This is a genomic window from Proteus penneri (assembly GCF_022369495.1).
In the GTDB taxonomy this organism is placed as follows: domain Bacteria; phylum Pseudomonadota; class Gammaproteobacteria; order Enterobacterales; family Enterobacteriaceae; genus Proteus; species Proteus penneri.
The window spans coordinates 1,095,758-1,153,114 of sequence record NZ_CP059690.1 but is presented as its reverse complement, the minus strand read 5'-3'; the positions used below and the strand labels follow the sequence as shown (position 1 = coordinate 1,153,114).

The 57,357-nt window shown below is 39.9% G+C and carries 65 protein-coding genes (2 of these 65 only partly in view); 17 read left to right on the top strand and 48 right to left on the bottom strand.

What is annotated here, in order from left to right:
• The 11 genes from H1225_RS05215 to H1225_RS05160 form a co-directional block, all read right to left on the bottom strand.
• Positions 1-82, bottom strand: the start of a protein-coding gene (locus H1225_RS05215) for a phosphoribosyltransferase-like protein (protein WP_161748461.1). 1,148 nt of this gene lie to the left of the window's left edge; 82 of the gene's 1,230 nt are visible here — the first part of the coding sequence; it begins with the start codon at positions 80-82; the stop codon falls past the left edge of the window.
• 122 nt (positions 83-204) lie between these two features.
• Positions 205-846, bottom strand: a complete 642-nt coding sequence (locus H1225_RS05210) for a hypothetical protein (protein ID WP_239739541.1) — start codon at positions 844-846, stop codon at positions 205-207.
• Positions 843-1,106, bottom strand: coding sequence for a hypothetical protein (locus H1225_RS05205; protein WP_004242500.1), 264 nt, complete (start codon positions 1,104-1,106; stop codon positions 843-845). The genes H1225_RS05210 and H1225_RS05205 overlap by 4 nt, the downstream gene beginning before the upstream one ends.
• Complete coding sequence (locus tag H1225_RS05200) at positions 1,091-1,342, bottom strand: hypothetical protein (RefSeq protein WP_004242498.1); 252 nt, start codon at positions 1,340-1,342, stop codon at positions 1,091-1,093. Before H1225_RS05200 ends, H1225_RS05205 begins: the two co-directional genes overlap by 16 nt.
• A gap of 3 nt (positions 1,343-1,345) precedes the next feature.
• Positions 1,346-5,008 carry a phage tail protein gene (locus H1225_RS05195; RefSeq protein ID WP_239739540.1) on the bottom strand — a complete coding sequence of 1,221 codons (3,663 nt, stop codon included), beginning with the start codon at positions 5,006-5,008 and terminating at the stop codon, positions 1,346-1,348.
• Complete coding sequence (locus H1225_RS05190) at positions 5,008-5,406, bottom strand: DUF6950 family protein (protein ID WP_115065296.1); 399 nt, start codon at positions 5,404-5,406, stop codon at positions 5,008-5,010. The genes H1225_RS05195 and H1225_RS05190 overlap by 1 nt, the downstream gene beginning before the upstream one ends.
• A 98-nt stretch (positions 5,407-5,504) precedes the next feature.
• Positions 5,505-5,993, bottom strand: coding sequence for a type II toxin-antitoxin system death-on-curing family toxin (locus H1225_RS05185; RefSeq protein WP_072062630.1), 489 nt, complete (start codon positions 5,991-5,993; stop codon positions 5,505-5,507).
• Between the two features lie 566 nt (positions 5,994-6,559).
• Positions 6,560-7,141, bottom strand: coding sequence for a hypothetical protein (locus H1225_RS05175; RefSeq protein ID WP_012367795.1), 582 nt, complete (start codon positions 7,139-7,141; stop codon positions 6,560-6,562).
• Positions 7,141-7,737, bottom strand: a complete 597-nt coding sequence (locus tag H1225_RS05170; protein ID WP_006537804.1) for a hypothetical protein — start codon at positions 7,735-7,737, stop codon at positions 7,141-7,143. The genes H1225_RS05175 and H1225_RS05170 overlap by 1 nt, the downstream gene beginning before the upstream one ends.
• On the bottom strand, positions 7,738-9,078 hold the full coding sequence (locus H1225_RS05165) for a phage tail tape measure protein (protein ID WP_239739539.1): 1,341 nt from the start codon (positions 9,076-9,078) through the stop codon (positions 7,738-7,740).
• 9 nt (positions 9,079-9,087) lie between these two features.
• On the bottom strand, positions 9,088-11,013 hold the full coding sequence (locus H1225_RS05160; protein WP_239739538.1) for a tape measure protein: 1,926 nt from the start codon (positions 11,011-11,013) through the stop codon (positions 9,088-9,090).
• A gap of 126 nt (positions 11,014-11,139) precedes the next feature.
• Here H1225_RS05160 and H1225_RS05155 point away from each other — a divergent pair, with 126 nt between their 5' ends.
• Positions 11,140-11,331: a YqaE/Pmp3 family membrane protein gene (locus tag H1225_RS05155; protein ID WP_004242485.1), complete on the top strand. Its 192-nt coding sequence runs from the start codon at positions 11,140-11,142 to the stop codon at positions 11,329-11,331.
• Positions 11,332-11,355: 24 nt separating this feature from the next.
• Here the strand turns inward: H1225_RS05155 and H1225_RS05150 are convergent, their stop codons facing one another.
• The 14 genes from H1225_RS05150 to H1225_RS05085 all read right to left on the bottom strand — a co-directional run bounded on the left by H1225_RS05150 (position 11,356) and on the right by H1225_RS05085 (position 20,608).
• Positions 11,356-11,586: a phage tail assembly protein T gene (locus tag H1225_RS05150; protein ID WP_239739537.1), complete on the bottom strand. Its 231-nt coding sequence runs from the start codon at positions 11,584-11,586 to the stop codon at positions 11,356-11,358.
• Between the two features lie 44 nt (positions 11,587-11,630).
• Complete coding sequence (locus H1225_RS05145; RefSeq protein ID WP_100159820.1) at positions 11,631-12,047, bottom strand: hypothetical protein; 417 nt, start codon at positions 12,045-12,047, stop codon at positions 11,631-11,633.
• 63 nt (positions 12,048-12,110) lie between these two features.
• A complete protein-coding gene (locus H1225_RS05140) occupies positions 12,111-12,776 on the bottom strand; it encodes a hypothetical protein (RefSeq protein ID WP_166477289.1) in 666 nt (221 codons plus the stop codon).
• 9 nt (positions 12,777-12,785) lie between these two features.
• Entirely contained in the window at positions 12,786-13,127 is a 342-nt protein-coding gene (gene gp17 / locus H1225_RS05135; RefSeq protein WP_109372567.1) for a tail completion protein gp17, read from the bottom strand.
• A gap of 5 nt (positions 13,128-13,132) precedes the next feature.
• Positions 13,133-13,606 (bottom strand): HK97-gp10 family putative phage morphogenesis protein, encoded by a 474-nt coding sequence (locus tag H1225_RS05130; protein WP_166477288.1) that lies wholly within the window; start codon positions 13,604-13,606, stop codon positions 13,133-13,135.
• Positions 13,596-13,925, bottom strand: coding sequence for a phage head closure protein (locus H1225_RS05125; protein ID WP_036935207.1), 330 nt, complete (start codon positions 13,923-13,925; stop codon positions 13,596-13,598). Before H1225_RS05125 ends, H1225_RS05130 begins: the two co-directional genes overlap by 11 nt.
• Positions 13,925-14,224 carry a head-tail connector protein gene (locus tag H1225_RS05120; protein WP_166477287.1) on the bottom strand — a complete coding sequence of 100 codons (300 nt, stop codon included), beginning with the start codon at positions 14,222-14,224 and terminating at the stop codon, positions 13,925-13,927. The genes H1225_RS05125 and H1225_RS05120 overlap by 1 nt, the downstream gene beginning before the upstream one ends.
• A 38-nt stretch (positions 14,225-14,262) precedes the next feature.
• Positions 14,263-15,429 (bottom strand): phage major capsid protein, encoded by a 1,167-nt coding sequence (locus tag H1225_RS05115; protein WP_109847654.1) that lies wholly within the window; start codon positions 15,427-15,429, stop codon positions 14,263-14,265.
• A gap of 3 nt (positions 15,430-15,432) precedes the next feature.
• Positions 15,433-16,101 carry an HK97 family phage prohead protease gene (locus tag H1225_RS05110; RefSeq protein WP_020946083.1) on the bottom strand — a complete coding sequence of 223 codons (669 nt, stop codon included), beginning with the start codon at positions 16,099-16,101 and terminating at the stop codon, positions 15,433-15,435.
• A gap of 17 nt (positions 16,102-16,118) precedes the next feature.
• Positions 16,119-17,387, bottom strand: coding sequence for a phage portal protein (locus H1225_RS05105; RefSeq protein ID WP_166477286.1), 1,269 nt, complete (start codon positions 17,385-17,387; stop codon positions 16,119-16,121).
• Positions 17,387-19,120, bottom strand: a complete 1,734-nt coding sequence (locus H1225_RS05100; protein WP_239739536.1) for a terminase large subunit — start codon at positions 19,118-19,120, stop codon at positions 17,387-17,389. Before H1225_RS05100 ends, H1225_RS05105 begins: the two co-directional genes overlap by 1 nt.
• Positions 19,074-19,541: a phage terminase small subunit P27 family gene (locus tag H1225_RS05095; protein ID WP_006537822.1), complete on the bottom strand. Its 468-nt coding sequence runs from the start codon at positions 19,539-19,541 to the stop codon at positions 19,074-19,076. Before H1225_RS05095 ends, H1225_RS05100 begins: the two co-directional genes overlap by 47 nt.
• A gap of 118 nt (positions 19,542-19,659) precedes the next feature.
• A complete protein-coding gene (locus H1225_RS05090) occupies positions 19,660-19,998 on the bottom strand; it encodes an HNH endonuclease (RefSeq protein ID WP_196533162.1) in 339 nt (112 codons plus the stop codon).
• A 97-nt stretch (positions 19,999-20,095) separates the two neighbouring features.
• Positions 20,096-20,608, bottom strand: a complete 513-nt coding sequence (locus tag H1225_RS05085; RefSeq protein WP_115065289.1) for a KilA-N domain-containing protein — start codon at positions 20,606-20,608, stop codon at positions 20,096-20,098.
• A 433-nt stretch (positions 20,609-21,041) separates the two neighbouring features.
• On the opposite strand from H1225_RS05085, the gene hchA reads away from it, so the two are divergent.
• Positions 21,042-21,893, top strand: coding sequence for a glyoxalase III HchA (hchA, locus tag H1225_RS05080; RefSeq protein ID WP_115065288.1), 852 nt, complete (start codon positions 21,042-21,044; stop codon positions 21,891-21,893).
• A 63-nt stretch (positions 21,894-21,956) separates the two neighbouring features.
• Here hchA and H1225_RS05075 read toward each other — a convergent pair whose 3' ends face one another.
• From H1225_RS05075 to H1225_RS05060, 4 genes are all read right to left on the bottom strand, one after another.
• Positions 21,957-22,409 (bottom strand): lysis system i-spanin subunit Rz, encoded by a 453-nt coding sequence (locus H1225_RS05075; protein WP_161729873.1) that lies wholly within the window; start codon positions 22,407-22,409, stop codon positions 21,957-21,959.
• A complete protein-coding gene (locus H1225_RS05070; protein ID WP_161729874.1) occupies positions 22,406-22,810 on the bottom strand; it encodes a structural protein in 405 nt (134 codons plus the stop codon). Before H1225_RS05070 ends, H1225_RS05075 begins: the two co-directional genes overlap by 4 nt.
• Positions 22,803-23,120 carry a phage holin, lambda family gene (locus H1225_RS05065; RefSeq protein ID WP_161729875.1) on the bottom strand — a complete coding sequence of 106 codons (318 nt, stop codon included), beginning with the start codon at positions 23,118-23,120 and terminating at the stop codon, positions 22,803-22,805. Before H1225_RS05065 ends, H1225_RS05070 begins: the two co-directional genes overlap by 8 nt.
• Positions 23,121-23,223: 103 nt before the next feature.
• A complete protein-coding gene (locus H1225_RS05060) occupies positions 23,224-23,646 on the bottom strand; it encodes a hypothetical protein (protein ID WP_161729876.1) in 423 nt (140 codons plus the stop codon).
• 802 nt (positions 23,647-24,448) lie between these two features.
• On the opposite strand from H1225_RS05060, the gene H1225_RS05055 reads away from it, so the two are divergent.
• On the top strand, positions 24,449-25,486 hold the full coding sequence (locus tag H1225_RS05055) for an SIR2 family protein (RefSeq protein WP_072062651.1): 1,038 nt from the start codon (positions 24,449-24,451) through the stop codon (positions 25,484-25,486).
• Entirely contained in the window at positions 25,483-27,231 is a 1,749-nt protein-coding gene (locus H1225_RS05050) for an ATP-binding protein (protein WP_072062652.1), read from the top strand. Before H1225_RS05055 ends, H1225_RS05050 begins: the two co-directional genes overlap by 4 nt.
• Before the next feature lie 304 nt (positions 27,232-27,535).
• Here the strand turns inward: H1225_RS05050 and H1225_RS05045 are convergent, their stop codons facing one another.
• The 10 genes from H1225_RS05045 to H1225_RS05000 form a co-directional block, all read right to left on the bottom strand.
• Positions 27,536-27,994, bottom strand: a complete 459-nt coding sequence (locus H1225_RS05045; protein ID WP_161671589.1) for an Hsp20 family protein — start codon at positions 27,992-27,994, stop codon at positions 27,536-27,538.
• A 183-nt stretch (positions 27,995-28,177) separates the two neighbouring features.
• A complete protein-coding gene (gene ymcF, locus H1225_RS05040; RefSeq protein ID WP_088495869.1) occupies positions 28,178-28,342 on the bottom strand; it encodes a cold shock small protein YmcF in 165 nt (54 codons plus the stop codon).
• On the bottom strand, positions 28,326-28,538 hold the full coding sequence (gene cspE / locus H1225_RS05035; RefSeq protein WP_004244726.1) for a transcription antiterminator/RNA stability regulator CspE: 213 nt from the start codon (positions 28,536-28,538) through the stop codon (positions 28,326-28,328). The genes ymcF and cspE overlap by 17 nt, the downstream gene beginning before the upstream one ends.
• Positions 28,539-28,878: 340 nt before the next feature.
• Positions 28,879-29,277 carry an antiterminator Q family protein gene (locus H1225_RS05030; protein ID WP_049219743.1) on the bottom strand — a complete coding sequence of 133 codons (399 nt, stop codon included), beginning with the start codon at positions 29,275-29,277 and terminating at the stop codon, positions 28,879-28,881.
• 27 nt (positions 29,278-29,304) lie between these two features.
• Positions 29,305-30,330: a DUF968 domain-containing protein gene (locus H1225_RS05025; protein WP_239739534.1), complete on the bottom strand. Its 1,026-nt coding sequence runs from the start codon at positions 30,328-30,330 to the stop codon at positions 29,305-29,307.
• Positions 30,327-31,133, bottom strand: a complete 807-nt coding sequence (locus H1225_RS05020; protein WP_109847669.1) for a KilA-N domain-containing protein — start codon at positions 31,131-31,133, stop codon at positions 30,327-30,329. Before H1225_RS05020 ends, H1225_RS05025 begins: the two co-directional genes overlap by 4 nt.
• Positions 31,134-31,154: 21 nt before the next feature.
• Positions 31,155-32,219, bottom strand: a complete 1,065-nt coding sequence (locus H1225_RS05015) for a helix-turn-helix domain-containing protein (RefSeq protein ID WP_239739532.1) — start codon at positions 32,217-32,219, stop codon at positions 31,155-31,157.
• 8 nt (positions 32,220-32,227) lie between these two features.
• Positions 32,228-32,407 carry a DUF4222 domain-containing protein gene (locus tag H1225_RS05010; RefSeq protein ID WP_017628377.1) on the bottom strand — a complete coding sequence of 60 codons (180 nt, stop codon included), beginning with the start codon at positions 32,405-32,407 and terminating at the stop codon, positions 32,228-32,230.
• Positions 32,408-32,668: 261 nt separating this feature from the next.
• Positions 32,669-33,145 carry a YmfL family putative regulatory protein gene (locus H1225_RS05005; protein ID WP_161730034.1) on the bottom strand — a complete coding sequence of 159 codons (477 nt, stop codon included), beginning with the start codon at positions 33,143-33,145 and terminating at the stop codon, positions 32,669-32,671.
• A 37-nt stretch (positions 33,146-33,182) separates the two neighbouring features.
• Positions 33,183-33,389 carry a Cro/CI family transcriptional regulator gene (locus tag H1225_RS05000; protein ID WP_219515172.1) on the bottom strand — a complete coding sequence of 69 codons (207 nt, stop codon included), beginning with the start codon at positions 33,387-33,389 and terminating at the stop codon, positions 33,183-33,185.
• 100 nt (positions 33,390-33,489) lie between these two features.
• Between H1225_RS05000 and H1225_RS04995 the strand changes: the two genes are divergently transcribed.
• From H1225_RS04995 to H1225_RS04980, 4 genes are all read left to right on the top strand, one after another.
• Positions 33,490-34,122 (top strand): LexA family protein, encoded by a 633-nt coding sequence (locus H1225_RS04995; protein ID WP_017628378.1) that lies wholly within the window; start codon positions 33,490-33,492, stop codon positions 34,120-34,122.
• Between the two features lie 279 nt (positions 34,123-34,401).
• The gene (locus tag H1225_RS04990; protein WP_115065277.1) at positions 34,402-34,926 is read left to right on the top strand and encodes an HD family hydrolase; all 525 of its coding nucleotides are present in this window, start codon (positions 34,402-34,404) and stop codon (positions 34,924-34,926) included.
• An 85-nt stretch (positions 34,927-35,011) separates the two neighbouring features.
• Positions 35,012-35,263, top strand: coding sequence for an excisionase (locus H1225_RS04985; protein WP_017628380.1), 252 nt, complete (start codon positions 35,012-35,014; stop codon positions 35,261-35,263).
• On the top strand, positions 35,238-36,371 hold the full coding sequence (locus tag H1225_RS04980; protein WP_239739530.1) for a site-specific integrase: 1,134 nt from the start codon (positions 35,238-35,240) through the stop codon (positions 36,369-36,371). Before H1225_RS04985 ends, H1225_RS04980 begins: the two co-directional genes overlap by 26 nt.
• A 109-nt stretch (positions 36,372-36,480) precedes the next feature.
• On the opposite strand, the gene icd is transcribed toward H1225_RS04980, so the two are convergent.
• A complete protein-coding gene (gene icd, locus H1225_RS04975) occupies positions 36,481-37,734 on the bottom strand; it encodes an NADP-dependent isocitrate dehydrogenase (protein WP_006537208.1) in 1,254 nt (417 codons plus the stop codon).
• 138 nt (positions 37,735-37,872) lie between these two features.
• On the opposite strand from icd, the gene rluE reads away from it, so the two are divergent.
• The 8 genes from rluE (at position 37,873) to H1225_RS04935 (ending at position 45,830) form a co-directional block, all read left to right on the top strand.
• Complete coding sequence (gene rluE / locus H1225_RS04970) at positions 37,873-38,502, top strand: 23S rRNA pseudouridine(2457) synthase RluE (RefSeq protein ID WP_006537209.1); 630 nt, start codon at positions 37,873-37,875, stop codon at positions 38,500-38,502.
• Positions 38,495-38,944, top strand: coding sequence for an NUDIX hydrolase (locus H1225_RS04965; RefSeq protein WP_006537210.1), 450 nt, complete (start codon positions 38,495-38,497; stop codon positions 38,942-38,944). The genes rluE and H1225_RS04965 overlap by 8 nt, the downstream gene beginning before the upstream one ends.
• A 109-nt stretch (positions 38,945-39,053) precedes the next feature.
• Positions 39,054-40,157: a tRNA 2-thiouridine(34) synthase MnmA gene (mnmA, locus tag H1225_RS04960; protein ID WP_109847697.1), complete on the top strand. Its 1,104-nt coding sequence runs from the start codon at positions 39,054-39,056 to the stop codon at positions 40,155-40,157.
• A 2-nt stretch (positions 40,158-40,159) separates the two neighbouring features.
• Positions 40,160-40,789, top strand: coding sequence for a high frequency lysogenization protein HflD (gene hflD, locus H1225_RS04955; protein ID WP_072062697.1), 630 nt, complete (start codon positions 40,160-40,162; stop codon positions 40,787-40,789).
• A 32-nt stretch (positions 40,790-40,821) separates the two neighbouring features.
• Complete coding sequence (gene purB / locus H1225_RS04950; RefSeq protein ID WP_109847698.1) at positions 40,822-42,192, top strand: adenylosuccinate lyase; 1,371 nt, start codon at positions 40,822-40,824, stop codon at positions 42,190-42,192.
• Between the two features lie 213 nt (positions 42,193-42,405).
• A complete protein-coding gene (gene phoP / locus H1225_RS04945; RefSeq protein ID WP_006537215.1) occupies positions 42,406-43,080 on the top strand; it encodes a two-component system response regulator PhoP in 675 nt (224 codons plus the stop codon).
• A 1-nt stretch (position 43,081) separates the two neighbouring features.
• On the top strand, positions 43,082-44,542 hold the full coding sequence (gene phoQ / locus H1225_RS04940) for a two-component system sensor histidine kinase PhoQ (RefSeq protein ID WP_006537216.1): 1,461 nt from the start codon (positions 43,082-43,084) through the stop codon (positions 44,540-44,542).
• Positions 44,543-44,708: 166 nt separating this feature from the next.
• The gene (locus H1225_RS04935) at positions 44,709-45,830 is read left to right on the top strand and encodes a ribosomal protein uL16 3-hydroxylase (protein WP_006537217.1); all 1,122 of its coding nucleotides are present in this window, start codon (positions 44,709-44,711) and stop codon (positions 45,828-45,830) included.
• 97 nt (positions 45,831-45,927) lie between these two features.
• Here the strand turns inward: H1225_RS04935 and H1225_RS04930 are convergent, their stop codons facing one another.
• The 6 genes from H1225_RS04930 to lolC all read right to left on the bottom strand — a co-directional run bounded on the left by H1225_RS04930 (position 45,928) and on the right by lolC (position 52,135).
• Positions 45,928-46,206, bottom strand: coding sequence for a hypothetical protein (locus H1225_RS04930; RefSeq protein WP_109400926.1), 279 nt, complete (start codon positions 46,204-46,206; stop codon positions 45,928-45,930).
• A gap of 485 nt (positions 46,207-46,691) precedes the next feature.
• Positions 46,692-47,936, bottom strand: coding sequence for a peptidase T (gene pepT / locus H1225_RS04925; protein WP_072062702.1), 1,245 nt, complete (start codon positions 47,934-47,936; stop codon positions 46,692-46,694).
• Positions 47,937-47,988: 52 nt separating this feature from the next.
• Positions 47,989-48,846, bottom strand: a complete 858-nt coding sequence (gene cobB, locus H1225_RS04920) for a Sir2 family NAD+-dependent deacetylase (protein ID WP_239739528.1) — start codon at positions 48,844-48,846, stop codon at positions 47,989-47,991.
• Between the two features lie 88 nt (positions 48,847-48,934).
• Entirely contained in the window at positions 48,935-50,182 is a 1,248-nt protein-coding gene (gene lolE, locus H1225_RS04915; RefSeq protein WP_072062704.1) for a lipoprotein-releasing ABC transporter permease subunit LolE, read from the bottom strand.
• Positions 50,182-50,892, bottom strand: coding sequence for a lipoprotein-releasing ABC transporter ATP-binding protein LolD (lolD, locus tag H1225_RS04910; RefSeq protein WP_202608118.1), 711 nt, complete (start codon positions 50,890-50,892; stop codon positions 50,182-50,184). The genes lolE and lolD overlap by 1 nt, the downstream gene beginning before the upstream one ends.
• 40 nt (positions 50,893-50,932) lie before the next feature.
• Entirely contained in the window at positions 50,933-52,135 is a 1,203-nt protein-coding gene (lolC, locus tag H1225_RS04905; protein WP_161671335.1) for a lipoprotein-releasing ABC transporter permease subunit LolC, read from the bottom strand.
• A 193-nt stretch (positions 52,136-52,328) separates the two neighbouring features.
• Between lolC and mfd the strand changes: the two genes are divergently transcribed.
• On the top strand, positions 52,329-55,778 hold the full coding sequence (gene mfd / locus H1225_RS04900) for a transcription-repair coupling factor (RefSeq protein ID WP_239739526.1): 3,450 nt from the start codon (positions 52,329-52,331) through the stop codon (positions 55,776-55,778).
• Positions 55,779-55,847: 69 nt separating this feature from the next.
• On the opposite strand, the gene umoD is transcribed toward mfd, so the two are convergent.
• Positions 55,848-56,348, bottom strand: a complete 501-nt coding sequence (gene umoD / locus H1225_RS04895; protein ID WP_006537231.1) for a flagellar biogenesis regulator UmoD — start codon at positions 56,346-56,348, stop codon at positions 55,848-55,850.
• Between the two features lie 848 nt (positions 56,349-57,196).
• A protein-coding gene (locus H1225_RS04890; protein WP_239739524.1) for an NAD(P)/FAD-dependent oxidoreductase crosses the window boundary here: on the bottom strand, positions 57,197-57,357 show its final stretch. The gene runs 1,147 nt beyond the window's last position; 161 of the gene's 1,308 nt are visible here — the last part of the coding sequence; its start codon lies beyond the right edge, outside the window; its stop codon occupies positions 57,197-57,199.

The window sequence follows — 57,357 nt, the reverse complement described above, 5'->3', positions numbered from 1 at the left end:
CCGACTGCATATTTGAAATCATAGTATCTTCATATTTTATATAATAATTATCATATTTTAAATGTTTGCCGGAAATTAACAAGTACAAAACTCCTAGTATTAGATGCTTCTATTGATTAAAATTTTAATTAATGCCTAAGTAGCCATATCGAATACTTCTGCATCAAAAGACACTCATAATTGTAAGTTGTTTAGACTCTTCTATCACCCACCATACTCCCTCACATCAATATAAAAATACTGCTTTCCTAGTGAGGTTGTTGACATCTGTCCGGCCACTATCATGGAATGTGGGATAATACGGTTACCTCGTCCACAAAGAGTTACTCTAATCATTTTTCCTCCCATCGAATCCATCATACCAATATGCCCAATTGTTGTGATTAATACTGCACAGGGAAAACCGACATTCACGCCATTCCAATTATTTCCTGTGAGTACAAAGTTATTTCCTTCTAATAAATTAAGCGGTCTTTGGCTTGAAGCGTGTGTAATAACACCTTTATGATAAATTTGAATTCCCCATTTTTGAGGATGAAGTGAAATATGATAAGAAGACTTCACAAATACATAGAGCTCATATTCTGCTGAATTACCTTGAATTGTATCGATTAAATTCACACACCACGCATTGTTCTCATAAATCACTTCAGATAATCCACCTAATGATGGATTCGAGGAATTAAGAACTCGAATAAAAATAAGTGGTACTGCGTTATTATTACCTTCGATGACTTTAATTAGTCCTGGCTTAGTTTTTATCTTTTTTAAAAATACGGCTGATTCATAAGGTGTTAATTCTTCGGTAATGCCCTGATTAAAAAATAATGCACCATATTTACTCATTTAATTAGTACCATAATAATTCCATTAATCGATTGACTACCACGTAGAGAATTCCACGAAATTTTATTATTCTCGACTCTAACAGTGAAATAAGATCCTCGATTTCTCGCTACAATATAGGCGGCCAATGACCGCCCTTTAGGAATATTATTATAAGTTTTACTGCCATTTTGAGTGACCGCTATTTGGTCAAAAATAAACGAACGCCCTGTGATTTTTATTGGCTTTCCTTTTTCATATATCTCTATTCCCCACGACATGAGAAATCCTCTACGGCATCAGGAGATACCCATCCTCCCAAGAATTTAAATCCTAATTGAGGTACAGCATGATAAAGAGGCCCTTTAATGGTTTCTCGTTTTTTATCAAACTTCACCAATACAGGTTGTTGATAGTGAAAAGTTTTTATTTGGTAAACACCTTGGCAATCGACTTTTTTATATCCAGAGGTACACCCTGACAATAATAATGCTGTAATTAAAACAATAAACTTCATACGCTACCCTAAATAACCTATTTTTGCCGCTAACTGATTGTTTTCATCGTAAACATAAATAGTATTATTCGTGATCACTAACCGCCCTTTTGTTCCTCCTGAGTTTATATCTAACCGTCCACGAAATACCGCATCATTTAATTCCACATTCCCTGTTGTGGCATCAATATTAAATCCTTTCTTGCCAGCTAAATAATTAGTGGATGTTATCTTTTTACCTACCGATAATTTATCAATGGTTGCCTTACTAAATAACGCATCATTGAAAAAAGCTTGTCCATTTTGGATCACAAAAGGCGTCACCACTTTGCCATTTAATGAAGATATCACCGCAAAGTTTTGGGCATTGACCAGAAATTGACTATTTCCTTGTGCATTAAAGCCTAAGCCAATGCCAGTAATGACTTTATTCCCTTTGCTATCCTGCTGGACTTTCATTGCCCATGATGCCGAAATTTTGCCATTTATGTCTGTGACCACTTTCGAAGTTTGTTCGATTTTGGCTGAACTTGTACCCACTTGGCTTTCTAAGCGAGTGACCTGCTGGGCGGTCGAGGTCACTTTACCTGAAACCTCGGTCACTTTAGTTTCAAGTTGGCTTACCGCATTCGCCGTTGCGTTGGCTTTCTGTTCACTCGATTTAGGCACATCATTCGCCACAAACCCTTTCGGCGCTACCGATTGTTTGTTATTGGTGTAAGTGCTGGTGATAATTTGATGGTTAACACTTTTGTGTTTAGTTAACTGATATTTTGCCCCTCCCCGCAAATAAATATATTCCACAGAACCATTTATTAATTGAGCTGGCCCCATCACCGGAGATTGATTTGTCCATCGCCAATCAAAATTATCAATGATACGGTTTTCAGACTGAGTTCCCCATCCAGAACCACTCACTTGCCACTCCACAATCATGGCAAAGCCTTTGGTGCTGTGAGTGGCATAGCTAGGTTTATTATCTGAATATTGCCCTAAGGTTCTAAAAACCTTAAAGGCATAACGTCGAGAGGTCACTAAAGGCAAAATCACCGGATAATAGGTGTTTTCATTGAGTTTTGATAAATCTAAATCCACCACCACAGACTCCGTTAAATCGGCTTTCACTTTCTCTAATTTGCTGGATAACGTTTGCACCTGAGAGGTTGCGGATGTCACTTTGCCATCAATATTAGATACTCGCGTATTTAACGCATTTACCGCACTACTATCAGCTTTCCCCTTAAGATTTGAATTGAGCGTTGAAATCTCTTGCGTTTGTGCTTGCTGTTTCGAGGTGAGGGTTTCTAGTGATTTATTAATCGCGGAAACATTCCCATTCATCCGTGTTTCCAATGACTGTCTGGCTTTGGCTTCCGCTTGGTCGCCGGTAACACGCGCTTGCTTCTCGGCGGAGATAAGTCCTGCGGTGACTTTCGATAAATCATTGCCGGTATAATCACCACGAAGTTGTGTCGCTAAAGATTGGCGTTGTTGTGCCTCCGCTTTATCAGCTTCAGCGCGAGCTTGTTGCTCTTGGTTAATTACCGCTCCTCGTGCAACTTGCTCCGCTAAAATCGCATCATGGTTTGCTTTCACTTGCGTGTTTAACTCAACAATAGCTGATTGGTCAGCTTTGCTGTTAATTTCACCCAATAGGTCTTGTGTGAGTTGATCTCGACTAATTTGCCCCGCTAATTCTTCAAGAATTAAATCGGTTTGAGAAGAGCAAACACCAGAAGCTTCCACAAAAGGTGATTTACCATAGCTGTTGATTGTTCGAACATAAAAATAATACGTATGCCCTGCTTGTAAATTCTCTTGCGTCCAGAAATTCCCTTGGCCAACTTTGTTTGTTTTGGTGATCACTTCATTTTCAGAAAGATTAGCGAGTTTTTCCTCACTCAACCAAAACTCAAAGGTATAACAAAAGACAGCACTATCACCTTGTTTCGGTGCAACGGTCAGATTAAATAAGCCAGAAGTAACATCAATGTGCTCAGGAGGCGGTGGGGCTTGAATGGCAAAATCACTGATAGCGGGTGCCGACATTGCCCCCGCCATATTCGTCGCTCTAACTTCAACACGATAAGTCCCTCGTGCTAATCCGTTAATATCAACACGCTCAGCCGGCACCTGAATAGATTGAATAACATTGCCTTCTTGGAGAATAGTAACGGTGTTATAGCGCACATCAGACGCCACATTCTGCCAAGAAAGTGTACCTTGTACGATGTCACTGACTGCAAGTGGAACAAAGGTAAGATTAATAGGTGAAGCAACGCCACCAGCGGGTAAACTCACAAATGGCGGACGCTCAAACGGTTTACCAATCACATCTTCATATAAATAGGCACCATCCTCTTCCAACGTTAAAGCCACACCCTCTAAAGCATGAAAAGACCATTCGGCAATACGAAATTCCAGCCCACTAATCCCCAAAGCCGGTAATTCTAAAAGCACAACTTCACCAGGACGATAAGCATAGCCGTCTAAGTTCATGGTCAATTGAACTCGTCTTCCTGCTTTCTTTTTACGAAGATATTGACGAGCTAATCGTTGGGCTTGATAAGGGCTGGTGACAAAACGATAGTCAATATTCTCTCGAATTTCTAAACCATCGTCTTTCACCCATTCGTCCACAATCACAGGCGTGAAGTCGGTTTTTGTGTACAACTGTTCGGCATCAATAAACGTGCCATACACCGCATTCGTGGCGTCTTTTAAACCTGTTTCAGGGGTACAAGTGACGGTGCCAATCAATTGTGATTCAGAGATGGTTTTTATTGCAGGCCCATAATAAGCGCCGATTTGAATACCGTGTTTTCCTGCGGTAAATGTCGGTTCCGCGTTAATACATTTGTGCATTGCTTCCAAGACACTGGATGGACTCTCATTTAAGTCATAGGCACCATTAAGGGTATATCGCGACTCAAATCCGCCTTCTGGCAGACTCACTTTTTCATCACATAAATCGGCTGCCTGTTTAAAGCTGTCAAAATCAATATCTGTATCAGGTACTTTTAAATAATGGCGGTAATAATCTAAAACCACTAAGGCCCCATTATTACTCCATGCAGTTTGCCCAGAGCGAGGATCAAACAGATGTTTTCCCCAAACTTCACATTTCACATTGGGTAATCCATAAGGGAATTTTTCTTGGTCAAACGTGAGTGTCACACGTAACCACGCCAGACCTCGACCAATCATATCCTCTTTCCATGACGGGCAATTTTTAAGCATAAAGGGATCGACATTTTTCCTATCGTTATGTAATTCCCATGACGCTTTATCACCAAACGTCTCAATGAGATCATCACCCAACCAAATCTTCCCGATTTTCTCTATGGGGTGCCCTGCCAGCGCCAATGCCAGTGTGGTTTTTTCATTTTCATCTTGTTCGCCAGTTTCTTCCTCTGCAAAGAAAAGCAAACCCGATATCACTGTTTTTCCGACTATCACGGTTTCAGGGGCAGACGATGAACGTAACATCTGTTTGCGTTCACCGGTATCTCGATAATTCATGGAAGGCAGTTTAGGCTTAAAGATAAGCGAACCCGCGACTTGAACCGCAACGCCTGCTGCCATCAGCGCCATCCCCATCGCCGAGGTAACACCTCCGGTAAATAGCCCCGCAATCATTAAGCCTGCGCCCACGACTTTTGAAATTAATCCACCACTCCCACCCATTATTCCACTCTCCACGCTTTGATTGGCTTAATCTGCACTGGCTTCACACCTTGTGGGGTTACTCCCCAATAATGCCCCGCCCAAACCACGGCTAAACTGTCACCGTCCTCACCTTTAAACAATACGAGGTCGCCACGCTGAACGCGCTCAATCTCAATGGATTTGAAATAGCGTGATACGGCTTTCTCTAATGTGCCAAATTTAGATTTGATCAGGTTGAAGGCTTCGGCTTTGGTTTTATAGTGATTGAGATAAGGCTTTATTGGCGAGAAACCGCATTGTGCGTAAATACATTCTGAGGCAAAAATACAACAATCAAATTCACCCCATGAAAAAGGGCGACTCATCGCCGCCCTTATGGTTTCAGGTAATTTAAGTGTCCAGTTGGGTTGTTTCATGTACTGACCTTAAATAGCAAAAAACCTCAATTAAGAGGCATGGTGAAATTCAGGCAATAAAAAACCCACCGAAGTGGGTTAGTTTCAATTGCGTAATATCAGATATTTTTTAATTTGATTACACCACAACATAGTTTACCGAAATCAGGATTACATAATTCTACTGTGTCATAAGTCCTAGACCAATGACACAGCCAATTCTCAAGATCCTCACAACTATAATCTTTAGTGGCTAAACCAGATGCAATATCAACCATATCATCACTTGGTGCAGTAAGCTCATAACCATTTATCAATAAAAAAACATAACCACACATCATGGCTGTTCTTTTATTAGCATTCGCGAATGGATGGTTTTGGATAAGGCTTTCAATAAGAACAGAGGATAGTCTAAACATATCCTCTGTTTGTTCGTAATATCTTATTACGCTAGGTCTGGCTTGTGACGATTCTAGATTGCTTTGATTTAAAACTTGGATTGGCTCATCTGGCGTTTGTGCTTTAATAAGAACTTCATTGATATAAATTATGTCATCAACAGATAAGTAATTCACGCCGTCAAGATGATAACCAAACTCCCTAGACATCTATCACACCTTAGATAATTTATCCATAGCAGTCTCATAACGCTCAAAGCCAAGACTGAAAGCATTTTTCACTTGATCTTTGTGTGAGCAATTATATCCAACTACTGCTCTAGGAGACGCAACTTTACTTTTGTCACGAGGCGGTATATCTAAACGACTAGCCTTTCTCAGTGCGTGACTCATATAAATACCCTCTTACCAGGATCTCTGGCATATATACAAAATAGACGATTTTGAGGTTATTGCAATTACTCTGCATGTAAAAAATCACCCACACTGTTAGTGGGTACTGGATTATTTTTTGTGAACCTTTTCGACCAGTGACCTATTCATAATAGAGTCATCTTGTCGCCATTACAACCCAGATTTATCAACTAAAGCTTGTTTTTTTGCGGTTATAAAGGTATATGAATGTAGTTTTTGGCATCAATTACCTATCTATACTCCCAACGCTGATATCTTCTAATAAGGATAAATTTAGCTCTTTCATGAAACAACAAAGGACACAGTTCCTCTTGTTTATGCAATAAAAACCCACAAAAGTGGGTTTAACAAGAAAAATAAGATTATTTATAAATAAATGCAGGTGCATCTTTCTTACTGCCCCAATAAATAGCCCTTTCAGCCATTTGAGCAACATAACGAAAGATACGATCACCTTGCCTTCTAGATGACCATGATTCATCAGTGAACCTATCAGGTAAACCGATTGACCATCGTTCGAATCGATTAGAAACATTAACACATACGGCATTTTCTTCGCCAGACACCACATTGATCGATGTGATTTGTCCGACAAATAAGACTTCAGCAAGAAGCGGTTTTCCCTCTTCACCGATGGCGACCATCATCAACCGCACTTCTCGCCCTCGGCTTTGCTCATTCATCACCATTCCCACCAGCGATTTATCAAAACCCGCTAATTTAAGCTGTAATTGTGGGGGACTGGTTGTCTTATTTTCTTTCAGCTGACTGATTTCGCCTAAACTGCCCACGCCCAAATAAGTTTCCCCCGCAATAATCAGTTGCCCAACGCCGGTATGCGCACAGGTCACGCCTGATTTCAAATCGAGTCTGGCGGCTAAGACAATATAAGCCCCCTCATTAATCGCGTTGACCATGGCATCAGAAAATGGATGATATTGCATTAGTACAACACCTCCTCAAAAGATAACGTGATATGGGTATACCCCAAGCGACGATGCTGAAATTTACCCTGTTCATTATCAACGAGCCGAAAAACTCCAAAAGGACGTTCAACCTCGAGCATTTCATTGACGGTAGGTGACGTTCTTAACATCGGCGAAATAAGAATAATGGCACGTCCTTGATTATCACTGACCACATCCGCCACCACCATTTTGAGTTCATTACCCACAGTTAAACGATCCCCTTGCTGTAACACGCGCATATTGCGCTTCCAGTCCTTTGTTTCTAGCCGATGACCTAATTGGCTCGGTATTGCAATACGAGGCGAACCATACCCATAACGTCCTTTTCTTATCCAACTGGCTATTTTGACCCGTCCCGACATGCCATCCAATGAAGCCACCAGCGCTTCTAACTGACGCGATTTCTCTTCATTTAAATTATTGAATGTCAGCTCACAACGCCAACGACTTCCCGGAAAGCGCACCGTTTGACTACTTCCATTAAACGGCGAGGTAAAGGTTTTGCTGTTACTCAATAATTGCCAGTTTTCCTGTGTGGGGATCACCTCTTTTGGCCATTCAAGAATAGACATTTAAACTCCTAATGTTCTACGTGCTGCGCCATTACTTTGAAAGTCTTGTAACATCATCGCGTGAGCTTTCTGTGCACCAGCTTCTGTACCTTGTTGTGTGGCTTCTTTCATTGCCTGCGCAAGTACAGCGTCACCATTTCCTGTCACCGTAATATGATTAACGACTGTCATTTGCACCCCACCTGCACGGGCTAACGTCGGTTGTGGTGTAACCGGTATTCGCCCTGCGATCGCCCCCACAAAGCCACCTGAAGCATAACCTTGCGCCGCATGCATTAAGCGATAGAGATTGCCGACACCCAATTTAGCCGTCGCTTCTTTGGTAAAAACAAACTCACCCCCATGCACAATCCCTTTAGGTTCGAATTTCCCGCCATGCCCCGTATAACCACCGTAAGCATGCCCTTTGCTCATCCATCCCATATCAAAACCCATTGCCTGCCCGCCTGCTTCAATGGCTTTGAAAACCAGCATTTTCATCACCATTCGAGTGATATCGGAGATCACCGCATTGGCAAAATCTTTAAAGCTTCCTTTGCCCGTTAAAGCAAAATCGGCTAATGCATCAGACATATTATTAAGGGCATTGGTAGTGACGTTTCTGACGTTCTCCATCACATTCATGGCCGACTCACTGAAATCCGATAAGCCTTGTTTTAATCCCGCCATCGGATCGCCTTTCATGGCCTCTCGCTTCCTCAGCTCTTCCTCAATCTTCTGTTTAGTGAGTTCAACATTGCGTTGTAAGTTCATCAGCTCTTTTTCGCCTAAATCCACACTGGCTTGCTGATACAGCACATCAATCTGACGAAGGGCATTGAGCTTTTCTTGCTCTGCGCGCGATTTTCCTATCAAGGTAGTTTCAAATTGCATCTGCTCAATTTCTTTACTGCGATCATAAGCAAATTGCGCAACCGAGTTGGCACGCGCCAGATCATCAATGGCTTTCGCTTTTTCTTTTATCGTCTCAATCGCTTTGGGATCGATTTTTAAGATGGCATCAAACTTATCTTTATTTTGTTTGATATCAGCTAATGCGGATGTGTATTCATTAAAGGAAGAGGTAGTGCCATACAGCTGAATGCTTTGCCCATCCGCAATCAATGAGGCTTGTTTTTCCTCTAATTCCGTCAAGATTTTGGTGTATTGCTTGGCATAATCAATGGTTGATTTGTGGCTGGGCTTATACGTCCGTTTGGCTTGCAGTGCCAGTTGTGCCTCAATTTCCGCTTGTAAGGCTTTATCGTAGCCTTGCATATCTGGCGTAATTTTGCGTGAGGCCAATACATCTTCTGCATTTAATTTCGCTAATGCCTTCCCTGTGGCTTGCGCTTTTGCCACTGAACGTTGCTATTTTTCAATCGATTCATCAATCTGTTTAGCAATCGCCGTGGCGACATTCACTTGGCTATTTGTCGCCTGAAGCGTGATATCAATGAGTGATTCATATTCAATGCCTAAACTCTTTAAACTCGCCTTAAGTGAATTGATAACGGCATCAACATTTTGTAACTCAGTGGCATAGCGTTTATATTCCGGAGCTTGATCGCCCACTTTTTCTTTGAGTGTCGCCAACATATTTTGCATATTGGCTCGCTGACGCTCTAAGTTATTAACTTGCTCTGCATATATCCCCATCGCAGCATCAAGCTCTTTTTGCTTTTCAGCCACTCGTTTAAGGTATAAATCCCCCACACCTTGTTCAGTAAACGCCTTTTCACTCTCAACGCTGTATTTTGATAGACCTTGTAAGGAAATAACCTGTTGTTTAAGTTCCTCGACTTTCTCCAATTGCGCGTTAATGCCCGATGAAACTTTACTTAAATTCGCCACTAATGTGGCATTGCTCATTTTGTTTAACGCTTCTGTTGATGTATCAAGGGAATGAGCAAATTCAATCGATTCGAGTTTGGCTTGTTTGACATTTTCGCTGTATTCATACAATCCCATGCCCAATGCTGCAACACCCGTCAACACTAATCCAATAGGGCCACCCGCTAATCCCATAACACTGTTGAGTGCTCGCCCCACCACCGTTGATTGACGCCGAGCGGTCGTTAATGCACGTTGAGCAACGTTTTCGGCGGTTAATGCCTGTGTATAATTTAGCGAGGCTGTTCTTGCGAGTGACTTTGTGGCGATAAGGTTATAGAGTGCGATTTTTTCCGCGTTAGTGCCTCTAGCAACTTGATATTCCATTTTGGCTCTATTGAGCGCCGATGTGGCAGTTTCTTTATCCGCCCATGCCTTCCTCACGGCACTGGTTGCTGCCACACTGTTTGCCTGCGCACTCTGTAATGTGGCTTTGGCCTCATTCAATGTTGCCTGATTTTTCAGATAAGTGGCTTTCGTCCATTGAGAGAGCTTTGCTACCAATGCCGTGACAGCGATCCCTTCAACTACTTTAGCGACTAACGATAGATTATCGGCAAGAGTGGTCATCCCTGTGGTTAAAAGCTGAGTCGCACCTGTACCTTGATTCGCTTCGCCGATAAATTTTGTCATCGCCGATTGAAGATTAGTGAAACCTTGGCTAACCGTCGTCACGCTGGTAGCAAATTTTTTATCCACACTGTCGGCTGCACGCTCTAAGGCTTGAATAACTTTCTCAATCGTCATTTCACCGTCTTGGGCTTTCTTCCTTAGTTCGCCCACACTGACACCCATTCCGTCAGCGATGGCTTTCGCTAACGCAGGGGTTTGCTCCATCACTGAATTTAGCTCTTCGCCACGTAACTGCCCCGCGGCTAATGCTTGACCAAATTGAGTTAATGCCGCTTGGGCTGCGGTTGCACTCGCTCCTGAAATCGCCACGGCTTTTGAGACAGTTTCCGTGAGTTCAGCGACTTTTTGCTGACTTAATCCTAAGCGATCGGCATTATCCGCAAAACGTTGATAAACTTGTGCTGTGGCATCCAATGATTGATAGGTTTTTTGGGCAATGCCATAGACTGCTTGTGTGGCTTTATTTAACTCGACAGAACTTTCTGTCACCAGTTTTAAACGGTTCTGTAATTCCGTCCAACTATCAGCATAATTAATGACTTGATGAATGGATAATGCACTTGCGGTGACACTCGCAAAACGGGCAAAAAGCGCCGAGGATTTTGCGGTTTGTGATACCATTCGCTCTTGTTGTACGGTGATAGCTTGAAGACTGACGCGAATACTTTGCCCAAATTGTTCTGTTTGGCGCTGGCTACGGTTGATCGCATTTGTGAAATTTGCCATATTCAGCGTCAAATCAATATTTAATCTACCTAATGCTCCCGCCATAAATTCAATCCTTGGTATGAACACTACAAAAGCAAACTTTCACCCTGAATAAATGCAATATTCCTTGTTATTTGCTATTGATTTAATTATTGATAAACTGAAATTTCGAATAATAGAGGGGGTTTTATGAGACTTATTCTGGCGTTATTACTACCTTGGTTACAATTTTTCACGATTGGTCGCCCATTTGCTGGCATCTTCTGCCTTATCCTACAAATCACATTAATTGGCTGGATCCCTGCGGCTATCTGGTCGGTTTATGCGCTTTCTCAATACAATACGGATAAAAAAATTGAGAAAATGTCTCGCGGTGGTTAACGATTAAGCCCCACTGATGTGGGGCTATCGATTAGCTAATACACTCTCAGTAACGTTATCCCACAGCTCTTCTTCCGTGATTTTCTTCTTCCACATCGGCATAAAATCCATCAATTCAGGCGGAGACGTTTTCGGATCACGATTTATCATCGCAAAAAGATGCGCCACTTGTGCCATCCGATAATCCTCTCGCCATAAACCAAAGGGTTGTTTGCGATAAAAAGCTTCATATTCACACAAGTGGCTTTCGGGCATTTGCTCGATTTCCGCGAGGGTTTTTCCCAATGCCAGCGACAATATCAATTGAAATTGTCGCCGTTCTCCGAGTTTTTTTCGCTGTTCCCCGCTTCGGCTGTAAACACTGCATTAGAGAACCCTTGCCCTAGACGATTAAGACCTTTTAAATCTTCTTCATTTTCAGCATCAAAAAGTAGTTCTCCTTTTTCATCACACAACTTAAAGGCCAACATTCTGGCGACATCATATTCATCGTAGACACGATTTATCGCCTCATTAAATTGTTCAGGATCGTCTTCATCTAAGTAAATGTCCTGCGCTTCGGCGAGCTTAATTTTAATTTGGCGAAGTTTGCGCTGAATGTAATTCATGGTGCCAACATCCAGCTCTTTGACATAAAAGGTGTTGTCTAAATAGGTAAAAGGCGTCACTTTCAGTGCTTGGTTTAACACTAATTCACGCAATAAAGCGTTAGACATAATCACTCCTAAAATTTTTATCGAGAAGGGAGAAGAGAAATAATAAGAGAGGTGAATTAAGAGTTATTTCTTCACATTCAAATAATCACGGCCAGACAATTTAATAGAGATCCCAGAATCCATCATTTGCCCCACACTGCCATCAATGTTCATGCCTGTTTCAACGGAGCCGTAATAAAACATGGAACCCTCATCTCGTGTTAAGACCATTTTCACTGCGAATTTTTCTTTGCTGTTTTCATATTTACGCAAGAGTCGCTGCACCTCACTGGAGCTATACCGTAAGAAAAAGGTCAATTTAATTGAGCCGTATTCCGTATCGCCGGATTCATATTCCTTGCCATCACTGCAAATGGTAGTGACATCAATTTGTTCGGTTGTCGAACCGTCTTTGCTAAAGCTTTTCACTGCACAAAAGTTATTAGACCACTGAATACGTTGCGCCTTAGCCTCTGCAAAATCCGTGGGTAGTGTTTTATCGCTCCAATCCACTTCGTCACACAGGGTCACTTTGTCGCCATCAACTTGTGCAACAGGAAAACGCCCATCTAACTCCCCGAGTCCCGATAACATAATCATGTCATCCGCTTTCAGCTTATTATTGGCGATGGTAATAGTTGCGGGTGATAACGTCGCTTCTGTCACCGTCATAGCCTCCCCTAAGCCTGTTTGCACAAAGATCTTCGTGCCGAGGAAAGGCGTCGCTTTATGGTTTTTTGACTTTGCCATATCCATTCCTTATTTATCTGATGAAATCATTAATTCAAGAACAAGCCGATGCAATTTGACATCCGCTTCATACCCAAAGACCGCATTCACCCGTTGTGCAAATGGGATTGTCGCAACAATCTGAGCCTCGATTTTTTTACGCAATACCATCAGGGGTTGTGGCTGGGGCGCATACACATCGAGTTGCACGCGATAGTTATCTAAATCCGCATCCTCCAGCGCACTGTTAGGCGTGATGCTGGCGAACTGGATCACAATGGCGGGATAATGCCCTTTGCCTTCGGGTAATACCTGAAAAAAAACCCTTCCATCGACAAGCGGTGAAAGGGTCTCTTTTAATTGCTGTATCATGATCTCTACCTTGTTTTTTCAATATCCTCTTTGAGTGTTTGAACTATCACTTTAGCCGTCGCTTCCTTTTTTGCTTCAAAGCTGGGGCGCATAAACGGTTGTGCGGGCATCTTGGCCGTACCAAACTCGACAAACCACCAATAAAACGGATCATTCGGGCTCAATGCCGCACTTTTTCCCGTTACCTGTTTAAAGGCAGACACCTTTTTACCCGATAATGATTTCACCCAAATACGCGTTTTAACTTGTCCATTGCGCTGCACTTTCGTTTTAGAACGAATATTGCGCTTGATGGTGCCCTTGCGTCGATGCGATACCGTTTCCTTAAGGATAGGTACTCGATGTTTGATTTCTTCTTTTAACGCCGAAGCCCCTGCATTCATCGCCTTACGCGCGCTTTGATTTCTGGTTTTACGGGCAATGTCTTGCATTCGTTGAGCGAGTTCAGACAATCCACTGATTTTAATTTCACCCATCATTCACGCCCTCTTTGCACATTAATTGAAGCTCACGATGACGCTCATCAGGGTCAATAATCGAAATAATATTAAATATTCGCTTACCCCATACAATACGCATCGAAGTATCAATATCAGCGATATAGCGAATAAGAATTCGCGTTGTGGCCTCGCTTTGTACTTGTTGGGCTTGAAAATATTCCCGCCCTTGATAAGGCATGATCGCTGCACGTACTTTTGTCGCATGATCCGTCCAAATCACATCACTGCCACTGATGGCATCAGGTGCTAATACTGATTTTTGAATATTAATGGTGTGGCGTAATCGTCCCGGATCCATTAACTACCTCGCCAATTTCGACAAAGCAGTAACAATCGTTCTACTGCTTTATTTTCATATAACGGAATTTCACTTTGACTAGTTCGATGTTCAAAAATATCCCCCAACACTAAGAGCATTGCCGATTTCACTTCATAAGGGATATCATCAGGTGATTTCCATGCCGGTTCATCACACCATCTCAAACAATAATTTAATGCGCTTTGAGCATAAAATAGAATCTGCTCATCACGATCATCACCGCTGTATTCGAGATGCTGTTTTAATAAAGAAAGAGGAATGACATCTAAGATATTCATGATGTAATACGGGATAGTTACCTACCCCGACCTATTACTTAAGCACTTCTTCCAGACGTTGGGAAAGTTCCTTTAATTAAGGCTTGAGGGCGATAATGGGCTAATGCTAAACGCTCTTCACACAAAATGGTCAGCATATTCTTCACGAAATTATCACGATCTTCTCGACTCACTTCGATAACTGCATTCATTCGATCCCATACTTGAGACGCCAAATCAAATGCACCAACAGTAAACTCACCTTGTTTTTGTGCTTTTGTTGGAACAACAGGTAATCCCCACATTACATTTGAAGTAAACGCTTGTGGGCCCCCGAAAATATAACGCCCTTCTTTATCTTTCATTAACGCAATTGCATGCCAATCACGAGGATTTAAAATAATACCAGAGGCGCTAAATTCAGATTCTGTTACCTGATAAATAGCATGAGCAATCAGGTCAGCATGTGTGTCGCCCGTAGCACTCAACGTGGTATCATAAGCAGTGGCAACATGGTTAATCCCCGTCAAATTATCCGCAGTACCGTCACCATTGAGTAATTGCTCCTCTTCCACTAATGCTAAGCCATACAATAAGCGATTATTAACGTAAGACTGTAACTGCACAGCATCATCCATCACTTGGCGAGACGCTTGGATCCAATGAGCAATAGTGATCACATTTGCCGTTTGTTTTTCAAACGTCAGATTAGATTCTGGTTTTTGTGCCTTTTCTTTCACAGGTGCCGCGCTATTGGTAAACAATTTTTCGCGTACATATTCCAGTGAGTTACTGGAAATACGACCTTGTGCTAATAAATCGCGGATAACTAAACGACGCATACCCGGCATAATAATACCCGGTACTTGCATCGGCTGAATGAGAACTCCGGCTGAACTCACATCACTGCCTAATGATTTATTAAACGTTTTCACTTCATAAGAAGCCTGACTCCCATTCCATGATTTTGTCAGCGCTTCTGCTGCTCGCTCAGAAAAATCTTTTTTCACATTAGGATCATCAGCACTCGTTGCCCCTTTCTGCTCTAAATCAAACAGACGCTCACCGGCTTTTTTTAATTCCTCTTGAACTAAGGCTAAATCTGTTTGTAATTGCTTTGAAACTACGCCAGTAGCTTCAATTTCTTTCTTCTGTGCATCGAAAAGCTCTTGCACCTTTTTTTGTGATCCTTCGATGGCTTCTTGGATAATAGCTAAGTCAGACATATTCTATCCTTTCAGATTAAATGCATTAATTTGGTTAACAATGGATGCGACTAGGGATTGTTGAGTGTCATCGGACTCACTCCGAATAGCGGATTTAAAGCGGGAAATAAAACCGACTGCTTCTGATTTTGATAAACCGGCTGACTCTCTCAGCCAATCCTCAATATCTCGGATCGTTAATAACCCATCGATGCTCTTGAGTGATGAAACCTGTGCTTGGTCATTAGCGGGAAATGTACAAATACTAATTTCACGTAACAGAGAGATATTTTTAAAAATACGGCCTGAAGGTGTCCTCTCAAAATCATTACGCAGACAACCGAATCCGATAGAAAGCCCGTCAACCGTGCCATGCTTCATTGCCGCTTTTAGATCTTGAGCCGCACTATGACCGGGCGTCAGTTGTCCTCTTACACGTAATCCTTTTTGATCTTCCTCCATGTACTCCCATTTCCCCACAGGAAGCTCCCAGACTCGATGGTTATAAAACATAGCGACTTTTTGTTTTTGCTTATCTAAAACATGCTTAAACGCACCGGGTAAAATAATGTCACCATCGAGATCTTGATGACTAAATACGGAGGCATAACCTTCGAAAACGCCTTGTGTGCCATCTCCCGTAAATTTGATTTCCGCTTCATCAAAATTCAGTGTTTTTCTAATATCAGGCATTGAACCCCCATAAATAATTAAGCCCCACTTTCGTGAGGCTCTTTATTGAGTTGGTTAATCGGTAAATATTGTGCTTGCCGGTAAGCGACATCCCCACCTTCAAGAGGAGGATAATTATCGAGTCGTCGCATTTCATTAATGGTTCTTAGCCCCGATTCTCCCATCGCTTTCATAAACGCGGCGCGTGAAGTGGAATCGCCACGCAATAATCCATCAAGATTATGTTCAGCATGATATTTCCCCACTTCGGATGGTTTTAGAAGCCAACGCACAATGCAGTTTTCCCATCGGGAGATATAGGGTTGTAAGGTATATTGAAGAAAACCTAAGTTTTGTTGCTCAATGCCTGTTCCCCAACTTGTTGATTTTTCAACATCACCGACTAAATGCGGTGGAACACCAAAGAAACGCGCTAATTCACTGACTTGAAATTTGCGGGAAGACATTGTTTCTGCATCTTGAGGACTAACACCAATATCTTGTGCTTGAAATCCCCCTTCTAAGATCCACAATCGCTTTTTAACGGGGCCACCCGCAATTTCTTTGAAATTCTCTTCAAGTTGGCTACGTTGCTCTTTATTTAATACCTTATCGCCCGTTGTCAGAATTTTAGGAGACTTAGCCCCATTAGCGTAAAACTCACGTTGTTGATCTTCCATCGCAACGGCCGTGCTTGCTGTCTTACACGCATAAGCAATCGGCGACAATCCGACTAATCCATTAAAACCAAACCCTTTTAAATGAAAAATTTCATGTTGTTTAAATTTCACAAACTCATGATCACGCTGATATTTATAGATAATATTCTTCCCCTCCATGCGTACATCCATATTGGCAGACAACAGAGGAAGCAAGCTAATCACATCACCCACTTTATTTCGCTCAATCAACGCGAAAGCATTACCATAAAAGCAAAGCTGCATAGTCATTGCCTCTCGGAATTCTTGAGCCGTCATATATTGATTGGGCGAATATCGCAGTAATCGAGCCAATGGGTGACTTAAATCGACTTTGGTTCTATTTCCCTGTTTATCCGTTTCGAACACATCCAGTGGCAAACAAGCCGTTAACGTCGAAATTAAGCTAACACAACGCCAAACCGTGGATATTTGGAGTATTCGCTCATCATTTACAGAAGAATCACCAAGCGAGCCTTGCGCTGAGATAGCACCTGATTGTGAACCTTGTTCAGGTGTCACGAGTCTTCCCCCAACAAAGAAGGAAGCCAGACGCGCAAACCAACCATGATTAGTGCGCAAATCGATTGAATATTGTTTATCTGTCATCACATACTCAATGGGTTAGAGAAAAAATCTTCAAGGTTGCCATCATCAACCTCACCTTCCGCAGCACCAATCGCCATTGCAGAGGCCACCACTCCATCAATTCGACCCGTGCTTTTTTTCTTGGCAAAGACGCGGTTATCTTTTTGGTCAGCCTCAAGCACAGCGGATGCGGCATTCCATCTCAAACAAGGATTGGCGTGGATCTCAATCTTCTTGTCATCAATGAGCTGTTCAAATAGTTCGATAGAGTGTGGCATCCATAGCCCTGAATCTTTGGCTTTGTAAAATCCTTGTCCATGTTGGATTAAGGGAACCGTCACCCCCACTTCATCGAGTTTGGGTACAAGGTATTTAATGCGATAAGGGTCAAAGGCAATGGCTCTTATGTTGACGTGCATCGCCATCTCAGCAATGCGTTCTGCCACAAATTCATACCTCACCGCATTCCCTGGAGTGGTATGCATAAAACCTTGCCTTACCCATAAGTCGTAAGGCACTCGGTCGGTTTTCGCTCTATCCAATAAGGTGTCTTTGGGTGTCCAAAATTCGACATAAAGACGTTTGAGACGAGGAAAATACAAGGCTAATGCGGTTAAATCTTTGGTTCCTGATAAATCCAATCCGCCATAACACTCTTCACCTTGAAGATCATCAAATGTGAACGTGTTTTCACACTGCATCCATGTTTCACTGTTAATCCACGGATTATCGGCATCCACCCACTGGCAAAAATTAAGCCGACGCACAATGCTTTCTTTCGCGGGCATACCTCGAGCTTGTGTCACTTGCTCGCGCAAATAGCGATCAGAAAAGGTGTAGCCCAGTGATGGATTGGCTTTCCCCCAGCAAGACTCATCCTTAAAGGGATCATCGCCTTCATCCAGTGAGCAAATATAGGAAAAGAAACTGTCGTCTTCGATAGTGCCTTCGGCGACTTTTCGACCGTATTCATGGTAGTCATAACACACACTAGTTTTATCATGGCCACTATTGGTGATCATAAATATCAAGGCTTGTCGCCGACCTTTTGTGCCCGCTCGCATCATCTCGACGGCGGTATTATTTTTATGCTCATGAATTTCATCAATCAGCGCACAATGGGGACGAGGTCCTGATTGCCCATCATCTGAGCTAATCGGGCGAAAGAATGAACTCGTTTTCAAATAAGCCAAGTTCCACTCTTTGCCTGTTCCGCCTGATTTGGTGATCCGCTGACTTAATGCAGGAGATTGATCAACCATCGCCACCGCATCACGAAACAAAATCATGGCTTGGTCTTTTTTCGTGGCTGCCGCATACACTTCAGCACGCGGTTCACTGTCGGCGACTAAACAATACAACCCAACGCCACCTGCCATCGGGGATTTTCCTGAACCTTTGCCTGATTCAACGTACACCATGCGAAACCGGCGTGTACCATCAGTCATTTTCCAGCCAAAAATGGAGCCAATCACAAAGCATTGCCAAGGCAATAAAATAAACGGTTTGCCTTCATGCTCCCCACCATTAAGTTTTAAGACTTTCGCGAAAAAATCGATCACTCTTTTGACGGCCTCGACATCCCAGACTAATCCTCGTTGCTCTGCTTCGTTTAAGTCTTTGAGATGACGTGCACATGCATGACGAATATCAGGCCCCGCTAAGATTTTGCCTTGATGCACGTCTTGCGCGTATTGTGTTGCAGGATCAACCGAAATATTGGTTGAGCGGATCTTCCTCTTCTTCTCCACCATCCATCTTCACCTTCGAACGAGCGGCGGGGGTTAAACCAAACTCGACTAAATAACTTTTAAAACGGCGATCTGCATCAGCCAACATGGCTACGGCAGGATTCGCTTTAATTAAAAAATCCCCTAATTGCGTTTTTGTGGTGTATGTCCGACCTTCAATGGCAATGGTGTCTCGCAATTGAAGAATATCGGCGTAGATATCACACAGCCGTTCTAATGCCAGCGTGTCAGCCACAGTTAAAACGCCCATCCCATCAAGTAATAAGGTTAATTTTGCCCACGCCATTTTCCCCCAATCCGTTAAATGTTCGGGTGGGCTTGGAATTTCACGTTTAGGTTGGGGTTCTTTATCGTTGAGTTTTCGTTTTCCCGGATTACCGGTGACCACCTTCAAGTGGGTCGGTTTCGGGCGTCTTCCTGCCATCGGAACCTCCCAGAAAAAAACTTTTCATTTCGCGGTTGTGCACATAAATGAGGGCGCTAGGTAATCAGGGCGAAAGTGTTTGAACTTTTACCCCGCCCCCACCCTGTATTTCATGGTGTTATTGATGCCAATGAGAATTGGGATCGAGTGGAATGCCATCCGCATTACAGCCAATGACTTTGCCACTCTTTTCGATACGTTGTTTGGTTGAGTTATGATGCAATTCGCACAAGCTTTGGAAGTTCTTTGTGTCCCAGAATAAGGTTTGAGCTTTTGCAATACGTTCTTTATTGCCTGATTCAAGTGCTTCTTTAAGACGATGCGGAGTAATGTGGTCAACCACTGTGGCAGCAGTAATCCGTCCTTGCTCTTGGCACATGACGCAAAGTGGATGTTCATTGAGAAACGCTAATCGCACTTTAGCCCAGCGACCACCATAGACATTGCGTTTTTTCATGGTTTATCCCATTACAAATTTTCCCCAATAAAAAAGCCATTAGGGCCTATTCATCGTTAGATATTAATTAAATCAATATCCTCAATTTTAAGGAACGCTATTCAATACCAGGAATATAGATTTGAGCTTCTTTAAGAATTCGTTCCCTCGCTGTTAGTAGTAACTGCTTTCTACCACCAACTCCCCAATTAGCCATCGTTCTAGCACAGCTACTAACATTTTTGGTTTCGGTATTGATTACATGATCTAACTTGTTCAACTTAGCCATGATATCTAAACCTTTTCTCGTAGCATCCTTAAAGGTGTTGTAGACGAGAATTTCAAACTCAGGCTTTAGCCACGCTGCGTATCTAATAACAACTAGCTCTAATGCCCACACACCATGATTAAGCCCACCGTTAATGACTTTGACCGCAGTGCATTTTTGCATTGCGCTTAATTTTTCTACAAATGCCTTAACCTGCTTGCTTCTCAAAAATTGGCTGGGCTTTTGATTTTCTCTGGCTTCGCCGTTTGCCACGGCTGAGGCATGTAAATCATTTAGGTTATATCTTCCTTTGTCATCAACGCGAACAGATACACCATTAATACTTACTCTTGGATATTGCATAACGTATTACCTTCATTTGAAATGAACCCTCGTTCACATAGAAAATCAGCCCGTCGAAGCTCGCCAGCTATAACTGACTTCCTCGAAGGCTCATATCAAAGTGATTGGATTCGACGTTTGTGAATTGCTCTGTGAATGAGCGATGAAATGTGTATAAAAAAAGCCACCAGCGGTTAACTGATGGCTATCTATACGCCACTAAATAAATGACATTTGTAGAATTAAATATATTGATGTCTTTCCATCGTCACGCCTTTTCTTCTACCTAACGTTGGCATTGCTAGTAATATCAAACATCACAATAAAAATGGGAGTAATCAACGACTCTTACTTGTCCTTTCAGGATATTGACACCCATTATTGCCTTGATTAAAAATAGTTAATAGTTGCAAACATAGTAACCACAGACCCGAGTAACAATAAGGAATAGACTATGACCGTTCAATCAAATAAGAACCCACAGATTGATATGGCTGAAGATAATGCATTTTTCCCTTCAGAATATTCACTAAGTCAATATACCAATCCCGTTTCTGATCTTGATGGAGTGGACTATCCAAAACCGTATACTGGCAAGCAAAAAATTCTAGTGATTGCTGCTGACGAACGTTATTTACCAACAGACAATGGTAAATTATTTTCAACGGGTAACCATCCGATTGAAACCTTATTACCTTTGTACCATCTGCATGCTGCTGGTTTCGAATTCGAAGTCGCGACTATTTCGGGTTTGATGACAAAGTTTGAATACTGGGCTATGCCACGAAAAGATGAAAAAGTGATCTCATTTTTTGAACAACATAAATCTCAATTCCATAATCCCAAAAAATTGGCAGATATTGTCCAAAACCTAAATGCAAATAGTGAATATGCAGCAATATTTGTTCCCGGTGGTCATGGCGCTCTTATTGGCTTACCTGAAAGTAAAGATGTTGCTATCGCACTACAATGGGCAATCGAAAATGATCGCTTCGTTATCTCTCTTTGCCATGGTCCAGCTGCTTTTCTTGCGCTTCGCCATGGTAATAATCCGCTAAATGGATATTCGATTTGTGCATTCCCAGATTCAGCGGACAAACAAACACCAGATATAGGCTATATGCCAGGTCATCTAACTTGGTACTTCGGTGAAGAACTGAAAAAAATGGGAATGAATATCGTCAATGATGATATTACTGGCCGAGTACATAAAGATCGTAAGCTTTTAACCGGCGACAGCCCTTTTGCAGCTAATGCACTAGGTAAGCTTGCTGCACAAGAAATGCTAACAGCTTATGCAAATTAATGCCTAATACTTGACTTTACATATTAATTTAATTAGCCCTAGCACTCGCTATGCAGGGCTTTTTTATTTCGCACACTCTTGTCTTACATAATCCTGCAATCCTCTAATTATTTTTTCTGATTCTGCAATTCGCTCTCTGAGTAACCAATAATTTCGGATAGTGGTGTCAGTAGGTCTGGCGGTGGTTGCATAAGCCAAGCTGGTGGAGGGAGTGGTTGTGACTTTGGGACACTCGGCTTTGATGTACACCCGCTCAGGATGATGCTCACTAATATCACGCAAGCGACTAATTTCATTCTTTGCATTAACAAGCTCCTGTGTGTGTCTTGTATCAAGTTGATTTAGTCGCTCTATGCGCTCTTTATAATCGCCATTAATATTAATTTGCTCTGATAAATTCTTGCTGAGTAATTCATTTTCATTACTCAGCTTTTTTATTTTTGCATTTGATAAACTTAATGCCATTAATAGAGCACTTAAAAGTAGGAGAAAAAACCATGGGATATATTTACTCATAACAACAACCATGCATCTTCAAAGACTTTCTGACTGTATGGTTGATACCCAAGCTCAACACCTACAATCGCCGTAGCTAATGCAATAGCAACCGGTTTAGATGAAACGTTAATAGGTTCATTTACGCTAACACCAATATCTTTAGCTGCTCGATTAATGTAGCTAACTGTGTTGTTTTCATTCGGTGGCGCATACCGGTCGATAATCGACTCGACGGTGTTGAGTTCGTATTTCTTCTGATATGTCTCAAGTAATTTATAGATTGCCCGAATACCATATTCAGGTGATACAAATTGACAAAAATCTTTGTCTGTTTGCTGTGCGGATAGCCCTTGCCATTTTGAACCATGTCGAATATTGCCGGGATTATTATTACGCTCACCGCGTGCGGGTCTAGTCATTATTCAATCCTGCCTTACCTTTAATGAGCTTACTCAACCCATCAACGCCCACATACCCAATGAATACACTCGCCAGATACGCAAAATCTTGATTGAGACCCAGTAGTGTTAATAGGTCTTTTACAAACCATGCAAACAATGCACACATAGCACCATCGAATAATGTTTTCGTCCAACCACCGCCATTATACTTTCCACGAAGGATCGCCATGCCGGTCGCAAGTGATGCGCTGATTCCTTGCTCCTTATGAGCAACAATAACTTGGAATACCTGATCCCAAAATTCAGGGCTTTCTTTCATATGATTCATACTCACCCCCTTTTATTGGAGGAATTAGTTAATAGATAGAATGATGATACGGAGTGCCCGTTGATAATTAGAGTGAGAATATTAAAAATGAAACGATAAAAAATTAGGTGGGTATTGATACCTTAAGTGCTTTTAATAAGCCTTCAGGCAACTGCTCTTCAAGTGACGCATTAGAAACAATCACGAGGCCATGCATAGATATCCATGTATTCGTTTGTTGTAAGTGTCCTTGAATAAATTGCTTCGCTTTCTCTAACAAATAAATACAGCTCTCTTGTGTGTTTTTACGCCAATAGGATTCAATCGCCACCAGCAATGGATCACCTGCATCATTAATCTTTTGTGTGCCGATTCGATATTGTTTTTTACCTGCGGGAGATGTTGTACAAATTAATTGTGTCAGTTGTTGAGTTTCACCATCAGCCGTATGGATATTCGCCGTTAAAATGACGGAGGTATTCTTTTCACTGTCTGTTTCTGATGCATAGTGAAGACTAAACTGTAATTCGCTTATCTCTTTTGACATAACATTTACCGATTTATTTTAGTTAATAAGGTGCCGACTCACAGCTCTTGTGTGAACGGTATAAGTGGGTGTTGATTCTGTGGTCGGAGTAGACGGAAAGGCTACAAAGTAACCTTATTTAATTTAGGGTTGAATATATTAATGAGAATAATTATCATTACATATGTATCAAATTGACAGGTCTGATACGAATTAGTACGACATGACTTACATTGCTTCTTGCGTTTATTTTATATGCCGATATGACTCCTAGCGTATCGGCATTTTTTTATTGTGTGTTGGGTTATCTTTTCATACTGGTAATTTAGATCCATCTGTTTAGATTCGGTCTAACACAACAATGATTCAAGTCTATAACTCATTACTTCTCATGACTGTATCTGTTGATATTGATGGTAGCGATACTCTGAATAAAGCTCTGGAAAAGAAGTTCGGAAAGAATGCAAAGATCGTGGCTAACCTGTTCACCGATTCTGAAAAGACAAAGCATACCTTCACCTTCCATCTGGGGAAAGGGACCGATTTATTTTCGACGGATGGTAGTCTCCAGCACGATTGACTCTTGGCGAAATAAATAAAACCAGACTACAAAACAGATCCTAAATTGAGCAAGGACTATAAATCAACGTTGTGATAGGGATATAAGAACTTTCTTTTTCAAAAGGTTAAAATATTCCTACATCTTGTTATTGATTCTTTGTTAATAGAATTTTGTATTTTCGCAGGCTAACGCTTCTAAGGTTTATTTATGCTTGTGAACTGCTTCCCCACGAATTAAGTTCTGTATCTACGGAGAAAGCAAGTGGAACTAAATGATTTAAAAAAACGACTTCAACAACATCTGGCTGATGGCCTAGTTCTAATTATTGGTTCAGGGTTATCTTGTGCAGAAGGGATCCCTGGGATGGGAAAACTCGGGGAGCATCTGCTCTCTCATGTCCCTGATAATCTTTCTCCTGATGACCTAAAACTATGGAATGAGATCAACCCCTCAATCGGAACTGATGGTTTAGAAGCAGCCTTACTTAAACGAGCCCCGACACCATCCCTCGAAGCGATCATTGTCAAATCTACTGGGAAATACATTTCAGCAGCCGAAGCCATTATTATCTCGGAAGTGTTTAAAAATGAGAGAACTCTTCGACTTACAACGTTACTTCCTCATTTATTAAAACCAGATAAAGGCATACCTATTGTAACAACTAACTATGACCGCTTAGTTGAGCTTGCCTGTGAAGAAGCTGGCTTAGGAGTTGATACTATGTTCAACGGGCATTTTGCTGCTCGGCTAGAACCTCTTAATAGCCATTGGCTTTTTTGCCGTGGGGCAAAACTTGTTGGTAAGCATGTGCGATATAAATTCACACCAAAAGTGAACGTTTTCAAACCGCATGGCAGCTTAGACTGGTATCACCGTAAAGGTAACCCTGTGCGATATACCGGAGATCTCCCTCTTCCTCGTCTAATCATTACACCTGGCTTGAATAAGTTCAGGAGCGGCTACGATAGTCCCTTTGACAAACACAGGGAAAAAGCTAATGATGCAATCGATAAAGCCAGCCGGTTCTTGATCATAGGCTATGGATTCAATGATGATCATTTGGAAACACACCTAACCCCTCGTATTCGGTCAGGAGTAAGAACTGTAATTTTGACCCGTACACTTTCCGAAAAAGCTAAAGAAATAGCTAAGTTAAACAAGAATGTAATTGCAGCAGAGTTCCATAACGACGCAGGAACTGATGGTACGCACTTCATCATCGATGGAAATGAAATATTTTACCCTGATATTGATTACTGGGATCTTAAAGGATTCGTAGAAGGAGTTTTATCCGTATGACTAGTCCTGTTCTTATATTTACAGAAAATGAACAAATAGGCCGTGTAGCTGGGGTAGATACCAGCCGTGTGGCTATTGATGTCACCAACTCCGAAATGCTGACACGTGTTGGAATTGGGCAGTTAATAGCAATCAAGGGGGCTACACAGGCCGAATTCCTGATTGGAATGACAGATCGAGTAACTCGGTCATTACGAGAAGAATTACCTGATCCAGAAGAGGATGAGTCTGGAATGCTAACCATATCACCGTCTGACTATATGCAGGCCTTTGTCATCGGTACTTATAGGACTGTTGATGGAGATAAAACTGATATATTCAAACGAGGAGCCGATAGTTTTCCACAGATCGATCGTGAATGCTTTGTGATAGAAGGAGTTAATCTTCAGCGTTTTATGGGCATACTTGGTGCTGGTTTACCCGACGAAGAACGCCTTAAACTTGGTACTTTCGTGGCAGATCGAAGTGCTGAGGCGATTGCTAGTGGGGATAGATTTTTCCAGAGGCATGCGGCCATCCTAGGAAGTACTGGTTCCGGTAAGAGTTGGGCTGTTGCTCTAATATTAGAGCGGGCTGCTAAGCTTAAATATCCTAATATTGTCGTCTTCGATATGCATGGTGAGTACGCCACACTGGCTGATAAAGCCAAAGGAGGCTATGCACAACGATTCCGCATCGCGGGACCAGGAGACCTTACTGCACCTCAAGATGATGCACTATTTCTGCCATATTGGTTACTAAATCGAGATGAAATGTTGTCGATGATTCTTGACCGTAGCGATCAAAATGCACCAAACCAAGCCTCTCGCTTCACTCTTCATGTTCGGGATCTCAAAGGCAAAACTCTGGATTCATCTGGTAAGCTAAAAGTCAAAGAGACATTTACTGTAGACTCACCAATACCTTACGCTATTTCTGATTTAGTTGATCGTTTAACTAAGGATAATATAACGAAAGGTATCGGTAAAACTGGACAGCCTGTAAAAGGGGATTGGGAAGACAAACTGACACGTTTTCTTTCAAGGCTGGAAGCAAAGCTTGATGATCGCCGATATGGTTTTATGTTTTCACCTCCACCTGAAGCTCTAGATTACGGATGGCTTGCTAAACAAATTATAAAACTACTTCGCGCTGATTCTGGTAACGGTATTAAAATTATTGATTTTTCTGAGGTTCCTGCTGATGTCCTGCCAGTAGTGACAGGAACTTTAGCCCGTCTACTCTATGATATTCAATTCTGGATGAGCGCAGATTCTCGAACGCCAATCACCTTACTTTGTGATGAAGCACATCTTTATCTTCCTGTAAAAGATGACGCAGATTCAGTTCAAAGGCAGGCACTATGGTCCTTTGAACGCATTGCAAAAGAGGGTCGTAAATATGGTTTCTCATTATTAGTCGTAAGTCAGAGGCCGTCAGATGTAAGCCGGACTATCCTTTCCCAATGTAACAACTTCTTAGCTCTCAGGTTAACAAATGATAGCGATCAAAATGTCATCAAGAGGTTGGTACCTGATTCCCTCACAGGTCTAACCGCTATGCTTCCACTTTTAGATACAGGTGAGGCCTTGTTACTCGGAGACGCAGTTCTTCTACCAACACGTATTAAACTTGATCAACCGCAGGTAAAACCTGACAGTGCCACTCGGGATTTCTGGAAAGAATGGGGTTCTCTTAATCCTGATCTAGATTTATTAGAAATGGCTGTTGAATGTTTAAGAAGCCAATCAAGAATTAATAAATAATACAGTACTCGACGAGAATAAAAATTCGTCGAGTATTTTTTAAGGTATATTTATTTGGTTCGAGAAGCACTTTAATTGTCAAAAGTAAATCTGGTAGACCTATCTATGTATCTCGGAAAAACGAACTATTCACTTTAACAGATATACCAATCTCCGCTCCTCGCTCAAATCAGACTGTAATTTCTAATAATATTCTACCTATGAGCCCCAAGTCTGAGCTAATACAATTTAGAACCTCTGACAAAAAAATTAAGGCTACACATTATGCGTAGCCTTAATATCTTATTCACGTTATCTAACTCAATTAGCTTTTATCTTTATTTTCTATCGCTATTGTTTGCCGTTTCTCTTCTTCCGGTAACTCATACTCAATAGCAATAGTCAGAAGTCCACTTGATAAATCAGCTTTGTCTATTTTAACATTCTTACCTAGGTCAAACTGCAATGTAAATTGCCCTTGAGATATGCCTCGGTGGATCCATTTATCATTGTCTTCTTCTGATTTTTCTTCTTTTTTCCCTTCAATCAATAAACGGCTTCCTTTCAATGAAACCGATAAGTCATCTTCTTGATATCCAGGCACACTCACTGTCAGTTCATAATGGTTATCATCAATCTGTTTCAGGTTATAAGTCTGTACAGGTGATGCAATGGGCTTACTGCCTGTTAACTGACTAAACAGGCGATCTATCTGATCAAAACGATTTGAAAGTAAGTTGTCAGATAATGTTGGGAATAATGAAAAAGGTTTAATGTTAGGCATATAACTCCTCCTTCAGTATTTAGTGAATTATGGGTGGTATCTTATTTACCCAAAATATAAATATGAACGAGCAAAAATTTTTCAAGCCCTAAAACCTAAATTTTTTATCTTTAATTAATATGGGATTGTAGATAGCAAAAAACCCCGCCGAAGCGAGGTTTTGTATATTCAACTATTTAATGCTCAACTCATTTGAGCTGTCATCACACTTTTGCAAAAGATACATTTTGCACCGTGTGGATTGTTCACTGTGACATCAAATTGTGATGTCCTATATTGTGAACTGCTACAACAAGGGCATTTAAAATAGAGGCGAATAGTAATAGCGCCTTTAGAGAGCCACCACATTGCCTGCTGCTGGGCCTTTCATACCATTTTCCATGGTGAATGAAACTTGTTGGCCTTCAGCTAATGTTTTGAAGCTATCACTTTGGATTGCAGAGAAATGTACGAAGACATCTTTGCTACCATCAGCTGGAGTAATAAAACCAAAACCTTTACCTTCATCGAACCATTTTACTGTGCCAGTCATTGTATTAGACATAGAATTTCCTTTAATTTATTTAATTTGCCATAAGGCATATGCGGTTTGTTTTGTATTTTTACTTATGGGAATTAATTAGAAGGAATTCACAATGAAGAGGTATCGAGGATAACGCTAAACGGGAACAACTTTAAACTTACTAACATAAATAGGTCTGTACTTCCAAACCAGTGACGCTATTAAGCCATAGAAAAATGCAGATAGCAAACTTTATTTTTTAGCGGTAAATCAGCTTAAGTAGACCTATAAAAAACATAACCCCGCTACACTCACGAGGTTTTTAATAGATAACTCATGTAATATCAAAACCATCATCAACACAATATATTGTGTTTTGTAATTACGCAAGACTGTAAATGTGGTGTTTTCTAATTATTTTATCCATATCTAATTTTACGTTATCAACCGATAGACATCCCTCAATAAAACCTTCCGCTGTCTGCAATCGCTTAGCCACTTCATTATGAGAAATACCGAGTTTTGAAGCCATTGAACGCAAAGGATAATTCTTCACATAGTACATAATAACCAACTGAAATAAGTAACTATTATTTACCTTTAAATGTAATACCGCTTTATTTATTTTTAAGCCATCATCATCAGAACATTGCTCTCGGCTTCGTCTTGAACTTGGAATTAATCCTTTAAAACCTGCGGCGATTGATGAGTAATCGATACTATTTCCCTCATTAGCTGACCACGCTCCCCAACGCGATAAAACTTCCTGCATATCTCTCATACTAATACTCCCCGTGCCGTATACACGTTAAACCAATGCCCCCATTCCTAATGAACGGTTTAAAAAAGAAAATAACAATTCGATTTGGTTACCATAAGTGGCTTCCCACAATTTTGGATCTCGATGCAACTCATCATGGTGTTGCCGACATAATGGAATAGTGAATAAGTCATGAGCTTTCGTTCCCATGCCTCCCATACCATGGCCGATGATATGATGTGGATCATCAGCTTGTTGTCCGCAAACACAACATGGCTGTGTTTTTACCCATTGAAGCCATTGGGGATTCTCCCAACGGCGCATTTTAGGTTTAAGAAGAAATGAGGCTGGAGGTTCAGGATCGACAGTCACATTAATAACGGGTTTTATGGCATCTAAACGCGCATTCATTGCTGATAGTGCTGTCACTTCATTTGGAACAATATCAGCTTCAGGAAAACCGCCATGCACCCTACGCTCTTTAGTTTTATCAGGCCAATTTAGAATACGGCGCAATATAGCATCAGGTAATTTATCAACCAGTTTATGCATCACAGCAAAAGCAAAAAAATCAGGTATCGTCAGCGAATGGCTATCATCTAATCTCAAACGACTGCGAATAGTGTCTATCATCCAAGCAATACGATTTTTATACGCTAATTCAGCAACCCACCCCGCCGATGAATTGCGAATATGATTATCATGATACCAACAAGTCCGTATCACACCGTCTTTATGCCATGTGGTTGTTAATTCATGATGATGATAACTGTCATGCTCATCGTTGATCTGGCAGCAATGGATATTTCTGCATACCCACATATTCATCGATGCCAGCTCGCCCATAGCTTGGATCACTTTTTCATTATTCAAAAAGCCAATAATGTCCTTGTTATTCAATAATGGTTGTTCATTCCCTGTTAATGCACCAGAAGGCCATTTATCTAAACTCTTTGGTACATCACTAATAATCACACGAGAATGTTGCTTTAGTTGCTCAAGCAACTCCGCTTCAGGCTTCAATAAAACGACACCAAGATCAGGCTGAATATAGGGTGTTAATAATAATTTCATACACTCACCTGTTTATTCAGCATCACCATACGGATCAATTCATCCGTTTTACTTTCAAAGAAATGGGGTTGAGTTTCACGAGGATTATTAGGGCTGGTCATGTTCTTCCCAAACTGACAACCTCGAGCAGTCACAGACCAGAACTCTTTCACTTTGTTTGCGGTTTTCGTACTTGGACGAGATAAACGTTCAACAATGCCAAGATCGGCTAATCGTTTATAAGCTTGTTGCGCTGAAATAGGTAATTGGTGTTTTCTAATCAGTGTTGATAAAGCTACTGTTGGACGACTTGAACCATCCATTGAACCAATTGGTGCATCAATCGCATACACAGGGGCTAATTCGGGTAAGCCTGCCATGACTTGTAATTTTTGATACGCCCCTAATTTTGAAGAGTTTGAGAAATTCAGGCTCTTGGCCATCGATTCAAGCAATATGACTCCAGCTTGAACTTTATCGGCTAACTTTTCGTCGTGTTGCTGTGTTATCAATGCATCAAAAGTACGGATCACTTTTAAATGAAATGAAGGACTTATCCACATTGCATAGGCATACACTAATTCTTTGCAAACATACGTTCCTTGGTTAAGCCCACCAACAATGGTCACAATGGGAACCGCTCCTGTGATCTCAGGAGCGGTTGAAATTTCATCAACCAACTCTTTAGTTTGAGTCAAAGCACTCCAATTCGACGGTTGATGCCGTTTTTCACCACCTGAGACTCGATGAAGGTCATTTAAACAATAACGCCCTGCGGTATCTCGACGAATTTGAACACCATCAATAACAATTAGTCCATTCATGTTATTTTTCTCCACTCTCGTTTATAGCAAAACTTCCTGAGCAACTTGTTCTGCGACTTGTTGCCAAATACCTCGCCACGCAGCTAAACCTGCAACCTCATTCATTCGGCCTAGACCATTTTTCTTAGCCTGAATAGCGGCTAATTCTTGGATTTTATTTTTAGGTTTCCAACCTGTACCCCAGATGAGCCGGAATGTTTCATCACGTTCTACGGAGTCGATGGTGATTTTTTTCTTACCCGCCAAACGTAAGGTTAAATCATCCCATTGAGCCCTGAGTGTACGAGGACACTGAACATTCTTTTTCCAAAAATCATCTTGCGTAATTCGTTTATAGAACTGGCAAATTTCTTTGTGAGTATGCCCATCAATCGTTGTCATCAAGCGAATATCATTAGCCCAATCAGTAAAATTGGGCTCTTTAGGTGCTTTTAATCCCATCTCTTGAAACACTTCGCATTTACGGCTGAATAGCCATTTAGCGCACTTCAAATCGTCAGCGGTGCCCCATTTTTGAAAGTTGGCGCTATAAATAACCGCCTCTGGATAACGTGTTAAAAAATCCATTTTCGGCTGGTCGCTGAATGCGTCAGAATTCTGCGACGAAGAATGATTTATTAATGGATCATATTTTGAAGTTACTGATGGATCGCCCTCAGGAGCTGGCGGGTCAAAATCCCTATTTTTGCTCGATTTTGAGGGAACAGAATTTGATGCAACAAATTTTGATGGGTCAACTCCTGATGCATCAGATTTTGACGCGTCAGATTTTATTGGTTGAGAAAGTGCTTTCTTTGCTGATTGGTATAGTTTCTCTACATTCAGCTGATAGATATTGCTTGCGTTGCGATTGCCTTTTCTACGCTTTTCGCTGGTTAACCACCCTTCTTTTTCCAACTGTTTTATTGCTGTGCGCACCGTGCTTTCACCCGCACCAATTTGACGAGCAATTGTCACAACAGAAGGCCAACAAATGCCTTCATCATTAGAAAAATCAGCTAATCTTGCCATGATAGCGACTGATGTGAGTTTTAAACCTGCATGGGCGCAACCATCCCAAACATAACTAGATAATTTAACACTCATAAGAGGCCTCACTTAACTCGGGTATATCTCTCTTTAAATCTTTGAACCGGCTCGCATTGTTCGTATTCACAACCATCAATCATAAAAATAACGCGCTGTTTTTCTCGATCATAACGAATGACATGAACAAGGAGCCCTCGAGGGTTTCTGTAATAGCGATCAAGACGATTGGGATCTTCATTTCGCATTGCATTTTCCTCCACTCAAGAAATAGAAATCAGCCCATGACTTTTTCAGTGTCCTCTTATCTACCAAATCGATATTTTTTCGGTAGTTGTGTGATCGATTGTCACTCGGTATGCTTTCTACATAGCGAAATGTTCCCTCTTTAGTTAAGGGTAAACAGCGAAATTGCTTTTTAGGTATTAAATACGCTAATCTACTCATGCTTATTTCTCTTCACATCATTGAAATTGGCAACCGAAGCCAGAGGCCGTATACCTTTGGCTTCACCCTCTCTTAGCCGCTTCCTGTTTTTCACCGTATAACATTTTCAGTGAATCCAAGAACCCAATTGCATATGCAAAAACTTTCCCTGCTTTTCGATAAATACGCCCTATTTCTTCATCCGTTAAAACACCATCAACAAGGCTTTCTTGAATTAAAACAGCGAGTGATCCTTGCATAGCAGCCAATGTCATTCGCATATCAAATAGCTCTACTTGATCTATCTTTTCTGCTTCTATTTTTGGTAGTGCACTCATGCCATGACGATCTAGGTGATATTCCACCAGCAACTTAGTGCCCGAAATGTCTTCCATGGCTTCCTGTTCATCAATATCAAAGAAACGACAGCCATTTTTTTCGTATAACTTGTTATTAAACGTCTCGAGTGACATACCTAGAGCCCCTGCCATAGCAGAACGTCCACCCGGCAGTGCTTTGCACATTTCTTTAATAACTTCTTTAATTGAATGTTTGCTCATATCTACCTGCTCTATCTTTTATTGGTAGTTAATTGCCTTATGCTGTTTTGATATTTTTTCTATAAAGTTCAGGGTTATATTTAAGTTTTCCCTCAGTTAGTAAGTCAGCCTCAATTGCTCGATTTTTAGGTATTAATTGACCTGGTCTTTTCTTCCATTGATAAAAGGCTTCTGGCGTAATTTTAAAAAAACTAGCGACTTTGCTAGCATCACCAAAGTAAACTTCAACTTCATTAGTTGTCATAAGCACCTCCAATATAAGTTTTATTAGATATTAAAATATAAGTTTTCTTTTATCAATAAAAACTAAGATAACTTAGTTAAAAACTAACCTCGGAATGAAAATGGATACTGTTGGAAGCAGAATAAAAAAGCTTCGTAAGACAACCAAGACGACACAAAATGAACTAGGGAAATACTGTGGCGTATCGGGTGTTGCGGTTGGCTATTGGGAAAAAGATCTTAATTTGCCAAATGGTGATGCTCTAATAAAGCTTGCTCAATTTTTTAATACAACTGAGTCTTACATCCTTTACGGCATATCATCGAAGGAAAATATTTCTGTGATTACAACAATGAGAAAACTTCCCGTTTTGTCATATGTACAAGCAGGTAAATTCACTGAATACCTAGCAACAGAGATTTATGATGAAACGTTGGAATATCTAGAAACTTCTTTAAAGGTATCACCTTCAAGCTTTGCCCTTACAGTAAGAGGTGATTCGATGACTAATCCTTCGGGTATGCCTTCTATTCCAGAAGGTGCGAAAGTTATTGTTGATCCAGCAGCAGAGGCAATTAGTGGCAAAATTGTAGTCGCTCGCCTTACAGGAAGTGACGAGGTAACAATAAAAAAATTAATTATTGATGGCCCTAATAAATACCTATCTCCACTCAATCCCCGCTATCCAAACATCCCGATCAATGGCAATTGTGAAATTGTTGGTGTTGTAAAGGGTGTTCAGTACGAATTGTAATCTCACCATCACACAAATCTAAATTTACTTAGATTTGTGTTGACATAAAATATAAGTTTCATTAGATTTAATTCTAATAAAACTTAGTATTAGATGAAGAATCTTTCACACTTCATAGAAAACAGCAGAAACCGCCACAACTTGAGGTAGGTAACAACCAAGTTCAATAATTGAAACATAAAAAATAAGTCTTTATTTACCATTAACCAACATCAGGGAAACTTAATCTCGATTAATTCGAGAGGAATTCTTATTACCTAAAATTGTGTGGAGAGAATAATGTCTTATATTGCAACAGCAACAAATAAGCACTTCTATTACCTCGATGTACGGATCGAGGATATAGATATTCAAGACATTGCTACGGGTTTAGCTAATGAATGTCGCTTTAATGGGCAGATTGATAATTTCTATTCTGTTGCTCAACACTCAGTATATGTCAGCTATTTAGTTGCTCCTGAATATGCTTTAGAAGCCTTACTTCATGATGCCAGTGAAGCCTATGTAAAAGACCTGCCATCGCCGCTTAAAAAGCTATTACCTGAATATAAGGAGATAGAAAAAAGAATTGATGCTGTTATTCGTCAAAAATATAACTTGCCACCCGTTATATCGGACTCCGTTCATTTAGCCGATTTAATGATGTTAGCAACTGAAAAACGAGATTTAGAAATTGATGTGGGTAGTAATTGGCTAATGCTTGAAGGTATTCCTACAAGTGATTTTATTGTTAATCCATTAACCCCACTACAAGCCAAAGTTTTATTTTTACGTAGATTTAATGAATTAAGTAAAAGGAGCTAAATAAACAGTTCTAAAAAGTTTAAATAAATACCACCAGCATAATTAACGTCTATTTAAACTGTATACGGCAGTATGGAGAGAAAATATGTCAAGAATGGTGACTCTTGAAGCGTGGGCAAGGTTGGAATTTGGAGATGCCTCTCCTTGCATGACGGTATTACAAAAATACGCAAAGAATAACCTTATTGCACCACCTGCAATGAAAGTTGGCCGCAAGTGGATGGTTGATAGAGAAGCTCGTTATGTGGGCTATCTGTCTCTCCCTCAAATTCCTACTAAATCAACGGAACGACTTAAGAGGATAATTACAGATGGCTGCCCGACCACGAACCCATAAAATTATCATCCCTAATCTATATCGAAAGCTAGATAAACGTAACGGCAAAATTTATTGGCAATATAAACATCCCATTACCGATAAATTTCATAGCTTAGGTACCGACGAACAAGAAGCGAGAGAAACAGCCATTCAGGCCAATACAATTATTGCTGAACAACATACTCGACAGTTATTAAGTATTAATGAACGGTTATCAAAAATTAAGACAAATAAGTCTGAAATATCTGTCGATATATGGATGGATAAATATTTAGATATTCAAAAAGAAAGATTAGATATCGGTGAATTAAAAATTAATTCTTATCGACAAAAAATGAAACCTATTAATTTATTCCGTCAGTATTGTGGTACGAAAATATTAAAAGAGATAACCGCTTTAGATATCGCTGAAATAATAGATTCCATCAAAGTATTAGGACATTCAAGAATGGCGCAGGTCGTTCGCATGGTGCTTATTGATGTATTTAAAGAAGCTCAACATGCTGGCTATGTTCCGCCTGGTTACAATCCTGCGAAAGCAACTAAACAACCACGGAATAGAGTGAAAAGAGAACGCATGACATTGGAAGAATGGCGGACTATTTACCAGCAAGCTAAAAATCACCCTCCTTATCTGCAATGTGGAATGTTATTGGCCTTAACCACAGGTCAGCGGATCGGTGATATCTGTAAAATGAAATTTTCTGATATTTGGGATGACATGTTACATATACAGCAAGAGAAAACAGGCAGTAAGTTGGCCATCCCTCTCTCGCTAAAATGTGAAGCTATCAATCTCTCCTTAAGGGATGTCGTTGCTCAATGTCGTGACGCGGTTGTGAGTAAATATCTCGTGCATTATCGGCATACCACCGCACAAGCGAAACGAGGCGAACAAGTCACACCAAATACATTAACCACAACGTTTAAAAAAGCGCGAGATAAATGTGGGTTAACTTGGGAAAAAGGTACGGCACCTACTTTCCATGAACAACGTTCTTTATCCGAGCGACTTTATCGTGAACAAGGAATTAATACACAAAAATTATTGGGGCATAAAACACAAAATATGACTGATAAATACCACGACGATAGAGGAAAAGAATGGCAAATTATTGCTGTTTAATTGAACAGTTTTGGGGAAGAGTTTTGGGGATATTTTGGGGAAGAATTTTATAGTACAAAAAATAAACGGGAACTAATAAGCTCCCGTTAACTATTTATCAAATCAACAATTACATATGTTTGATAATCGCGTCACCAAACTCGCTACATTTCAGCAGTTTAGCGCCTTCTAACTGACGTTCGAAATCATAAGTTACGGTCTTAGCGGCAATTGCGCCTTCCATACCTTTAATGATTAAGTCAGCAGCTTCTGTCCAACCCATGTGGCGTAGCATCATCTCTGCGGAAAGAATAATAGAACCAGGGTTAACTTTATCTTGGCCTGCATATTTTGGTGCAGTACCGTGTGTTGCTTCAAATAAAGCACACTCATCACCAATATTTGCGCCAGGTGCGATACCAATACCACCTACTTGAGCCGCTAATGCATCAGAAATATAGTCACCATTTAGATTCATACATGCGATAACATCGTACTCTGCTGGACGTAACAGAATCTGTTGCAAGAATGCGTCAGCGATGACGTCTTTAACAATGATCTCTTTACCTGATTTTGGATTTTTGATTTTAACCCAAGGACCACCATCTAATAATTCACCACCAAACTCTTCGCGAGCTAATTCATAACCCCAGTCTTTAAAGGCACCTTCGGTAAATTTCATAATATTACCTTTATGTACCAATGTAACTGAATCACGGTCGTTATCGATAGCGTATTCAATTGCCGCACGAACTAAGCGCTTAGTTCCTTCTTCTGAACAAGGTTTGATGCCAATACCGCAATCTTGTGGGAAGCGGATTTTGGTAACACCCATTTCATTTTGCAGGAATTTAATGACTTTATCGGCTTCTGCTGAGCCCGCTTTCCATTCAATACCTGCATAGATATCTTCTGAATTTTCACGGAAGATAACCATATCAGTTAGTTCAGGTTGTTTAACTGGGCTTGGTGTGCCTTTGTAGTAACGTACTGGACGTAGGCAAATATAGAGGTCAAGTTGTTGGCGTAGTGCAACGTTTAATGAACGGATACCACCGCCAACTGGGGTAGTAAGAGGTCCTTTGATAGAAACACGATATTCACGGATAAGATCTAATGTTTCTTCTGGTAACCAAACATCTTTGCCATATACCTGCGTTGATTTCTCACCAGTATAGACTTCCATCCACTCAATTTTACGTTCTTTGCCGTAAGCTTTCTCAACTGCAGCATCAACAACTTTTAACATTGCTGGCGTAACATCGATACCGATACCGTCCCCTTCGATATAAGGGATAACCGGATTATTTGGAACAACAAGCTTACCTTTAGCATCTAGTGTAATTTTAGCGCCATTAGCCGGAACAACTACTTTGCTTTCCATTTACCTCTCCTTTCATGTAAGCGCACGCTTTGTTAATTTTTTGTAAGAGACCTGTCAATACTACTTGATTATTCAGCTAACGCCAATCGCTTCTCTTTTAAGGTATAATCAATCTCCCATTTTTTACAAAAATTAACTATGGCAAATCAACTTAAAAATAGCGCTAAACCGAGAAAACACCACACTTCATTAGCACAAAGAAAACCAGTGCGCCCAAGAGGTGAGCGTAAAGTCGTTATCTTCAACAAGCCCTTCGATGTTCTTGTACAATTTACAGACGAGAATGGCAGAAAAACACTAAAAGATTTTATTCCTATTCGTGATATTTATGCAGCAGGACGTTTAGATAGAGACAGTGAAGGACTTTTAGTCTTAACAAATGATGGGAAGCTACAAGCAAAATTAACACAACCGAGTAAAAACACAGGAAAAATCTACTATGCTCAAGTAGAGGGTGTTCCTTGTACAGCCGCATTACAACAATTTCGAGATGGATTAGCGCTTAAAGATGGCAAAACATTGCCAGCACAAGTCGAAATAGTTGAGCAACCCGAATGGTTATGGGAGAGAAACCCGCCGATTAGAGAACGCCAAACTATCCCGACCACTTGGTTAAGAATCACCTTATTTGAAGGCAAAAACCGTCAAGTGAGACGAATGACGGCTCATATTGGTTATCCTACATTGCGTTTGATCCGCTTTAGTATGGGAAATATTACATTGGATAATTTATTACCCGGTGAATGGAAGGAGATTAATTTTGTTTAAACCTCATGTGACTGTCGCGTGTATCGTTCATGCGCAAAATAAGTTTCTCGTTGTTGAAGAAACTGTCAATGGAAAAGCAACGTGGAATCAACCTGCAGGGCACCTTGAAGCCAATGAAACTCTTATTCAGGCTGTTCAACGTGAATTATGGGAAGAAACGGGCTTAACACTTCCCGTTCAACATTTTCTTAAGTTACATCAATGGATTGCCCCAGATAAAACGCCTTTTCTACGTTTTCTTTTTCTTATTGAAGCACAAGAACAATTTAAAACTCAGCCCCAAGATAGTGATATTGATTGTTGTCACTGGGTTAGCGCTGATGAAATTATTCATAGCCAGCAATTGCGCTCACCGTTGGTAAGAGAAAGCCTATTATGTTATCAACAAGGTGAACGCTACCCTCTTTCTATTTTAACTAGCTTTGGTGCGCCCTTTAACTAAATGGTAGAGAATAGAAAAACAAAGCATCAAAAACAGAGCAACACTTGATGCACCTGTGTCAGTGATATGGTAAAGTATGGCGCTTATTTTTCCGCAGTGAGATCCAGTCATGTCAGATAACAGCCAAAAAAAAGTCATCGTAGGAATGTCCGGTGGCGTAGATTCATCCGTCTCAGCCTATCTTCTTAAGGAACAGGGATATCAGGTCGTTGGTCTGTTTATGAAGAACTGGGAAGAAGACGACGATACAGAATATTGCTCAGCTTCAACGGATCTTGCCGATGCGCAAGCCGTGTGCGATAAACTTGGCATTGAGCTTTATACTATCAATTTTGCCGCTGAATATTGGGATAATGTTTTTGAACATTTTTTATCTGAATATAAAGCAGGCCGCACCCCAAACCCCGATATTCTGTGCAATAAAGAAATAAAATTTAAAGCATTTTTAGAATATGCGGCAGAAGACTTAGGTGCTGATTACATCGCAACAGGTCACTATGTTCGCCGTCGTGATATCAATGGCAAAAGCCAATTACTTCGTGGCGTCGATAATAACAAAGACCAGAGCTATTTCTTATACACGTTAAGTCACGAGCAAATCGCACAAAGCCTTTTCCCTGTTGGTGAAATGGAAAAGCCTGAAGTTAGAAAAATCGCTGAAAAACTTGATTTAGCAACAGCAAAGAAAAAAGACTCAACAGGTATTTGTTTTATTGGTGAGCGTAAATTTACCGATTTCTTATCACGTTACCTCCCTGCTAAACCTGGCCCTATCATCACAGTTGATGGTGAAACTATTGGTGAACACCAAGGATTGATGTATCACACATTAGGTCAACGTAAAGGTTTAGGTATCGGTGGAACAAAAGACGGTGGAGACTCCCCTTGGTATGTCGTTGATAAAGATGTTGAAAACAACATTCTTATTGTGGCACAAGGTCATGAACATCCAAGATTAATGTCTGTCGGCTTAATTGCTCAACAATTGCATTGGGTATCGAGAGAGCCAATTACTGAAGCTTTCCGCTGTACTGTTAAAACACGATACCGCCAACCTGATATTGCGTGTACAGTAACGCCATTAAGTGAAGATAAAATTGAAGTCCGCTTTGATTATCCTGTTGCTGCTGTAACGCCAGGACAATCAGCCGTCTTTTATCAAGACGAAGTCTGTTTAGGTGGCGGTATCATTGAAACCCGTATTCAGGAGTAGACGTGGCTAAAGATTTTCGTGATATTACACTTGCATTGGCAGGCATCTGCCAAGCAAGTCGTCTTGTTCAGCAAATTGCTTACCAAGGTAGTGCGAACGAGAATGATGTTGAAGTGATGGTTAACAGTATTTTTAATCTCAATCCAACCTCAACACTTGATGTTTATGGCAATCAAATCAGTCATTTAAAATTAGGCTTTCAAACACTGAAAGCTATTCATCAGGCGGTAAGAAGAGAAAAATTAACGCTTGAATTGATGACTTACCAACAGGGCTTAATCAATCTAGAACGTCTTATCAATAGAAATGATGATTACAGTTCTCGTTTATCGCAAAAAATTTCTCAATTAGATCGCCAAAAAAGTTACTTTGAACCCATGTCTGAAGGTGTATTTAATGCACTTGCCGGCGTTTATGTTGATGCCGTTAGCCCTGTTGGCCCACGCATTCAGGTTCATGGCGCAATTGATCTGTTAAAGAACCCTATTATTCAAGCTAAAGTTAGAGCGTTGTTATTAACTGGCATTCGTAGTGCTGTGCTCTGGCGTCAAGTAGGTGGCCGTCGTTTTGATTTTTTACTGCATCAAAAGACTATCCTGCGACAAGCTGATGATTTTCTCGCTCAATGTTAATACTTTAAAATTCAACCTGGGAGTTGCCAACAATGGAATTATCTTCGCTGACAGCGATTTCACCGATTGACGGTCGTTACGGTAGTAAAACCTCGTCGTTACGTTCTATTTTTAGTGAATTCGGTCTTCTGAAATTCCGTGTACAGGTAGAAGTTCGCTGGCTACAAAAGCTGGCATCTTGCGCCGACATTAAAGAAGTTCCCGCCTTTGAAAAAAACGCAAACGATTACCTTGATGCAATTGTTGCTAACTTCAATGAAGAAGATGCAGCTCGCATTAAAACGATCGAACGCACCACTAATCATGATGTAAAAGCCGTAGAATATTTCTTAAAAGAAAAAGTGGCGAACATCCCTGCTTTACATCAGGTTTCTGAATTTATTCACTTTGCTTGTACTTCTGAAGATATTAATAACCTGTCTCATGCCATTATGCTGGAAACGGCACGCCAAGAGATCTTATTACCTGCATGGCGTGAACTTATTGATACCATTAGCAAAATGGCTCAAGAATACCGTGATTTACCATTACTTTCTCGCACTCATGGTCAACCTGCGACACCCTCTACAATTGGCAAAGAGTTTGCTAACGTTGCTTACCGCATGGAGCGCCAATATCGCCAACTTACACAAGTTGAGATCTTAGGTAAAATCAATGGTGCAGTAGGTAACTACAATGCTCACTTAGCTGCATACCCTGATGTAAACTGGCATCAATTTAGTGAAGAATTTGTCACTTCACTTGGTATTACATGGAACCCATACACAACTCAAATTGAACCACATGATTATATTGCGGAGCTTTTTGATTGTATTAGTCGCTTCAATACTATCTTGATTGATTTCGACCGTGATATTTGGGGTTACATTGCACTGAACCACTTTAAACAAAAAACCATTGCAGGTGAAATTGGTTCATCCACCATGCCTCATAAAGTAAACCCAATTGATTTTGAAAACTCTGAAGGAAACTTAGGGTTAGCAAATGCAGTAATGGGACATCTTGCTAGCAAATTACCTGTTTCTCGCTGGCAACGTGATTTAACTGATTCAACTGTACTGCGTAATTTAGGTGTGGGTATGGGTTATGCATTAATTGCTTACCAATCAACCATGAAAGGTCTTAATAAACTTGAAGTGAATGAAAACCACCTTCGTAAAGAATTAGACTGCAATTGGGAAGTATTAGCCGAGCCAATTCAAACTGTAATGCGTCGTTATGGCATTGAAAAACCTTACGAAAAATTAAAAGAGCTTACTCGTGGTAAACGCATCACAGAACAAGACATGGTCGTTTTCATCGATGGTTTAGAATTACCAGAAAATGAAAAAACACGTTTAAAAGCAATGAAACCTGAAAGTTATATTGGTTTTGCAACTCAACTCGTTGATAAATTAAACTAATTTACCTCTCTAAAAAGGCAGATAATTTCTGCCTTTTTTTATAGCCAAAACACAAAGAAAACTATCTATAACTTAAACACTTTGCTAGATACAGTGTTTTTTAAGCGATAGATTGTCTATGATGAGCCCATATTTTTATCTGATAGATTAACTATCATTCATATATTTATTTTATGACAGTAAATTTTTGCTGATTGTACTCAAGGTGGAATAATGCGGATCTTAATTATTGAAGATAATATCTTACTTCGCCATCACTTATCTGTGCAATTTCGTGATGCTGGCCATCAGGTTGATGCAGCTGAAGATGCCAAAGAAGCAGATAGTTTTATTGCAGAAGGTACACCTGATGTAGCTATTGTGGACTTAGGATTACCAGATGAAGATGGCATTAGCCTTATTCGTAGATGGCGAGAAAATAATATTACTCTACCAATAATGGTCTTAACAGCACGAGAAAGTTGGCAAGAAAAAGTGTCAGCGTTAAATGCAGGCGCTGATGACTATGTGACAAAGCCCTTTCATTTTGAGGAAATTATTGCACGTATTCAGGCATTAATGCGAAGAAACATGGGAATTGCATCACAAACCCTCGCTATCGAACCTTTTGAATTGGATTTGTCACGTAAAGAGTTCATGATTTCGGGTGAACAAATTAAGTTAACTGCATTTGAATATACAATTTTAGAAACTTTGATGCGCAATCAAAACAAAGTTGTTAGCAAAGATGCATTAATGCGCCAGTTGTATCCAGATGCTGAATTAAAAGAAAGTCATACTATTGATGTACTAATGGGGCGATTACGTAAAAAAATCTTAGAAAAATATCCTGATGATGTTGTCGTGACAGTACGTGGACAAGGCTACCGTTTTGATATGAAACCTTAATATGCAAAAAAAACAGCGCTCCCCACTCTCATTACGAACTCGTTTTTTACTTGCAACTAGTGCCATAATTTTAGCTCTTGTGCTTTCTTATGGATTAGTTGCCATTGTCGGTTCGATTGTCAGTGTGGATAAAACCACTTTTATGCTAATGCGTAGTCAAAGCAATCTTTACTACAGCTTAGCGCAGTGGGATAAGGGCAAGCTGAATATTGAGTTTCCTACAAGCCTTAATAATAACACCTCTTTGGTGATCATTTTTGATGATAAAGGCAGTGTATTATGGACAACTCCCGATTTACCTAAAGCCATTCCAGATAGCATTAAGCATAAATGGCGCCATGAAGAAGGGTTATTTGAAATTTCGGTTGATGTCAAAACAACGCGTTTAATGCTACAACAGTTACCTCAATACCGTGTTTATCTCAAGCGACTCGAAGAATATTCAAGTAACGAATTTTTAACTCACTCAGTGGTAATTAATCATTATCCTGCGGCTGATAATATGCCTTATATGGCGATTGCAGTTATCGATCCTATTCCTCAGCGAATGCAAAAAGTCAGTCAGGTTTGGGACTGGTTCTTATATATCATTCTCGCTAATTTGTTCTTAGTTGTGCCTTTAATTTGGTTAGCTGCACACTGGAGTTTACGGCCTATAAAACAAGTGATAGAACAAATCAGTGCATTAGAAAAAGGGACACGCAATGATTTGGATGAAAACCCACCAACCGAGTTAAAAGGCTTAGTCCGAAACTTAAATGTATTATTGCGTAATGAACGAAACCGTTATAGTAAATATCGCACAAGCTTATCAGATCTGACTCATAGCTTAAAAACGCCACTTGCCGTATTACAATCAACATTACGCTCTTTACGATCAGGTAAGCAAATGACGATAGAGCAAGCTGAACCTATCATGCTCGATCAGATAGAACGAATTTCACAACAAGTCGGTTATTATCTGCATCGAGCATCTATTCATGGTGATCACGATATTACCACACGAAAACTCCATTCACTGTCAGGGTTATTAGATAATCTTTGTAGTGCATTAAGTAAAGTTTATCAGTCAAAAGGCGTTGATTTAACACTCAATATTTCACCTGAAATCATGTGGTTAGGTGAGAAAAATGATTTTATGGAAGTGATGGGCAATATCCTGGATAACGCTTGTAAATACTGCTTAGAATTTGTTGAAATCAATGTTAGCAATAATGAAAGTAGTGTCATTATTATTATTGATGATGACGGGCCAGGCGTCAGCCCGGAAAAAAGAGAAGCTATTTTCCAGCGAGGAACAAGAGCAGACACGCTTCGTCCAGGGCAAGGTTTAGGATTATCTATTGCAGTAGATATTATTGAACAATACAGTGGTGAAATTACTATTACCGATAGTCCTTTAGGTGGTGCTCGTATTACCGTAATCTTTGCTGAGCAGCAACTTACGGCTGAGCGTGAATAATCATTGTTGATTAAGGTACTTTTAAATTACCGTTAAATCTACGACGTTATGTATGATATCTGTTCACTTATTATCGTGTTACTCACATTGCTCAAAGGAATGTTTAGCAGGAAGTTAGAATTCATTATACTATGGCTCTAGGCTTCCCGAACTCAGGATATACACAATGGACTATAAACTTAATTTAGATTGGCAATCATTCCTCGAAAGCCATTGGCAAAAACGCCCTTTATTAATTAAAAACGGCTTCTCTCGTTTTGTTGATCCTTTATCTCCTGATGAACTTGCTGGTCTTGCAATGGAAGATGAAGTAGATAGCCGTCTTGTTAGTTGTCAAGACGGACAGTGGGGAGTCAAACACGGGCCTTTTGAGCACTTTGAAGGACTTGGTGATAAAGATTGGTCTTTACTTGTACAAGCCGTCGATCACTGGCATTTTCCTAGTGCGGCATTAATGAAACCATTTCGTGTGTTACCCGATTGGCGCATTGATGATTTAATGATCTCTTATTCTGTTCCTGGGGGTGGTGTTGGCCCACATCTTGATCAATATGATGTCTTTATCATTCAGGGACAAGGCCGTCGCCGTTGGCGGGTGGGTGAAAAATTCCCAATGAAACAACATTGCCCTCACCCGGATCTACTTCAAGTAGATCCTTTTGAAGCAATTATTGATGAAGAATTAGAGCCGGGAGATATTCTTTATATCCCACCTGGATTCCCGCATGAAGGCTATGCGATTGAAGAGTCACTAAACTACTCTGTTGGTTTCAGATCGCCTAATGCTCGTGAACTTTTCAGTGGGTTCGCTGACTATGTATTAGCAAATGATTTAGGTAGCTATCGTTATAGCGATCCTGATCTAACACAGCGTGAAAACCCAGCATTAGTGCAACACCAAGAGTTAAATAAACTTCATGCCATGATGGAGGATTTACTTGCTCAACCAGAAGTATTCCGGCATTGGTTTGGTGAATTTATTTCTCAATCTCGTCATGAGCTTGATCTCGCGGTTCCAGAACCTTTATATGAAAATGCGGAAATTCATGATCTGCTGCAACAAGGCGAGCAACTTCATCGTTTAAATGGTCTTCGTGCACTACGTGTTGGCGATAATTGTTTCGTAAATGGTGAATTGATGGATACTGATCATATAGAAGCTGTGGATGCGCTTTGCCAATATGATTATATTGATAAACAACACTTAGGTGATGCGTTAGCTGATCCGAAATTTGTGCGTTTATTAACACACTTAGTTAACCAAGGTTATTGGTATTTTGAAGATTAATTATCACTAATTTTCAACTATAAGTTATAAAGCCCTGTCATATTATTGCAGGGCTTTTTATCATTAGCTATTTAATAAATATATTATATTTAAAAATCTAACGAATTAAATAATTTATTGATTCTTTTAAAAGTACTCTCGTATTATGAAAGAAAAAAGGAATAACAACAAAAAAAGTACTTTGTAAGAAAAAAAGCAATAATGTATGTTTGCTATTTGTTGCATACAGAGAAAAGGAGATAAAATAAGTTATCAAAAAATAGCTTAAAATAATAAAAAATGATTGCTGCTCAGATTTTTTAATTATTTTCTCTTTATGAAAGCTTAGTTGCTCTTCTATTACAGGTTTTAATGATCTTCCTGTCATATTTTCCATTCAATATCCTTATATTGCATTCAGTTTTCTGTAATTATAAGATAAATTTATTGAACCCAATTTAGCAAAGAGTGATGACTATTGTGCCTATATTAAAAGTTTAATAGTAAATAATATGTAAGCCCATTATTATAAAATTATTCTATTTTTAATTAAGTAAACATCCCTATTAATACCCTATCAATACCTTGCTGTTTCTCCTATTTTACCTAGGAGAAAATTAGATTTTACTTCTTTTTTCAACAATAAAATCGTCTATAAAAAATTTATTGTGTTAATCATTACTTTTATTTTACCAACTATAATATTTGCAGAAATAATAAAATAGCAAATATGAAAACTCCACCAGCACAAACGGATATCAGTTTATGTTAAATAAAGCAAGAAAAAGTGAAATCATTAATTACTTAGTAGAATTAAACTGGTTAAAAAAATAATAGCCGAAATATCGGCTATTATTTTTATTTTCAAGGTTCAATTAGTGATTAGCTAATCACGTTAGCTTTCTCTCTTTCAGCCGTAATTTCAGCGATACGCATAATTACACTCACCGCCGCTTCCATACCTTCTAAAGAGATAAATTCGTGCTTACCATGGAAATTATAACCACCAGTAAAAATATTAGGGCAAGGTAATCCACGATAAGAAAGCTGAGCACCATCTGTACCACCACGAATAGGCTTGATATTAGGCTCAATATCACAATCAATCATTGCTTGTTTTGCTATTTCAATAATGTGCGGGAATTGAACAACTTTATCATGCATATTGTAATAACTATCATCAATAGTCAGTTCAATATAACAATCTGGATGTAAGCCTTTACCTACTTTTTCTGCAATCGCAATCATATTCTGTTTGCGTTTTTCAAATAAGTTACGATTAAAATCACGGATAATATAATGCATTTCCGCCCTTTCTACCGTGCCTTTAATACTTTGCAGATGGTAGAAACCTTCATAACCATCGGTATTTTCTGGTGTTTCTTCAATAGGTAACTCTTGATGAATGCGCGTTGCTAATCCTAATGCGTTTACCATCACCCCTTTTGCACTACCAGGGTGAACATTGTTACCAACAATTTTGATATTCACTGATGCTGCGTTGAAGTTTTCATATTCCAATTCACCAACACCACCGCCATCAACGGTATAAGCCCAACTTGCACCGAATGCATTTAAATCGACATAATGCGCACCACGACCAATTTCTTCGTCAGGTGTGAACGCAATACGAATATCACCATGAGGTCGATTGGTTTCTTTTAAACGTACCATGGCGGTAATAATTTCAGCAATGCCTGCTTTATCATCAGCACCTAATAAGGTTTTACCGTCTGTGGTAATTAATGTTTTACCAATCATGGAGTGTAAGATTGGAAACATAACCGGTGATAACACTTCATCACCAATACCCAATGCAATATCACCGCCACGATAATCTTCAAGCACTTGTGGTTTGACATGCTTACCAGAAAAATCCGGCGCTGTGTCAAGATGCGAAATAAAACCAATCACAGGCACTGGCCAAGAGACATTGGATGGTAAACTTGCCATCACACATCCCTTGTCACTGAGCGTTACATCGGAAAAACCCAGTTTTTTTAATTCGTGAGTCAATGCCTTGGCAAGTTTTAATTGTCCATCACTGCTTGGTGACATTTTTGAAGATGGTTTTGATTGTGTATCAAAATTAATATATTCAAAAAAACGTTCTAATAATTTATCCATTTTGCCCCCTAAGATCTCTCTAAGAACAATAATAGGGAACTCTATAAAATAATTATTGCGTCAAATCAGCTTTAGGATCATTAATTAATTCAAACAATTTATGAACATATTCATCAACTATCTGACTTGCTTGACCATAATGTTTCTCTTCAAACTGGCTTTCAACCAAACTGGGTTCAAGATTTAACTCAACGGTATGAGCACCTGTTAATCGAGCTTCATGGACAAAACCCGCAGCAGGGTAGACATTTCCAGATGTACCGATAGAGATAAAAATATCAGCCTCAGCCAAGGCGCGATAAATCTCTTCCATACCAATGGGCATTTCACCAAACCAGACAATATGTGGTCGTAGTGGCGATGGGAATTGGCAACAATGACAGCGATCGGTTGTTTCTAAGTCCCCTTTCCATTCAAAAACTTGGCGAGATTGTGGGCAACGTACTTTTAGTAATTCACCATGCATATGCAAAATATGTTTACTACCTGCTTTTTCATGTAAATTATCAATATTTTGTGTTACAAGAAGGAAGTTATCTTTACCTAAGCGTTGCTCAAGTTTTGCTAATGCATAATGCGCTTCATTCGGTTGAATTGTAGGTTGTTGCAATTGACGACGGCGTTCATTATAAAACTGCTGAACCAATTGTGGGTTGCGTTGATAACCTTCAGGTGTAGCAACATCTTCAACACGATGTTCTTCCCACAATCCATCTTCTGATCGGAATGTTTTAATTCCTGATTCAGCCGAAATGCCAGCCCCTGTTAATACGACAACTTTGGGTAAATTCATTTCATGTTCCGTTTTATGGGTTAGATGAAAATAACGACAACGTGAATGTTGTCTGCGTAAACTTTTGATCTTACGAAACTTCCTAAGCCGACGATGACGAAGTTTAAGTTTCATCATGACAATCCTTGGTTTTCAAATTTAAATAGCGCGTTTCTTATCTTTACTAGTTTAAGCGTTTTTTCTTCTTTGTCTGTCAATAATAACCTTATTGTCCACTTAAAATTCTAGCAGGATCTAGTTTAGTCGCTCGACGTGCAGGATACCAACTTGCAACTAGGCTTAAAATTACAGTGGTAATAAATACAGAGAAAACGTCAATTAAATGAACTTCTGAAGGTAAAAAATCGACGAAATAAACATCACCAGACAACACACTATGTCCCGTTAATGATTCAATAACAGACACTAATGGTGTTAAATTATAAGCAATCAATACACCCAATATCACACCAGCAACACAGCCAATCATGCCTGATAATAAGCCGTACCATAAAAAGATATTACGAATATGACTATCTCGTGCGCCTAATGTTCGTAAGATAGCAATATCACTACTTTTATCTCTTACTGCCATAATCAGCGTTGAGACAATATTAAAGCATGCGACACCAATCACTAGGATCATTGATAAATACATAATGCTACGGATCATTTGAATATCACTATACATATAGCCATAATCACTTATCCAACTTTTGGCATAAACATATTCTTTGCTGTTTAAACCGGCATTATGAATAATTTCATTCGCGAAAAAAGGATCTACCGTTTTCACTTCAATCCCAGTTATTCCTTGTCCATAATCCATATATTGTTGAGCATCGGCTAAAGGAATTAACGCTAATTGATGATCAAGCATACCACTAAGTTTAAAAATACCACTTACTTGTAAGCGAATACGCTTAGGCTGTAAAAGCTTAGTTGGATCATCATTATTAGGAATTAATACAGTGAGCCAATCACCTTGTTTAATTTTCAATGCGTCTGCAACACCTTGCCCAATAATAATTTGTTGCTTACCCGCCCGAAAATCTTGCCATGCATTATTTTGTACATAGCGAGGTAATAAGCTGATATCACTCTGTTTTTCAGGTGATACGCCCATAACTTGCACTGCTTTTAGTTCAGTTCCTTTCTCTAACAATCCTGTTAATAAGATATATGGTGCAGCAGCGACAACACCTTGGGTATTTTCAATACGAGGTAATGCTGATTGCCATTGTACAAATGGCTGTTCTACTGAATAAATTTGTCCGTGAGGCACCACTGATAAAATGCGATTTTTTAATTCACGTTCAAACCCATTCATGGCACTTAGACCAATAATCAAGACAGCAACACCAAGCATAATGCCCAGTGTTGAAATAACTGAAATTAAAGAAACCATTCCCGCACGTTTTCGCCCTCTTGAAAAACGTAAAGCGGTCACTAATGCAAGTGGCAATTGTGCCATTATTTCACTCCTGAAATTGCGTTTTGTGACTGTAGTTGACCATCTTTCATTTCAAGTTGGCGCTGAAAACGAGCAGCCAATGACAAATCATGCGTCACCACTAGAAAAGCAGTTTGTTTTTCTTTGTTTAACTTAATCAACAATTCGAAAATCCCTTCAGCATTTTTCTGATCAAGATTACCTGTTGGCTCATCAGCAAGGACTAATGAAGGATCGTTCACTAATGCTCTCGCAATCGCAACACGTTGTCTCTCACCACCAGAAAGCTCTGAAGGACGATGATGAGCGCGATCTTTTAACCCCACCGCTTCAAGTAAAGACATCGCTTTTTCTTTCGCCTTTACAACACTAGCCCCACCAATCATCAGCGGCATAGCCACATTTTCAAGTGCTGTAAAATCAGGTAATAGATGGTGAAATTGATAGATAAATCCCAATTGGCTATTACGTAAATCAGCCTTTTCAGACGAAGATAACTTATTAAGTGATTGCCCTTTAAAAAAGACTTCGCCTGATGTTGGAGAATCCAATCCCCCCAGTAAATGTAATAAAGTACTTTTTCCTGAGCCGGAACTGCCTACTATGGCAAGAAAATCCCCCTTATCCATTTTAAAAGAGACGGATTTCAGCACTTGAGTAGAAATCGAACCATCTTGGTATTGTTTACATAGGGCGTGGCAATCCAATAAACCCTCTTTGTTAATTTGCATTTGTTTTTCTGATGCCATTGATTGTTTATTCAAAGAAGAATTACTCATAACGTAGCGCCTCTGCTGGCTGAATAGCCGCGGCCCGCCAAGACGGGTATAAAGTGGATAAAAGTGAAATGACAATAGCGGAGAAACCGATCATAAAGACGCGTCCCCAATCAAGTGTTGCAGGCAATTCCACACCTTGAGGAATAAGTCCTACCGCTGGCATGATGACGTTTAATTGACTTGAGAGTAATGCCCCCAACAGACCACCAGCAACAGCACCTAAAATACCTGCACCAGCACCTTGTAGCATAAAGATGGACATAATCTGAGAGCGTTTTAAACCCATAGTTTGCAAAATAGCAACTTCACCTTGTTTTTCCATCACCAACAAAGAAAGTGAGGTAATGATATTAAAAGCCGCCACAGCTATAATTAAGCTTAATAATAATCCCATCATGTTTTTTTCCATTTTAACAGCCTGGAAAAATTCACCTTTACGTTCGCGCCAATCTCTCCAACTAAGATTTTTATCTAAAGATTGTGCACTGTATTTTTCAATATTGAGAGGATCAGTAAAGAAAAGACGCCATCCTGTAATATTACCCGGCTGATAACGCATTAAACGTGCTGCATCTTGCTGATTAACTAAGATTTGTGAGACATCTGCATCGCCACCACTTTGGAAAATACCTTTAACGGTAAATAAACGTTGGCTAGGTAATCTTCCCATTGGTGTTAATTGGCTTACACTTGGCACAATAAGGCGAATGTTATCCCCCTCTTTTACTTTTAACTGTTTAGCAAGGCCACTTCCTAAGATCACGCCATAGTCACCTGCTTTCAGCATAGAAAAATCGCCATAACGAATATATTTCGTTAAAGGCTCATCTTGCTCTTTTTCTATACCTAGCATGACACCAACGCTGATATTGTCTTTACTCTGTAAAACGACATCGCCTTCTACTAAAGGGGTAACGTTTATGATACCTTCACGCGTCAGTAATCTTTCAGCTATATTTGAATCTCGGGGTAATTGTCCGTTAGGTGATGTCACGATTGCTTGTGGAATATAAGCAAGAATGCTTTCTTGCAATGAACGTTCAAAACCATTCATGACAGAAGTTACTGTGATCAATGCAGCTACACCTAACATAATCCCTAAAGCGGATAGCCATGAGACGAAGCGACCGAATTTATCGACCGCACGACCCCGCATATAACGGAGCCCTATATAAAATGAGACAGAATTGTACATGAAATCTGTGCTGTTCCTGTTGCTAATGCGAAGTGTTCAGGGATAATAAAGGGTAGTCTTACTGAATGGAACCACTCTATTCCCAAACTGTGGTTTTTCTTTTATCTTAACCTGCCCGCCAGTTTAAGCTTTAGCCATTAAGCTAAAGATGTGTTGGGAGTTAACTACAACAAAGAGTTCACATTACACGCTTATGTCCTCAGAATATCGTTATCAACTTCCTATAAAACAAGGGGATACTCGTCAGCTAGGTCAACTGACTGGTGCCGCTTGCGCTCTAGAATGTGCAGAGATCATCAAACGTCACTCTGGATTAGTCGTTCTTGTTACTCGTGATATGCAAAATGCATTGCGTTTACAAGATGAAATCCGTCAGTTTTGTGATTTTCCAGTAGAGACATTATCGGATTGGGAAACGCTGCCATACGACAGTTTTTCACCTCACCAAGAAATTATCTCAAACCGCCTTTCTACGCTATACCGTATTCCATCACTTCTCAAGGGAATTTTAATCTTACCCGTCAATACGTTAATGCAGAAAGTCTGCCCTACAGATTATCTCGCAAGTCATGCGTTGATAATGCAAAAAGGAGAGATACTTTCTCGTGATAATTTACGTAAAACATTAGATGAAGCAGGATATCGCCATGTAGAGCAAGTATTAGAACACGGTGAATATGCAACACGCGGTGCATTATTAGACTTATTTCCTATGGGAAGTGAATTTCCTTATCGTATTGATTTTTTCGATGACGAAATAGATAGCCTGCGCACTTTTGATGTCGATACACAGCGGACATTAGCAGAAGTTGATCAAATTAATTTACTGCCTGCCCATGAATTCCCAACAGATGCAAATGCGATAGAACTTTTCCGTAGCCAATGGCGTGAACGATTTGATGTAAGACGTGATCCTGAACATATTTATCAGCAAGTCAGTAAACACATATTGCCAACGGGAATTGAATATTGGCAATCGCTGTTTTTTGAACAGCCTTTATCTAACTTATTTGCTTATTTCCCTAAAAACACATTGATAGTGACGCAAGATCTACAAGATTTTGCAGAAAAGTTTTGGCAAGACATCAACCAGCGTTTTGAAAGCCGTCGCGTTGATCCTATGCGACCGCTGTTACCGCCTGATGATATTTGGCTCAGTGTTGATAAATTTAATAAAGAACTTAAACAGTGGCCACGAATTCAACTTAAAACAGAAACATTGCCAGAAAAAGCAGGACAAACTAATTTAGGTTATCAACCACTTCCTGATTTATCGATCAACGCGCAAAGCAAATCCCCTTTAGACAATCTACGTCGATTCCAAGAACAATTTTCTGGCAGTATTATTTTCTCTGTTGAAAGTGAAGGACGACGCGAAACCGTACAAGAACTGTTATCACGGATAAAAATTGCCCCTAAACAGATCATTGAGTTATCAGATGCCCAAGAAAAAGGAGCCTATTTTATTATTGGTGCAGCTGAGCACGGTTTTATTGATAGTCATCGTCAATTAGCTATGATCTGTGAAAGCGATATGTTAGGCGAGCGAATTAATCGTCGTCGTCAAGACAATCGCCGAACAATTAATACTGATACCTTAATTCGCAACCTTGCTGAATTAAGCATAGGTCAACCGGTTGTTCATCTTCAGCATGGTGTTGGTCGCTATCAAGGCATGACAACACTAGAAGCCGGTGGCGTTAAAGCTGAATACTTGATGTTAAGTTACGCAGGTAATGACAAGCTTTATGTCCCTGTTTCATCCTTGCATTTAATCAGTCGTTATTCTGGTGGCGCAGATGAAAATGCGCCACTACACAAATTGGGTGGCGATGCATGGGTAAGAGCGCGCCAAAAAGCCGCTGAAAAAGTGCGTGATGTCGCAGCAGAGTTATTAGATGTTTATGCTCAGCGTGAAGTAAAAACAGGCTTTGCCTTTAAAATGGATAAAGAGCAGTACCAAACATTCCGCCAAAGCTTTCCTTTTGAAACAACACCTGATCAAGAAATGGCGATCAATGCTGTCCTTAGCGATATGTGCCAAGCTATTTCAATGGATAGACTCGTCTGTGGCGATGTCGGATTTGGTAAAACAGAAGTGGCAATGCGTGCTGCATTTCTTGCAGTTAACAACAATAAACAAGTCGCCATTTTAGTGCCGACCACCTTATTGGCTCAGCAACATTTTGATAATTTCCGTGATCGTTTTGCTAATTGGCCCGTTAACATTGAGATGATCTCACGCTTTCGTAGTGCAAAAGAGCAACAGCAAATCACAGAAAAACTGGCTGAAGGAACGATTGATATTGTCATTGGTACACATAAACTCCTTCAGCCTAATATTCAATGGAAAGATTTAGGGCTATTAATTGTCGATGAAGAACACCGTTTTGGTGTTCGTCACAAAGAACGAATAAAAGCCATGCGCGCAAATGTCGATATTTTAACGCTAACAGCAACACCTATTCCTCGTACGTTAAATATGGCAATGAGTGGTATGCGTGATCTTTCTATCATTGCAACACCACCAGCACGTCGCTTATCCGTAAAAACCTTTGTACGGGAATATGATGACTTAGTGGTACGTGAAGCTATCTTGCGTGAAATATTGCGTGGCGGACAAGTTTATTACTTGTATAACGATGTTGAGAATATCGAAAAAGCCCGAGAGAGATTAGCTGCGCTCGTTCCTGAAGCGCGTATTGGTATTGGTCACGGACAAATGCGTGAACGAGAACTTGAGCGTGTGATGAATGATTTCCACCATCAACGTTTTAATGTGTTACTTTGCACCACAATTATTGAAACAGGTATCGATATACCCAGCGCAAACACCATTATTATTGAACGTGCAGATCACTTTGGTTTAGCGCAATTACATCAGTTACGTGGTCGTGTAGGCCGTTCTCATCATCAAGCTTATGCTTATTTGTTGACACCACATCCTAAAGCGATGACAAAGGATGCTCATAAGCGTTTAGAAGCGATTGCTTCACTGGAAGATCTAGGTGCAGGTTTTGCATTAGCAACTCATGATCTAGAAATTCGAGGCGCCGGTGAATTATTAGGTGAAGAACAGAGCGGTCAAATGAATACCGTCGGTTTCTCGCTTTATATGGAATTGCTAGAAAGTGCAGTAGAAGCGCTTAAAGAGGGGAGAGAACCATCACTTGAAGATCTCACCAATCAACAAACTGAAATTGAATTAAGAATGCCTGTTTTATTGCCTGATGATTACATCCCTGATGTAAATGTCAGACTTTCATTCTATAAACGAATTGCCAGTGCGATCGACTTAACAGAGCTTAATGATCTAAGAGCAGAATTAATCGATAGATTTGGTAAACTACCTGATGCAGGGCGTTATCTACTACGTAATGCAGCTATTCGCTTAAGTGCAGTGAACTTGGGTATTACTCGAATTGAAGCCCATGATAAAGGTGGATTTGTTGAGTTTGGTGAAAAGAACAAGGTTGATCCGGGATATTTAATCAGCTTACTTCAAGAGCAACCTGCTATTTTCCGTTTAGATGGTCCATCAAAACTGAAGTTTATTACAGATTTAACTGAGCGTGAAAAACGACTCACTTTTATTGATGATATGTTAAGTGCATTTAATGAACACAAAATAACCTCACTTTAGCGGTTATCGAATCGACAAAAAGGCGTAATTGAAATAATTTCATTACGCCTCTCTTTTATATTGTTAGGTTTACTCTTTGCGACAAGGTACTTTTTCATTCATAGAACAATAAGGTTCTTGTTCTAAAATCAGCCTACCATCAGAATCTAATGCAATAACTTCACCGGGTTTAAACGTGGTACGTACTTTGCCGGGTGTTCCATCAATAGTATAGAGTACATCATAACCAACAATTCTACGCTCTTGACGATAAATCGGGATGCACTCTTTAAATTGAGGATAAGGGAAATTAGCAATATTGCTGTTATTGAGTGCTTCAATCATATAGAACACTCGACACTCTTGCTCTGCGGGATGAAATCGTGACAAATTTTCTGGTGTAAAAGGTGTTGGTAAGCCAATTCGATGACAATACTCTTCTGTCACAAAAACGGTTGATTTAATAGGTGTAGCCGAAACGACATGAGCATATTGAGGTTGAGGAAAGACCCACCTCCATGCAATAAATGAAAGAATAGCTAATGCAATGATTAGTCCTATTAGTGTGTACTTTCTGACATTAACACCCACTTTTACCCCTTTTTATTTGTTTTATCCTTAATTGCCACAGATATAGAATAAAAGCCACTGTTTCACTCTAACTGGCTAATATATTTAGTATTCAATAAATGAATTCTCTAATCTGATAGCTTAATTCAACATCCATGCTGATTAACATAATAAGTAAACTACGTATTTATGACATGTTAAATACACCACTTATTTCTGTTTTAATTACTTAATTAAATACTGACTATATTCTCAAGACTTACACATTATATTAAGATAGATCTTAATTTATTAAGCTGAAAAAATAGAAATCATTATGCTATTTATAATACATCATTATGATAACACCAGATTAACAAATGTTGCCAAAAAATAGGGAGTCTTCCCTATTTAACTTATATTATAAAGTTTGATTTTAAGATTTGTAAAACCATTTCATCTAATTAAATACGAATAAAAATAACAAGTTAAGCTTAACCTTTATAATCTTCACTTATTATCTTTCTAATACAATCCTATGAAATACCATAACATTTTATTTGATGAATTAATGAATTAAACATCATTTTTTATTTAAGAAAAGTCTTAAATAATTTAACATGATAAATAAAGTTAACGTTATCTTTGATATTACGGTTTGATCTTGATAATAAAATTATATTTATCATTGTTATATTTTGTTTTAGAGTTATTGGTTATTTTTGGTATCGACAGATAAATCGTCTAGTGCTTTATGCTGAGATTATTTATCTTATTTAGATATTCTCATTTAATTATTTAATTTAAAAGAAAAGATAGATAAAAAACCCTCATACAATATGAGGGTTTTAAAAGGTGACTTTTGTCTTCTCTGGAAAGCAAAAGATAAATTAATGGAGTTTTAGTTTAGGTCTAATCACTCGGTTGATTGATCCGACTAACATCATAAGCCCTGTTTTGATATAACCATGCAAAGCTATTTGATGCATTCGATATAAAGAGATATAAACAATCCGCGCGATACGCCCTTCTATCATCATATCACCCTTCA

Coding starts and splice junctions, on each gene's coding strand:
- H1225_RS05210 (WP_239739541.1), bottom strand. CDS start 846: ATGAGTAAATATGGTGCATTATTTTTTAATCAGGGCATTACCGAAGAA.
- H1225_RS05205 (WP_004242500.1), bottom strand. CDS start 1,106: ATGTCGTGGGGAATAGAGATATATGAAAAAGGAAAGCCAATAAAAATC.
- H1225_RS05200 (WP_004242498.1), bottom strand. CDS start 1,342: ATGAAGTTTATTGTTTTAATTACAGCATTATTATTGTCAGGGTGTACC.
- H1225_RS05195 (WP_239739540.1), bottom strand. CDS start 5,008: ATGGGTGGGAGTGGTGGATTAATTTCAAAAGTCGTGGGCGCAGGCTTA.
- H1225_RS05190 (WP_115065296.1), bottom strand. CDS start 5,406: ATGAAACAACCCAACTGGACACTTAAATTACCTGAAACCATAAGGGCG.
- H1225_RS05185 (WP_072062630.1), bottom strand. CDS start 5,993: ATGTCTAGGGAGTTTGGTTATCATCTTGACGGCGTGAATTACTTATCT.
- H1225_RS05175 (WP_012367795.1), bottom strand. CDS start 7,141: ATGCAATATCATCCATTTTCTGATGCCATGGTCAACGCGATTAATGAG.
- H1225_RS05170 (WP_006537804.1), bottom strand. CDS start 7,737: ATGTCTATTCTTGAATGGCCAAAAGAGGTGATCCCCACACAGGAAAAC.
- H1225_RS05160 (WP_239739538.1), bottom strand. CDS start 11,013: ATGGCGGGAGCATTAGGTAGATTAAATATTGATTTGACGCTGAATATG.
- H1225_RS05155 (WP_004242485.1), top strand. CDS start 11,140: ATGAGACTTATTCTGGCGTTATTACTACCTTGGTTACAATTTTTCACG.
- H1225_RS05150 (WP_239739537.1), bottom strand. CDS start 11,586: ATGCCCGAAAGCCACTTGTGTGAATATGAAGCTTTTTATCGCAAACAA.
- H1225_RS05145 (WP_100159820.1), bottom strand. CDS start 12,047: ATGTCTAACGCTTTATTGCGTGAATTAGTGTTAAACCAAGCACTGAAA.
- H1225_RS05140 (WP_166477289.1), bottom strand. CDS start 12,776: ATGGCAAAGTCAAAAAACCATAAAGCGACGCCTTTCCTCGGCACGAAG.
- gp17 (WP_109372567.1), bottom strand. CDS start 13,127: ATGATACAGCAATTAAAAGAGACCCTTTCACCGCTTGTCGATGGAAGG.
- H1225_RS05130 (WP_166477288.1), bottom strand. CDS start 13,606: ATGATGGGTGAAATTAAAATCAGTGGATTGTCTGAACTCGCTCAACGA.
- H1225_RS05125 (WP_036935207.1), bottom strand. CDS start 13,925: ATGGATCCGGGACGATTACGCCACACCATTAATATTCAAAAATCAGTA.
- H1225_RS05120 (WP_166477287.1), bottom strand. CDS start 14,224: ATGAATATCTTAGATGTCATTCCTCTTTCTTTATTAAAACAGCATCTC.
- H1225_RS05115 (WP_109847654.1), bottom strand. CDS start 15,429: ATGTCTGACTTAGCTATTATCCAAGAAGCCATCGAAGGATCACAAAAA.
- H1225_RS05110 (WP_020946083.1), bottom strand. CDS start 16,101: ATGCCTGATATTAGAAAAACACTGAATTTTGATGAAGCGGAAATCAAA.
- H1225_RS05105 (WP_166477286.1), bottom strand. CDS start 17,387: ATGACAGATAAACAATATTCAATCGATTTGCGCACTAATCATGGTTGG.
- H1225_RS05100 (WP_239739536.1), bottom strand. CDS start 19,120: ATGGTGGAGAAGAAGAGGAAGATCCGCTCAACCAATATTTCGGTTGAT.
- H1225_RS05095 (WP_006537822.1), bottom strand. CDS start 19,541: ATGGCAGGAAGACGCCCGAAACCGACCCACTTGAAGGTGGTCACCGGT.
- H1225_RS05090 (WP_196533162.1), bottom strand. CDS start 19,998: ATGAAAAAACGCAATGTCTATGGTGGTCGCTGGGCTAAAGTGCGATTA.
- H1225_RS05085 (WP_115065289.1), bottom strand. CDS start 20,608: ATGCAATATCCAAGAGTAAGTATTAATGGTGTATCTGTTCGCGTTGAT.
- hchA (WP_115065288.1), top strand. CDS start 21,042: ATGACCGTTCAATCAAATAAGAACCCACAGATTGATATGGCTGAAGAT.
- H1225_RS05075 (WP_161729873.1), bottom strand. CDS start 22,409: ATGAGTAAATATATCCCATGGTTTTTTCTCCTACTTTTAAGTGCTCTA.
- H1225_RS05070 (WP_161729874.1), bottom strand. CDS start 22,810: ATGACTAGACCCGCACGCGGTGAGCGTAATAATAATCCCGGCAATATT.
- H1225_RS05065 (WP_161729875.1), bottom strand. CDS start 23,120: ATGAATCATATGAAAGAAAGCCCTGAATTTTGGGATCAGGTATTCCAA.
- H1225_RS05060 (WP_161729876.1), bottom strand. CDS start 23,646: ATGTCAAAAGAGATAAGCGAATTACAGTTTAGTCTTCACTATGCATCA.
- H1225_RS05050 (WP_072062652.1), top strand. CDS start 25,483: ATGACTAGTCCTGTTCTTATATTTACAGAAAATGAACAAATAGGCCGT.
- H1225_RS05045 (WP_161671589.1), bottom strand. CDS start 27,994: ATGCCTAACATTAAACCTTTTTCATTATTCCCAACATTATCTGACAAC.
- ymcF (WP_088495869.1), bottom strand. CDS start 28,342: ATGTGGTGGCTCTCTAAAGGCGCTATTACTATTCGCCTCTATTTTAAA.
- cspE (WP_004244726.1), bottom strand. CDS start 28,538: ATGTCTAATACAATGACTGGCACAGTAAAATGGTTCGATGAAGGTAAA.
- H1225_RS05030 (WP_049219743.1), bottom strand. CDS start 29,277: ATGAGAGATATGCAGGAAGTTTTATCGCGTTGGGGAGCGTGGTCAGCT.
- H1225_RS05025 (WP_239739534.1), bottom strand. CDS start 30,330: ATGAAATTATTATTAACACCCTATATTCAGCCTGATCTTGGTGTCGTT.
- H1225_RS05020 (WP_109847669.1), bottom strand. CDS start 31,133: ATGAATGGACTAATTGTTATTGATGGTGTTCAAATTCGTCGAGATACC.
- H1225_RS05015 (WP_239739532.1), bottom strand. CDS start 32,219: ATGAGTGTTAAATTATCTAGTTATGTTTGGGATGGTTGCGCCCATGCA.
- H1225_RS05010 (WP_017628377.1), bottom strand. CDS start 32,407: ATGCGAAATGAAGATCCCAATCGTCTTGATCGCTATTACAGAAACCCT.
- H1225_RS05005 (WP_161730034.1), bottom strand. CDS start 33,145: ATGAGCAAACATTCAATTAAAGAAGTTATTAAAGAAATGTGCAAAGCA.
- H1225_RS05000 (WP_219515172.1), bottom strand. CDS start 33,389: ATGACAACTAATGAAGTTGAAGTTTACTTTGGTGATGCTAGCAAAGTC.
- H1225_RS04995 (WP_017628378.1), top strand. CDS start 33,490: ATGGATACTGTTGGAAGCAGAATAAAAAAGCTTCGTAAGACAACCAAG.
- H1225_RS04990 (WP_115065277.1), top strand. CDS start 34,402: ATGTCTTATATTGCAACAGCAACAAATAAGCACTTCTATTACCTCGAT.
- H1225_RS04985 (WP_017628380.1), top strand. CDS start 35,012: ATGTCAAGAATGGTGACTCTTGAAGCGTGGGCAAGGTTGGAATTTGGA.
- H1225_RS04980 (WP_239739530.1), top strand. CDS start 35,238: ATGGCTGCCCGACCACGAACCCATAAAATTATCATCCCTAATCTATAT.
- icd (WP_006537208.1), bottom strand. CDS start 37,734: ATGGAAAGCAAAGTAGTTGTTCCGGCTAATGGCGCTAAAATTACACTA.
- rluE (WP_006537209.1), top strand. CDS start 37,873: ATGGCAAATCAACTTAAAAATAGCGCTAAACCGAGAAAACACCACACT.
- mnmA (WP_109847697.1), top strand. CDS start 39,054: ATGTCAGATAACAGCCAAAAAAAAGTCATCGTAGGAATGTCCGGTGGC.
- purB (WP_109847698.1), top strand. CDS start 40,822: ATGGAATTATCTTCGCTGACAGCGATTTCACCGATTGACGGTCGTTAC.
- phoP (WP_006537215.1), top strand. CDS start 42,406: ATGCGGATCTTAATTATTGAAGATAATATCTTACTTCGCCATCACTTA.
- phoQ (WP_006537216.1), top strand. CDS start 43,082: ATGCAAAAAAAACAGCGCTCCCCACTCTCATTACGAACTCGTTTTTTA.
- H1225_RS04935 (WP_006537217.1), top strand. CDS start 44,709: ATGGACTATAAACTTAATTTAGATTGGCAATCATTCCTCGAAAGCCAT.
- H1225_RS04930 (WP_109400926.1), bottom strand. CDS start 46,206: ATGGAAAATATGACAGGAAGATCATTAAAACCTGTAATAGAAGAGCAA.
- pepT (WP_072062702.1), bottom strand. CDS start 47,936: ATGGATAAATTATTAGAACGTTTTTTTGAATATATTAATTTTGATACA.
- cobB (WP_239739528.1), bottom strand. CDS start 48,846: ATGATGAAACTTAAACTTCGTCATCGTCGGCTTAGGAAGTTTCGTAAG.
- lolE (WP_072062704.1), bottom strand. CDS start 50,182: ATGGCACAATTGCCACTTGCATTAGTGACCGCTTTACGTTTTTCAAGA.
- lolD (WP_202608118.1), bottom strand. CDS start 50,892: ATGCAAATTAACAAAGAGGGTTTATTGGATTGCCACGCCCTATGTAAA.
- lolC (WP_161671335.1), bottom strand. CDS start 52,135: ATGTACAATTCTGTCTCATTTTATATAGGGCTCCGTTATATGCGGGGT.
- mfd (WP_239739526.1), top strand. CDS start 52,329: ATGTCCTCAGAATATCGTTATCAACTTCCTATAAAACAAGGGGATACT.